This window comes from Arthrobacter sp. TMS2-4 (assembly GCF_054511075.1).
On sequence record NZ_JBTNDI010000003.1, the window covers coordinates 227,117 to 282,337 of the forward strand.

Sequence of the window (55,221 nt, forward strand, 5' to 3'; positions counted from 1 at the left end):
GGGATGCGGAGGAGATCGACGCCGCGGCGGCCGCGGGCATGATCAGGGCCGCGCGCGACGGCATCGTCGCGCGCGGAAAGGCGGAGGTCGGGGACAAGACCATGGTCGACGCCTGGACGCCCGCCACCGACTCGGCCGCGACCGCGGCGCAGGCCGGGGCGGCCCCGGCCGAGGTCCTCGCGGCAGCGGCCGCCGCCGCGCGCACCGGAGCTGTCGCGACGGAACCGCTGGTCGCCCGGAAGGGCAGGGCCAGCTACCTCGGCGAACGCAGTGCCGGGCACCGGGATCCGGGCGCGGAGTCGACGGCCCTGATCCTGCAGGTCGCCGCGGAGACCGCCGGTGGGCAGGTGGCATGAGCGTCGGTCTTGTCATCGTGTCGCACAGCGAGAAGATCGCGGAGGGGGTCGTCGAACTCGCCGCACAGATGGCGCCCGACGTCGTCCTCGCCCCCGCCGGGGGAACCGGCGACGGCACCGGGCCCGCCCGGATCGGCACGAGCTCCGAGCGGGTGCAGGCAGCGATCGCGCAGGCGGACGGCGGCGACGGCGTCGTCATCCTCACCGATCTCGGGTCCGCCGTCATGACGGCGGAGATGGTGCTCGAGTTCCTCGACCCCGAGGTGCGTGAACGGGTCCGCCTCGCCGAGGCGGCCCTCGTGGAGGGGGCCGTCGCCGCCGCGGTGCAGGCACAGGGCGGGTCCCCGCTGGACGAGGTCGTGCGGGCAGCCGAGGGCGCCGTCGTCTCCCTCCGGCCCGAGGAGCTCGAACCTTTCGTGACTCACGCCGCCGCGGCGCCGGGTGCCGGTTCGCCCTCCCCGGCCGCTCCCGACCCGGAAACGACGACGGAAGGGGAGTCCGGGCCGACGGCCCGCGGCTCGTGGACGCTCCCGAACCAGATGGGCCTGCATGCCCGCCCGGCCGCCGTCCTCGCCACCGGGCTCGCGGACCTCGACGCGGAAGTCACGGTCAACGGCGTCGACGGCAAGTCGGTCATGCTCCTGATGAGCCTCGGTCTCGGCCAGGGCCGGACGATCACGGTCGAGGCCGCCGGTCCCGAGGCGCAGGAAGCAGTGGACCTCGTCGGCCGGGAGGTCGAGGCGGGTTTCGGCGAGCCAGCCTGAGCGGATCCTGCTAACCGGGGCCTCGCGCCCGCGGTGAGGGCCGCTCAGCCCGGCAGCCGGATCCCTTCGCCCAGCTCCTCCGCAAGCCCGTCGGCGAGCAGGCCCGCGAGGGCGCGTTCGAGCTGCTCGGCCGGGGCCCGCAGGCCGTGCAGGGTGGCCAGGGGGCCCGGCAGGACGACCGCTGTGCCGGAGCCGTCGGGCGACGCCACGGTGAGGTCGACGGGCGCGTCCAGCAGGAGGGACCGCGGGACTGGGTCTTCGCTGCACCTCAGCACGGCGACGATGGCGCCGCGCACCTGCCGGTCCGTCCCGGCCCAGGCCTGGCCCTTGGGGACGTAGTCCGGGGCGGGCCGCCCGGCCGCCACCCAGGCGCAGGCGTCCAGCACGGGACAGGCATGGCACTGCGGGGCCCGGGCCGTGCAGACGACGGCCCCGAGCTCCATGACGGCTGCGTTCCACCGGACGGAGAGCGCCTCATCGAGCGGCAGGAGGTCTGCGGCGCGCTTCGTCTCGGCGGCCGTCAGCGCCGGTGCAGGGAGCGCGCTGCCGCCGAAGAGGCGCGCGTGGACCCGACGGATGTTCGTGTCGACGACGGTCTCGCGCCGGCCGAACGCGAAGGCGGCCACCGCGGCTGCGGTGTAGGTGCCCACCCCGGGCAGGGCCAGGAGCTCCTCGTAGGTCGAGGGGACCGCGCCGCCGTGGCGCTCGACGACGGCCGTGGCCGCCGCGTGGAGGCGCAGGGCGCGCCGGGGGTAGCCGAGGCGCCCCCAATGCCGGACGGCGCTGCCGGGAGGTTCCACGGCGAGGTCCGCGGGGGACGGCCAGCGGTCGAGCCACTCGTGCCAGACCGGGAGGACCCGGACCACGGGAGTCTGCTGCAGCATCACCTCGCTGACGAGGATGCCCCACGGGGAGCAGCGGGCGTCACGCCACGGCAGGTCACGTGCCGATCCGGTGAACCAGTCGGTCACCCGGCCGTGCAGTTCGGGCAGGGTAAGCGCTGCCGGGCCGACCGTGTCCGTCGGTCGCAGTGGACCGGCCGTCGCCGCGGTACGGGGGTTCATGGGTGCTCCTGGGTCTCGTCGTCACTACTCTATCCACCGGCGTGGTGCCCGGAGGAACGCCGAACCCCCTAGCCTTGATGGATGGCATCAACGGCTCACGGCACCGGCGGACCGACAGGCGGCGGACGGCGGCCCAGCTCCACCGTGTACCGGCGGCGCCGCCTCGCGGTGACCATCCTGGTGCTCGTCGTCATGGCAATGCTGGCCGTCGGGGCTGCTGCCGTGGCGGGGCTGTTCGGGCGGCAGGGCACCGCGGGTGAGCCGTCGCCGGCCGGACCGGCGTCGCCGACGGCCCCCACCGATCCAGCGAGCCGGACGCCGTCGACCGCCGACGCGACTCCGTCCCCGGCCGCCTCGTCCGCCACTGCCACCGCAGGCGCGAGCCCGTCGTCGGACCGATGTGATCCCGGTGCCGTGGTGGTCGTGGCCGAGACCGACGAGCGCACCTACTCCCCGGGGCAGACCCCCGTCCTGTCCCTGGTCATCCGCAACGGGGGGACCACCGCGTGCACCGTCAACGTGGGTACCTCGCAGATGGAGTTCGTCCTCACCCGGGGCGCCGAGCGCGTGTTCTCCTCGGCCGACTGCCAGGAGTCCGCGGAGGATCTCGACCACGTCATCGGGCCGGGCGATGAGGAGCGGGCGACGTTCGAGTGGGCGCGCAACCGCACGGTGCCCGGGTGCACCGTCGTGGAGGAGGAGCCTGCGGAGGGCACCTACACCCTGACCACGCGGCTGGGTGCGACGAGCAGCGCCCCGGTGACGTTCGTGCTGCAGTAGGCCGCGTCGGCGTCCTCCGTGCGGCCCTAGATGAAGCGGTCGAGGAGGCTCGTCTCGGCAATGCGCGACAAACCCTCGCGGACCGTCCTGGCGCGCTGCTCGCCGATGCCGTCGACCGCCATGAGGTCCTCGATGTTGGCGGCCATGAGGTTCTGCAGTCCGTCGAAATGCTCGACCAGCCGGTTCGCCACCGCGGGCGGCATGGCCTTGATGCCGGAGAGCAGCCGGTAGCCCTTGGGCTGGATGACCGCCTCCAGCGAGTCCAGTGACGGGTTGAAGCCGAGCACGCTGGCGATGGTCCCCAGGTCGATGAGGTCCGTCGAACTGAAGCCCTGGAGCGTCGCCACGCGCTCGTCGACCGGCGCCGTGCTGCTGCCGAGGTCCATGTAGTCGCGCAGCACCATCTCGCTGCCGGGACCGAGGCCCGTGGTGAGCTCCTCCACCTGCAGGGAGAGCAGGCGACCGTCCACGCCGAGTTCCAGCACGTACTGCGAGATCTCCTCGGAGATCCTGCGCACCATCTCCTGGCGCTGCAGGGTGACGGCGACGTCACGCACCGTGACCATCGCCTCGATCTCGAGGGCCGACAGGGAGTTGGTGACCTGGTCCAGCCGTGCGCGGTACCGCTCGAGGGTGGCCAGCGCCTGGTTGGCGCGGGCGAGCACGGGCTCGGACCCCTCGAGGACGTGGCGGAGGCCGTCGATGTACAGGGCGATGATCTGCATGGACTGGCTGACGCTGATCACGGGGAGGCCGGTCTGCTTCGCGACCCGCTCGGCGGTGCGGTGGCGCGTCCCGGATTCCTGCGTCTCGATGGTGTGGTCGGGGACCAGCTGCACCGCGGCGCGGAGGATCTTGCCGGCGTCCTTGTCGCAGACGATCGCGCCGTCCATCTTCGCCAGTTCGCGCAGGCGGGTGGGGGAGAACTCGATCCCGATGTCGAACCCGCCGGAACAGATCGAATCCACCGTGCGGTCGAAGCCGAGGACGATCAGCGCGCCGGTGCGCCCCCTCAGGATCCGCTCGAGACCGTCGCGTAGGTGCGTGCCCGGGGCGACTCTGGCGAGGGTGGCTTTGAGCGCGTCCTCCGGACTACGAACCATGGCCTATCCTTTCACCGCCCGCGCTCCTGAAGGCCCGGCGCAGTCGGGCGGCCTCCGTCGAACGTCGGACGGCATGCAGCGGCTCCCGACGGAACGCCAGGGCCGGATCCCATACTACTGGCGTACGGAATCCTCCGTCGCCCTCGTCCGTTGCAGAGACGTAACACAGTTCCCGTCCCGTGACGGGTGGGGCGACGTCGTCAGAACAGCAGCGCCAGCGCTTCCGCGAGCGTGGAGACCTCCCGCACGGAGAAGCCCTTCGGCACCGGTCCCGCGCCGGCGGGCGAGGCCGGGACGATCGCATGCGTGAAGCCGAGACGCTGCGCTTCCTGGATGCGGCGGCCGATGCCCGGGACCGGGCGCACCTCGCCGGCGAGACCGACTTCCCCGAACGCGACGAGCCGTGCGGCCAGGGGATGGTCCGTCTTCGCGGAGGCGATCGCCAGGGCGACGGCGAGATCGGTGGCGGGCTCCGTCAGCCGGACCCCACCGACCGTCGCCACATAGCTGTCGTCCTTGTGCAGGCTGACCGACGCGCGACTCTGCAGCACGGCCAGCAGCATCGCGACGCGGGAGCTGTCCAGTCCGCTGGTGGCCCGCCGCGGCTGGGAGTTGGGCGACTCGGCGAGCAGGGCCTGGACCTCCGCGAGCAGGGGGCGCCGACCCTCCAGCGTCACGGTGATGCACGTCCCCGACACCGGGTCCTTGGTGCGGGACACGAAGAGGCCACTGGGATCGGCCAGCCCCTCGATGCCGCCGTCCGTCAGGTCGAAGCAGCCCACCTCGTCCGTGGGCCCGTACCGGTTCTTGACCGCGCGCAGGAGCCGCAGGCGCGAGTGGCGCTCGCCCTCGAACTGGCAGACGACATCGACGAGGTGCTCGAGGAGCCTCGGCCCGGCGATGGAACCGTCCTTGGTGACGTGCCCCACGAGCAGCGTGGTCATGCCCCGCGCCTTCGCCGCACCGATGAGCGACGCCGCGACCTCCCGTACCTGCGTGACCCCGCCGGCGCTGCCGTCCACCGCGGCGCTGCTGAGTGTCTGCACGGAGTCGACGACGAGCAGCGCGGGGTCCACCTTCTCGACCTGGCCGAGCGCCTGACCCAGATCCGTCTCCGCGCTGAGGTAAAGGGAGTCGGCGACGGCGTCGATCCGGTCCGCCCGCAGTTTCACCTGGGCGGCGGACTCCTCCCCCGTCACGTAGAGGACGTTCTTGCCGAGTCGTGCGACCCGCGCGGCGACGTCGAGCAGGAGGGTCGACTTGCCGACGCCCGGTTCGCCGGCGAGGAGGATCACGGCGCCGGGCACCAGCCCGCCGCCGAGGACGCGGTCGAGTTCGTCGATCTTCGTGGGCTGGAAGCCGGAGAGCGTCGCGTCGACGTCGGCGATCCGCCGGGCCGGGGTCGTGACCGCCGTGGCGGCCGTGGTGCGCGCGAGGACCTGGCCGGTCTCCTCGACGGTGCCCCACGCCTGGCACTCGCCGCAGCGACCCACCCACTTCGCGGTGGTCCACCCGCATTCCGCGCAGCGGTACCCGGGGGTGTTGTTGCGGCCCGCACGGGCGGCGGGGGAGGTCTTCGTGGCCATGCTTTCAGGCTACCGGCGGCCACCGACAGCCCCGCCACGCCCGTGATCCCCTAGAGCCGCGGGAGGTAGTCGGAGGCGTCCTCGTGCGAGAGGCCCGTGGCGCCGAGCAGATCCACCACGAGCGGCCGGAGGAGGAGCACGAGGCCCTCGCCCTCGAGCCGGCTGATGTGGAGGGTCTTCGGGTGGAGGTCCGTGGCGACGGCGGCCAGCTCGTTGCGTGCCTGCCGCAGGTTCAGGCGCCGCTCGGCCGGATCGCTGACCGACAGGGCGCGGCTCAGCACGTCGACGGCGTCGGCCGTGTCCTCGAGGGACTGGCTGAGGGCCTCGATCGCCTCGTCGGTGAGCGCCGCATGGTTGATGACGGACGTCAGGCGGCGTGAGAATACCCGGCTGTTGCGGATGGCGAGGTCGATCGAGTCGATGGAGTCCCCCAGGGAACCGAGCTCGTCGCGGTGGCGACGGTAGGCGGGGGAGATGCGTGCGACCTCCTGGGCGGCCTTCATGCTGCCCGTGAGGCTGTCCAGCTGGGACTGGCAGTTCCGCGCGCGGATCAGCGCGTGCCACGCCTGCGTGGAGTCGCTCTCCCGAAGGGCCGATGCACCTTCGCGGAGCACGCCGGAGAGTTCGTCCAGGAGCCCGCGCACGTTCGTCTTCGGCTCCCGCCGCGGGTCGCGGGGCAGGAACACGGTGATCACGAGGGCGAACAGGCCACCCACGATCGCGTCGACGCTCCGGGTGAACGGCCCCCCTTCCGGCGCCGGAAGCAGCACCACCAGCAGGGACTGCAGGCCGAGCTGCGTCGTGAAGATCGTCCCGCTGTCCAGGAACCGGGCCAGCAGGATCGAGACGAACAGCACGAGGGCGGCCTGCCACAGGCCGTTGCCGAACAGGGCGAGCAGGAGGTCGCCGACCGCGATCCCGAGGGTGCAGCCGATCGCCACCTCCAGGACGCGCCGCAGGCGTGGATCGCGCGAGAACCCCAGCGAGATCATCGAGGCCGTCGCCGCGAACAGTGGTCCCTCATGACCGAGGACCTGCTCCGCGAAGGCGTAGGCGCCCACCGCGCAGACCGTCATCTGGAGGGCCGTGACCACCGAGTTGGCGCTGCGCTTGAAACCGATTCGGGAGCGCTTGCGCAGGAAGGCCAGCGTGGTGGCTATTCCCTGGCGCGGCGGCATGGACCCAGTCTATGAGGTGCGCCGTCAACCAGGATGCCGCCGCTTCGGCCGTGACACAGCGGCGCGACCGGAGGATGGACCGGCGTTGTTCACCTTCCGTTAATGTTCCTCCGTCAGTCTCTTCACCTGGACTGCCTAGCTTTGATGGAGTACGGGAATGCGTACCCCTCTCGAGCGCCGTCCGCGCATCGATGAATTGATCCCTGGAAGGGGCAAAATCTAGTGAAGGTTCTTCGCTTTGGCCGCGCTGCGGCAGTTATCTCGGTCGCCGCGCTGGCACTGACCGCGTGTGGTTCCGACAACGCCACGGGCGAGGCCCCCGCAGCCGACGGCGGCAACGCCACCGAGGGCGCAGTCAGCGGCACCCTGACCGGTGCAGGCGCCTCCTCGCAGAACGCCGCCATGACCGCCTGGCAGGACGGCTTCGCCTCGGCCAACAGTGGAGCCACCGTTCAGTACTCGCCGGATGGCTCCGGCGCCGGCCGTGAAGCCTTCCTGGCGGAGGCCGTGCAGTTCGCCGGCTCGGATGCCTACCTGAACGACGAGGAGTACGCGGCCACGCAGGAATTCTGCGGCCCCGACGGCGCCCTCAACATCCCCGTTTATGTCTCCCCGATCGTCGTCGCGTTCAACCTCGAGGGCGTGGACTCGCTCGACCTCGACGCGGACACGATCGCATCGATCTTCCGCGGCGAGATCGCCACCTGGGATGACGAGGCCATCGCCTCGACCAACCCGGATGCAGAGCTCCCCAGCACGCCGATCACCGTCGTGCACCGTTCGGACGATTCCGGCACCACCGAGAACTTCACCGACTACCTCGCCGCGGCGGCTCCCGATGTCTGGACCGACGAGGCCGACGGCTCCTGGCCCGCATCGATCGTCGCCGAGAACGCGCAGGGCAACAACGGTGTCGTTTCGACCACCACGAGCACCGATGGCGCCATCACGTACGCCGACGCCTCTGTTGTCGGTGATCTCGGCCAGGTCTCCGTGCAGGTGGGCGATGAATTCGTTCCGTTCAGCGCCGAGGCCGCTGCCGCTGCCGTGGACGTTGCAACTCCGGTCGAGGGCCGTTCCGACCTCGACCTGTCCTTCGATCTCGAGCGCGACACCGAGGAGGCCGGGACTTACCCGATCGTCCTCATCTCCTACCACATCGTCTGCAGCACGTACGAGGACCAGGAGACCGTCGACCTCGTCAAGGCCTTCGAGTCCTATGTGATCAGCGAAGACGGTCAGGCCACTGCTGAGGGATCCGCCGGTAGCTCACCGATCTCGGAGACCATCCGTACGGATGCTCAGGCCGCGATCGATTCGATCACCGTCGCGTCCTAGTTCGTTCCTGGCGCCCCGTGCTGTTCCTCCAGGGGAACAGGACGGGGCGTCGTCCTTCGGGGTTCTACCCCCGGGGCGTGTTCCTGATCCAAGCGCGCAGCGCCCACCATCTGTTCCGAAGGGTTCCCCGTGTCGACCAAGACTCTGGCCAAACGTGAAGTGGGAGGGAAGTCCGGAGACAAGGTGTTCTCAGGGGCCACCCTCACCGCAGGCGTCCTCATCCTGGCGATGCTGTTCGGCGTCGCACTCTTCCTCGTCGTCCAGGCGCTGCCCACATTCGGCGCCGATCCGGCGGACATCTCCGGCGGCGACGGTTTCGCGTCCTACATCTTCCCGATAGTCGTCGGCACGATCATCGCCGCCGCGATCGCCCTGCTGATCGCCACCCCGCTCGGCATCGGCGTCGCGCTCTTCATCTCGCACTACGCGCCGCGGCGCCTCGCCCAGGGCTTCGGCTACCTGGTCGACCTCCTCGCGGCGATCCCGTCCGTGGTCTACGGCGCCTGGGGGTACGCGGTCCTCGCCCCGCAGCTCGCCGTCGGTTACGCGTGGCTGGCGCAGAACCTCGGCTGGCTGCCGATCTTCGAAGGTCCGGCGAGCCAGACGGGGCGCACCATCCTCACAGCCGGGATCGTCCTGGCCGTCATGGTCCTGCCCATCATCACCTCCCTCAGTCGCGAGATCTTCCTGCAGACGCCGACGCTGCACGAGGAGGCTGCGCTGGCCATGGGCGCCACACGGCTCGAGATGATCCGCATGGCTGTCCTTCCCTTCGCCCGCGCGGGTATCGTCAGCGCGGCGATGCTCGGCCTCGGTCGGGCGCTGGGTGAGACCATGGCCGTGGCGCTCGTCCTCTCCGGAGGGGCACTCACGGCGAGCCTCATCCAGTCAGGGAACCAGACCATCGCGGCCGAGATCGCCCTCAACTTCCCCGAAGCCTACGGTCTGAGGCTGAGCGAGCTCATCGCTGCTGGTCTGGTGCTCTTCGTCATCACGCTGGCGGTCAACATCATCGCGCGCTGGATCATCAGCCGCCACAAGGAATTCTCGGGAGCAAACTGATATGAGCAGCTCGACACTCGAGAAGCGGCGCTCGCAGCTGACCAAGGGCAAGATGCCCGGGTACGTCGCCTGGGTGGTGCTCGCTGCGGCCGTCGTCCTCGCCGCAGCAGTCTCCGCCCTCACCGGGTTCAACGTCATCGCGTGGGCGGTCCTGGCCGCGGTGTTCTTCGTCGCCGGCGCCACGATTACCACGATGGCCTTCGAAGGCAGTCGTAGGGCGTCCGACTCACTGATGACGTACCTCGTCTACGGCTGCTTCATCATCGCCTTGCTTCCTCTCCTGTCCGTCATCTGGACCGTTCTCGAACGCGGCCTGCCGGGGTTGTCCTACGACTTCTTCTTCACGTCGATGAACGGCATCACGGGGGCCGTCGACAATGCCTCGGCGGAGACCGGGTCGCCCGTCCTGGGTGGCGCCTACCACGCCATTATCGGGACCCTCCAGATAACGTTCTGGGCGACGCTCATCTCCGTCCCCATCGGACTGATGGCGGCCGTCTACCTGGTGGAGTACGGCACGGGCGGAAGGCTCGATCGTGCTATCACGTTCTTCGTCGATGTCATGACCGGCATCCCGTCGATCGTCGCCGGCCTGTTCGCAGCAGCTTTCTTCGGACTGCTGTTCGGCCCCGGCACGCGGACGGGTTTCGTGGCAGCGGTCGCGCTGTCCGTGCTGATGATCCCGGTAGTGGTCCGCTCCACCGAGGAGATGCTGAAGATCGTCCCGAATGAGCTCAGGGAGGCCTCCTACGCGCTGGGTGTCCGCAAGTGGCGGACGATCGTGAAGGTCGTGGTGCCGACCGCGATCTCAGGCATCGCTTCCGGAGTGACGCTCGCCATCGCCAGGGTCATCGGCGAGACCGCGCCCATCCTCGTCACGGCGGGCTTCGCGAGCGCGATCAACACCAACGTGTTCAGCGGGTGGATGAGCACTCTCCCGACGTTCATCTACTATCAGATCCTCACCCCGACGTCCCCCACCAACATCGATGCCAGCACCCAGCGAGCCTGGGCGGCAGCGTTGATCCTCATCGTGATGGTCATGCTCCTCAATCTGGCCGCCCGTCTCATCGCACGCGCCTTCGCGCCGCAGACCAGCCGGTGACGCCACGCTGCGGCTCCGAGATTCCCTCCCCCACGATCAGCCGCTGACAGCACGCGGTCACTACTGATAAGGAAACAATGTCCAATCGCATCGACGTCAAGGACTTGAACGTCTACTACAGCAAGTTCCTTGCCGTGGAGGACGTCAACATCAACATCGAGGCCCGTTCGGTGACGGCGTTCATCGGTCCCTCGGGCTGCGGCAAGTCCACCTTGCTCCGCACGCTCAACCGCATGCACGAGGTCATTCCCGGTGCTCGCGTCGAAGGTGAGGTGCTGCTCGACGGCGACAACCTGTACGACTCGGCTGTGGACCCGGTGACCGTGCGCGGACGGATCGGTATGGTCTTCCAGCGCCCCAACCCGTTCCCCACGATGTCCATCCGCGACAATGTGCTGGCGGGCGTGAAGCTCAACAACAAGCGCATCAGCAGGTCGGATGCGGACGACCTCACCGAGAAGTCACTGCGTGGTGCCAACCTGTGGAACGAGGTCAAGGACCGCCTGGCCCGTCCAGGGTCAGGCCTCTCCGGCGGGCAGCAGCAGCGTCTGTGCATCGCCCGCGCCATCGCGGTCTCGCCCCAGGTGATCCTGATGGACGAGCCCTGCTCGGCCCTGGACCCCATCTCCACGCTGGCCATCGAGGACCTCATCAACGAGCTCAAGGCCGAGTACACGGTGGTGATCGTGACGCACAACATGCAGCAGGCGGCGCGCGTCTCGGACAAGACCGCGTTCTTCAACATCGCCGGTACGGGTATGCCGGGCAAGCTCATCGAGTACGGCGACACGACGGCGATCTTCAACAACCCGGCGGTGAAGGCCACCGAGGACTACGTCTCCGGCCGCTTCGGATAGGCCATCCTGCATGATGACGGCGGCTTCCGAGGAGGCCGCCGTCGTCGTGTGCTGTGCTTGCGCGCGGCAGGCCGTCGTCCGGCATGAGGGCCGGTTCGGGTGCCCCGGCGGGTCGACCGCCGCGGCGGCTGCCCAGACCCGGGGGGACGCCGCACCGGGTTTGCGCGCCCGCCGCGGCGGCCCACCCCGGGAGGGGCCCGCACTACAGGAGCGGGCTGAGCGCCAGGAAGAAGACAGCCCCCAGGAGTGCAGTGGCCGGGGCCGTCGCGAACCAGACGCCGAGGATCCGGATCACGCGGGGACGCTGGACGGAGGCGAACCGCTGGCTCGCGCCGGAGCCGATGATCGCCGCAGTCATCGTGTGCGTGCTGGACAGCGGCATGTGGAGCGAGATGGCGCCGAAGAACAGCATCGCCGAGCTCACGCCCTGCGCCGTCATGCCGCGGAGCGGATCGATGTGCACGAGGCGGTTGCCGAGGGTGTGGGTGATGCGCCAGCCGCCGAAGAGGGAACCCGCAGCCAGGAGCGCAGCGGCGAAGAGCTGGACCCAGAGGGGCATCTCGGAGCCCGTCGCGTAGCCCGAGCCGACCAGGGCCAGCAGGATGACCGCCATGGTCCGTTGGCCGTCCTGCACCCCGTGCCCCAGGGCGAACGTCCCGGCCAGGACGGACTGCGCCATCCGGTTCCCGCGGTTCACCCTGGCCGGGGAGCCATGGCGGAGCAGCCACGTGGCGGGGAAGACCGCCGCATACGCGAGGAGGTAGGCGGTGATCGGCGACAGCACGAGGGGCACCGCGATCTGCAGCAGAAGGGTTTCGCCCGCGCCGCTCATCGCGGGCCCGTGGGTCAGCTGCGAGGCGCCTCCCGCGCCGAGGATGCCCCCGAGGAGCGCGTGGGTCGACGACGACGGCATGCCGCGGTACCAGGTGAGCACATTCCAGAGGCAGGCGGCGAGCAGGGCCGCCATGAGGATGCCGAGCCCGGACGGTCCCGAGGGGAGGCCGATGGCGGCTTCCGTGAAGAACAGTGCCAGCGCCGTGCTGAGCAGCGCGCCGATGAAGCTGAAGAGGGCCGCGAGCAGGACGGCGACCGTGGGCGTGAGCGCCCGGGTGCGCACGGCGGCGGCCACCGAGTTGGACACGTCGTGGAAGCCGTTGAGGAAAGCGAAGCCGCCCGCGGCGAGGACCACCGCGCCGAGGAGGAGTGGCTCCACCTACGATTCCTTGACGAGGATGCTGCCCACCTGGGTTGCCACCCGCCGGATATCCCTGGTGACGTCGACGAGCTGGTTGGCGACGTCGCGGTGCCGTGCGTAGACGAGCGGCTTGTGGGCGTCGAGAAGTTCCGCGCACCAGCTGCGGTGCGTCCGTTCGGCCCGTCGCGCCAGCCGCAGGATCTCGATCCAGTATTCCTCGAGGTCGTCCATCGAGTTCAGGTGCTGCATGGCGACCGCGGTCAGTTCGGCCTGCCGGTTGATCACCTCGAGCTGGTCGGCAGCACGATGGCTGAGTTTGCTCAGCTTGTACAGGGCGATCAGTTCACCCGCGCCGTCCAGCTTCTCGATGGCCTCGTTGAGCAGGCGGGACAGGGCGTACAGGTCCTCGCGGGGCAGCGGATTGATGAAGGACGTCCGCATGGAGGTCAGGAGGGCGAAGTGCAGGTCCGTCGACGCCGACTCGTGCTGGTGGAGTTCCTCCGACAGGCGGTCGTACTCCTGCGTCGAGGCACCGAGGATGGCGGACATGGTCCCCACGCCGAGCACGAGCTGCCGCGCCATGCGGGACAGGAGTTCGAGCCCAGCGTTCTCCTGCGGGAAGAGGCGTAGTTTCACGGAGTCTTCCTCAGGAGGGCAGGGGGCTGTCAGCATGCCCGAGGGGGCCACGCTGAATGCGGGAGGGCAGAGTAGTGGCGTCGAACCGGGAGCGCCTCTCGGCGGAAGGCCGCTCGAAGCGGCTGAGTGTTGAAGCCCGGGGGTTCCACGGTCCGACGCCGACTTAAGTCTTGCCCTCCCCGGAGCCCCTGTCAACATCGGCTCCCACCGTGGGGTTCAGTCGAGCTCCCCACGCCGCCAGGACACCGCGGCATGCTCGAGGTCCTCGGCCGTCTTGATGAGCTGGTGCGAATTGCGGGTGAGCTTCGAGGCGTGGGGGCCGTTCGCGACCTCGGCGTCGTCGGCATGGTTCGCCTGCCCGAGCGCGACGACGCGGCAGAACGCGGCAAAGCGTTCGAGCGCGACGTCGAAATCCCCCTCGAACGCTCCGGAGAGGATGGTGTCCGCCATCTCGGCCATCTCCGTGGCGCCCGGCGGCTCGGCGACACCGGCCACGACCTTCGAGACCTGCGCGGCTTCCTTGCCCGAGGCGAAGAACGCCGCCATGCGCTCAGGGTTGTGCTGGGTCGCCGCGCGGAGCGCGTACAGGCGCCACAGGGCGCCGGGCAGCGACCGCGGCGGACTCGCGGCCCACATCTCCGCGATCGCGTCCAGTCCCTGTCGGTCGGCGAGTTCCACGAGCCGGCGCGTCACGTCGGGGTCATCGGAGTCGCGCCCGTGGTGGACGAGGGCATGGGCGGCCATGTGCGCTGCCTCCGAGACCCTCGACGGATCGATTCCCCCCGCGAATACCTCGAAGTCCGCGGGGGCGAAGGGCTTCGGCTTGTGGGGCCGCGGGCTGTTGTTCCTGTATTCGCCGTCCATGGAACGAGGATACTCCTGGGCGATTTCAGGCAGGAAGGCGCGAGCGCGGAGCAGTCCTCGGGGCGGGAACGATTGCGATAAAGTAGGCGGGTCGGCGCCCGACGGCGGCATCCACGGATGCGGTGTGCGGGGGCATGGCGCGGGCCCTTAGCTCAGTTGGCTAGAGCAACGGACTTTTAATCCGTGGGTCGTGGGTTCGAGCCCCACAGGGCCCACCATCAGGTGCAGAAGGGTCCCGGCCTGGCCGGGACCCTTCTGTGTGAGCGGACCCCCTGCCCATGAAGCCGCGAGCCCCCTCCCCGATGCGTTCCGGCACGACGCCCCCGGGAAACGGCCCTCCGTTGCCCGCCGCCCATGATCCCGTGGGTCGGGAAGTCCCTGCCGCAATCCGGGATTGACTCGGGGCTCCCGCTCGTTTGAACTGGTAGAAGCTATTGCGCGGTGGGCGCGCAGGGAAGCCCGCCGCGGTGCACCGGAGAGGGGTTCATGGACGCCGTCGCCCTGATGGGTAGCCTGGCCGCCTGTGCCGTCATGGTCGGCGCGGTGACTCTGACCGCATGGCGGGTCGACGCCGTCTCCAGGGACGGCGGCGACGCGGACGACTCCTTCTGGCTCGCCTTCGGTGGGGCTGTAGTCGTCGCCGGGGCGGGCGTCGTCGCCGGAGCCCTCGGAGCGGCGTGGCTGGCGCTCGCGGTGGGCGTCACCTCTTCCACTGCCGCCGTCGTCTGGACCTGGCGACGCCACGAGCTGCGGCGCCGCCGCGCGGAGGAATCGTCGCGCGCGGCGGTGCGGGAAGACCTGCAGGGCCGTCACGACCATGTGCTGCGGCGCTGGGCGGACTACGACGTCGATCCTGGCAAGGCCATCCACTATCCGGGCATGCACGAGCCCGGCAACCCTGCCCTGCGTCCCGTGGTGCGGGCCGTCCGTGCGGCCGGGTCGGCACGTGACGCCGTCGCATCGAACCCGGAGGACGAGGCCGGGTCGGTGAGGTACGCGGTTGCGGTGGCGCGGCTCGAGCAGGCGTTCGACGCGGCGGAGCAGGACCTCGGCGCCCTCGAGGCGCCTCGCCACGGACGGCATCGGGCGACCCCGGGCCGACCCTGAATCGTTACCTCCGCGCCGGTGCACGGACGCGTTCCGCCGCTAGGATCAAGTTACCCGAGCGAACAGCCTGGGGTAGGACGCGGCAGAAGGGCGGCGTCCGTTGCCCGGTCCGAGGAGGGAAGCGATGCGACTCCTGGCCCGCTGTGCCACCGGTCTGGTGGCCGTCTCACTGCTCGTGGCACCCGCGCCCCTCGCTGTCGCGAAGTCGGCGGACGACACACGCTCCGTGCTCTCCGTCAGCCAGGCCGCGCAGCAGGAGGTCCGCTTCGCGACCTACAACGCGAGCCTGAACAGGTCCTCGACCGGCGGGCTGGTGCGGGATCTGGCGACGCCGGGCAACGCGCAGGCGAGGGCGGTCGCCGAGGTCCTGCAGATCAACCGCCCCGACGTGGTACTCCTCAACGAGTTCGACTACGTCCCCGGAGGCCGGGCTGCCGACCTGTTCAACCAGAACTACCTGTCGGTCGGTCAGAACGGCAAGGCCCCGCTCGACTACCCCTACGTGTACACCGCGCCGTCGAACACCGGTGCCCCCAGCGGGTACGACCTCGACAACGACGGCTTCGTGGGCGGCGCGGACGATGCCCTGGGTTTCGGCGAGTTCGAGGGCCAGTACGGCATGGTCGTCTACTCCAGGTACCCGATCCTCACGGAGTCGGTGCGGACTTTCCAGAACTTCCTGTGGAAGGACATGCCCGGTGCGCTCCTTCCCGACAATCCGGCCACGGCCACCCCTGACGACTGGTACTCCGCGAGTGAGCTCCAGGTCCTCCCGCTGTCCAGCAAATCCCACTGGGACGTGCCGGTGAGCGTGGGCGGGAAGACCGTCCACGTCCTGGCCAGCCACCCCACGCCTCCCGTCTTCGACGGCGTGGAGGACCGCAACGGCAGGCGCAACAGCGACGAGATCCGTTTCTGGTCCGACTACGTCACCGGAGGCCGCGATGCCTCCTACATCTACGACGATGTCGGCACGGGCGGAGGATTGCAGCGCGGCGAACGCTTCGTCGTGATGGGGGACCTGAACAGCGACCCGATCGACGGCGACTCGATCGGCGGATCGATCGATCAGCTCCTGGGCAACAAGAGGGTGCAGGACCCACTGCCCTCGTCGGCCGGAGCCACGGAGGCATCGGCGTTCCAGGGCGGGGCCAATGCCGACCAGCGGAGTGACCCCCGATTCGACACCGCGGATTTCGAGGACCTCGATGTCGGCAACATCCGGGCCGATTACGTCCTCCCGTCCCGCACGCTGCGGGTCGCAGGGTCAGGGGTGTTCTGGCCGAGGGCCGGCACGCCCGGCTCGGAGCTGACCGGGATCTTCCCGTTTCCGACGAGCGATCACCGTCTGGTCTTCGTCGACGTCGCACTGCACGTCAGCCGCGAGCGCTAGGCCGCCGGACCCGCTCCACCCCTTGTTCCGCCGCTCCGGGCGGGTGTACGGTCATGGGCATGAGGACACTTCTTTTCCAGTAGGTGAGCCGGCCCCTGCCGAGCTCCACGCCACTTGTCGATGACACCCTCCAAGTGCGCCCTCTGACTATGTCCGGTCCTCCCAGCGCCGATGCCGCGGTTCCCGCATCCTGCGTGCTGGCCCGTCCAGTCGTGGTCCGTGGGCGTGATACCTGAAAGGAACACCATGACCACCACGCCCCGTAACCAACAGCCCCAGGACGACGCGTCGGCGACGAACGCCGGCGGCACCCCCGCGGGGGGCGCCCCGAAACTACAGGACGATCCCCGGGCGCAGCTCGCCCTGGCGAAGAAGAACCACGCAGCCAGTCCCACCGCCGCGACCGGTGCCGGCCATGCCAAGGCCGCGCACGAGAGCAGCAAGCAGGGGAAGAAGGAGAAGAAGGTCCGCTGGTGAAAGCCCTGCGGACGGCCCGGGCCGTGGGCACGGGGATTGCCGCTTAATTGGAGCTGGCTCCGGGTTCTGCGTATGGGGGAATCGCAGAACTCGGAGCCAGCGATCTCAGTATACTTCGACGGTAGACAGGAAAGTCCAATCGAAAGGTGATGATGGCCGTCACAGCGAAAGCGTTCCAGCTGTGGCGTTCCCGAATCGCACCCGAAGAAACCGTGACCGACCTCTGCCGGGTCGCAGGCATCAAGCGATCCACCCTCGCCCAGCAGCTCGTCCGGGGCAAGGTCTCCGTGTCGACCATCGTGGCCATCGCCCGGGCCTACGGGCTGCCGCCCGCGGAGGCACTCGCCGAGTTCGAGGGCTACGGCGATCTGCCCGACGGCATCCGGGCGCCGACCGACGCCGAACTCGTCAGCCAGGTCTCACACATCGACATCCTCCGCCTGCTCGTGGCCCGCAGTGAGGACAGGGAGTGCGCGGGGACGGACCTGCAACTGAACCTCGCGCCCTTCCCCCACCGGAGTTCCGTGCGGGCCTGGATCGAGGCGATCGACCCGGGTGACCTCCGCCAGCACTTGGCGGCCAGCACGGGCGTCGCCCGCCAGAATCTGTCCGCGCAGCTCACGGCGGGACGGCTCGCACCCGAGATCGCCGTCCAGGCCGCCAGGATCGCCGGTGTCTCCCTCACGAGCGGGCTCGTGGTCACCGGGCTGCTCACCCCGCAGGAGGGAGGGTGGCCGGAGGACGGGCGCGCCCGGGCCCTCTGTGCCCTGAGCGATCTCGATCTCGTCTTCCTCGCCCGCGACCGCCTCGACGTCCTCGGCAAGCAGCTTCGGCGGGCAGAGCTCGACGACGGCAAGGACCGCGCCATGTGGGAGAACCTCGGATGAACACGACGATGATCCAGTGGGCTGCACTCGGCCTCTGCGCGGTCGGAACCGCAGTCCGGGTCCCGGGCCTGCGCGAGGGCCGGGGGCGCACCATGTTCGTGGCGCTGCTGCTCCTCACAATCGCCGTCGGCCTGTCCATCGACCCGATCTACCTGGCGGTCGACGGCGCCCTCGGCGGGGTCAACGTCGCGAACCTCATGCTGCGCATGGCCCTCTACGCCGTCTTCCTGCTCCTCGGGATCCGGACGGCGGCGGCTTTCGGGTCCGCCCGCGCCCGGCGCCTGATCGTCGGCCCCGTCGGCCTGTTCATCGTGGCCCTGACGGTATCGGCGACGCTCTACTTCTTCGTGTCCAGCGAGCTCGGGGGAAGTTCGACCGGGCTGCGGGCCTACGAGGACCAGGGCACGGTGCAGCAGTACGCTGCCGTCGGCCGGCTGTACCCGGGCTATGTGGCCGCGTGCCTCGTCCTTCCTGCGGCGCTGTCGGCCTTCGACCGGCAGGCACGGACGATTCACCGCATCGCGTGCGCCCTCATAGCCTGCGGCTTCACGCTGGTGGTGGTGTTCGTGCTGCTGAGGCTGACGTCCCTGGACCTGATGCACTGGGACATCGTCCTGCCGTTCTCGGCCATCCTGCTGACCGTCCTGGGTCTCTGCCTGATCTGGGCGAGCCGCGCCGTCGGCAGGAAGGGCCGCTCCTCCGCGAACAGGCTGGCCTGATCGGCGCGACGGTTCCCGGAAACCTGCACTCCGTGCTGGAAACGTGACACGAATATGTCCTGCTGCTGTTCACGAATCCATGACGATGTGTCAAAATTATGATTATGTAACTGCCGCTTTCCGTGGGGGGTCAGCGGATCGTTACCCGGCAGGCAGGGTGCCCATCAGAACGGATGGACCCACCTGCGTGTCCTTGCTGGGGACGCAAGAAAGGGCACCACCCGCCACGTATGTACGGCGGATGGTGCCCTTTGTGGTGGTGCGGTCTACGCGGCGTCGTGGTCCGTCTCGATGATGCGGGCCAGGGCCTCCAGCGCGTCCTCCGCACCGTCGCCCTCGGCGCGGAGAACGACGACGTCGCCGTGCGAGGCCCCGAGGCTCATGAGCGAGAGGATGCTCGACGCGTCCATGGCCTCCTCGACGGGCTCGCCGTCCATGGCGATGGTCACCTCGAGGGGGAGCTCGCCCGCCGCCTCTGCGAAGATCGATGCCGGGCGGGCGTGCAGCCCGACGCGACTGGCGACGGTTGCCTTGCGTTCTGCCATGATGTGCTCCTTTTTCGTGAACAGGTCCAGGTACAGCCAAGCCGACCGGTGATCAGGCTGCAACCGGCTCGGCTGCAGGGGTCTGCGTCTTGCGGGTCGCGTAGCGCTTGAGGGCGATCACGGCGAGGGCCGAGATGACCATCCCGACCACGATCGCGAGCAGGAACATCGCGAAATTCCCGATCGCGAAGAAGACGAAGAAGCCGCCGTGCGGAGCCTGCGAGGTGACGCCGGTGCCCATGATGATCGCGCCGGTGGCCGCGGCACCCAGCAGCGATGCCGGGATGACGCGCAGCGGGTCGGCGGCGGCGAACGGGATGGCGCCCTCGGAGATGAAGCTCGCGCCCAGCAGCCAGGCGGCCTTGCCGTTCTCCCGTTCCGGTGCGGTGAAGCGGTTGCGGTCGATCAGCGTGGCCAGGGCCATGGCCAGCGGCGGGACCATGCCGGCGGCCATGACGGCCGCCATGATCTGCAGGGGTGCGGTGTTGTCGATCGACGCGGCTCCGAGTCCGGCGACGGCGAAGGAATAGGCGACCTTGTTGACGGGGCCGCCCAGGTCGATGGCCATCATGAGTCCGAGGATCACGCCGAGGCCGACGGCGGCCGTGCCGGTCAGGCTGGACAGCCAGTCGTTGAGGCCCGCGGTGAGCGCGGCGATCGGTCCGCCGAGCAGGAGGAACATCAGGCCCGACGCCACGATGGACGCCACGAGCGGGATGATGACCACCGGCATGAGGCTCCGCAGCCAGCGAGGCACCGACAGGCGCCCGATCATCATGGCGGTGTACCCGGCGAGCAGGCCACCGACGATCCCGCCGAGGAAGCCTGCGCCCATGAACCCGGCCACGGCGCCTGCCACGAAGCCGGGGGCGATACCCGGGCGGTCCGCGAGGGCGTACGCGATGTAGCCGGCAAGCGCCGGGACGAGGAAACCGAGCGACAGCTGGCCGATCTTGAAGGCCACGGCCCCGAGGTACTCGCCGAGCCCGCCGGCCGGCAGGTTGGCGAGGCTGTTCTCGAGGACCACCGCGTCCGCGGTCTCGGTGATCAGGTACCCGCCCAGGAGGAAGCCGAGCGCGATCAGCAGACCGCCGCCGGCGACGAACGGGATCATGTAGCTGACCCCGGTGAGCAGTGCGCGCTTGAGCGTGCTGCCGATGCTGTCCCGGCCGCCGTCGTCGTCCGCCTGCTGGTCGCCGGCAGTACCGGCGACGCGCCGTGCGTTCGGGTTGCCGGCCGCGGCGAGGGCTTCCTCCACCATCTCGCCCGGTTCGTCGATGCCGCGTTTGACGGGCGAACTGATGACGGGGAGCCCGGCGAAGCGCTGCTTGTCGCGGACGTCGACGTCGACGGCGAAGATGACGGCGTCGGCGGCAGCGATGACCGCGGGATCCAGCGGTGTGGCGCCGGAGGAGCCCTGGGTCTCGACCTGGAGGTCCACCCCGCGCTCCTTGGCCGCCGCGACCAGGGAATCGGCGGCCATGTACGTGTGGGCGATGCCGGTGGGGCAGGCGGTCACGGCGACGAGGCGCCGGGTGCGGGTGTCGGTGGCCCGCTGATGGTCGACGGCGGGACCCGTGGTGTCGGTCCCGGCGGGCGAGGTGCCGAGCGAGGCCGCGGCCTCGCTGGTGCGCGAGCCGGCGGCGGACCCGGCAGCAGCGCCCGCGGAATGGGCTCCGGCGGCCGGGGCAGCCGGAGCGTCACCGAGGCCGAGGGCACCGTTGACGAGGGCGACGACGTCGGCCGGCGACTGCGCGGCGCGCAGCGAGGCGGTGAAGTCCTTCTTGATCAGTGACCGGGCGAGCTTGGAGAGCAACTTCAGGTGTTCCTGGTCCGCCCCGTCGGGTGCGGCGATGAAGAACACGAGGTCAGCCGGGCCGTCCTTGGCCCCGAAGTCCACGGGCGGGGACAGGCGCGCCATGACGAGTGTCGCCTCCGAGACGGCCGAGGACCGGCAGTGCGGGATGGCGATGCCGCCGGGGATGCCGGTGGCGGTCTTCTCCTCCCGGGCGAGGGCATCGGCGTACAGGCCATCGACCTCCGTGGAGCGACCCTGGGCAGCGACCCGCTCCGCGAGATGACGGATCACCGAGGGCCGGTCGGCCCCCAGGTCCTGGTCCAGAGCGACGAGCTCCGGCGTGATGATGTCGGACATCAGAATTCCTCCTGTAGGGGCCCTGCGACGGACCCGATTGCGCTTGGTTCGGTCACGGACGGCGTGACCTTCAGGGGTGTGACCGCGACGACCGCCGGCGTGGTCTGGTCGAGCGATGGGACGGTGGAACCGGGAAGGGCAGCGGCCGCCGATCCGTGGGCGACGGCCTGGCGCAAGCAGTTCTCCGGAGGTTCTCCCGCAGAGTGCGCCAGCAGGTACCCGGCCAGTGCTGAGTCGCCCGCACCGACCGTGGAACGCGCCGTGACGGGCGGATGCACGGCGTGCCACGCTCCCGCGTCCGTCACGAGCAGGGCGCCCCTGGAGCCAAGGGTCGCCAGTACCGCGCCCACCCCCGCGGTGATGAGCACCGCGCAGGCCCTCGCGGCCAGTTCATGGTCCTGCTCCAACTCGTCCCCCGTGCCGATGCCGGTGAGCTCGCTGAGCTCCTCGGCGTTGGGCTTCAGCAGGTCCGGCGCCGGTATGCCGGCCGCGGCCTCGACGAGGGGTTCGCCGCTGGAATCGATCGCGACGAGGGGCGCAGCCGCCCCGTAGGCCTTCCGCACCGCCGCCGTCACCGTCGTGTAGAAGGTGGACGGGACCCCGGGCGGCAGGGAGCCGGCGAGGACCAGCCAGTCCGCGCCGTCGCACTCCGCGACCACGATGGCGAGGAGGTCCTCGAGGCGGGCCGGCGAGATCTCGGGACCGGGCTCGTTGATCTTCGTCGTCGTGCCGTCCGGCTCGGTGACCGCCGTGTTGATGCGGAGCCCCGCGCCGATCGGCAGGTTGCGGAACGGGAGGGAGATGCCGCGCAGGCCCGTGAGGACCGCGTCGTCGTCGTCGCCCGGCAGGACCGCCAGGGTGGGGACACCGGACATCGCGAGGGCGCGGCTGACATTGACGCCCTTGCCGCCCGCCTCCTGCACCACGTGGACGGCGCGCTGGACTGCTCCGCGCATGAGGGGGGCGGTCAGCTCGACGGTGCGGTCGATGCTCGGATTCGCGGTGAGGGTCACGATCACGCGACGATCACCTCCACGTCGGCGTCGGCGAGGGCGTCCGCGAGGGGTCCGCGGGGTGCGCGGTCGGTGATAAGGGCATCGATGTCCTCCAGGTAGGCAAAGCTGGTCAGGGTCTCCTCGTCGAACTTCGACGAGTCCGCCAGGAGCACCACGCGCCGGGCGGAGCGGACGATGGCGGTCTTCACGGCCGCCTCGTCGACGTCGGGCGTGCTGAGGCCGAAGCCGGCCGCGAGCCCGTTGGCGCCGATGAAGGCGACATCCGCACGAAGGCGGGAGAAGTGGGTCACGGTGCTGCTGCCGACGGCGGCGCTCGTCAGTGCCCGGACCCTGCCGCCCACGAGTTCCACGCTCAGTCCGGCACCCGAGACCAGGGCCGCGATCGGGACGGAGTGGGTCACCACGGCCAGGCCCGGGCGGCCCTCCTCGACGAGGAGGTCGGCAAGCGCGCCGGTGGTACTGCCCGCATCGAGCACGACAGCGCCGGTCTGGGGGGTGAACGCGAGAGCGGCCTGTGCGATGCGCCTCTTCTCGGGGGATCGCTGTGCCGATCGGCTGGTCAGGCTCGGCTCGTTCGTCGTCGCGCCGCTTCCGGCGATGGCGCCTCCATGGACGCGCCGCAGGACGCCGTCGTTCTCGAGGAGCGCGAGGTCCCTCCTGACGGTCTCCTTGGTGATCCCGAAGCGCGAGGAGAGCCCCGCGACGGTGACCCGCCCGTCGGCGGAGACCAGGCTGCTGATCTGGCGGTACCGCTCTTCCGCGAACATGGGCGTCCTGTCGTCGTCGGTCGAAGCCGAACTCGTGTGGCTTTGTCTTTGTTTGAGTGACTCTATCTTTGGTTAGGTGTGACGTCAAGCACTTTTTGCGGACCTGGTCAGCCAAACGTGCATATCCGGGGGCGGACGCAGACGAAGACCGGGACATGGTCCCGGTCTTCGTCTGTCTGGCTGTGAGCTACAGTCCCGCGTCGCGCGTCTCGTTGCGCGTGATGGTCTCGCCCGTGTTCGGATCGACGACGCTTCGCGACTCCGAGATGCGGTTCTGCCTGCGGGGCGCCGCAAGGACGAGGGAGGCGATGAGGCCGATCAGCCCCACCGCCATGAGGATGTAGCCCACCAGGGTGATGTCGACGAAACTGATCTCGGCCTGAATGGCAAAAGCAAGAATTGCACCGAGTGCAATGAGGAAGATCGATGAACCGATTCGCATTGTAAATACTCCTTCAGGGAGGCGGCGGGAGTTTCGAAAGAATTCACCCAGCGGTTTTGCTTCCTGCGCCACCCACTCCCAGGACGGCCCGCTTCGCGTCATCCTACGGCGCGGTGGGGCGGCGGTACCGTAAGCCCGCCCCCGCCCCTGTCGCGTCCGCATAACAATTCGGAAAAGTTCGCCCGTGCCGTGCGCGACAGGGATATCGTGATAAGAGGTTCCACGCTAAGCAGGCTGATGAAGTACACTCAAGGTGAGTTGCACTCCGGTGCATCGAACTATCAGGTAGTGCCCTCCCCTCGGGCAGGGCACTGAATATCACTCAAGGAGCATCATTATGGGAATTATTGGTTGGCTCATCCTGGGCCTTATCGCCGGCGCAATCGCCAAGCTGATCCTCCCGGGTCGTCAGGGTGGCGGCTGGATCATCACGCTCGTCCTCGGCGTCGTCGGCGCCCTGCTGGGCGGCTTCATCGGTAGCGCCATCTTCGGCGTCGGTGTCGACAGCTTCTTCAGCCTCTCCACCTGGCTGCTGGCCATCGGCGGCGCGCTGATCGTGCTCGTCATCTACGGCGCCGTCACCGGCCGCAAGGGCTCGCGCGTCTAGTCGGAAGTACCGGCTGCACCGTGGGGGAGCAGTCGAGGAGAAGGCGCCACCGGCTCCCGGTGGCGCCTTCTTCCTTTTGTCCGTACCGCCGCCGGCGCTCTGCGCCGGCAGCGGAACCCCGCCGCGGCGGCAGACGCCCCACCTAAAATTGCCAGCAGGACACCGATCACCGCCGGAAGGACCACGATGTTTGGCCGTAACAAGGAGAACCCAGCCGTGAAGGCTGCGAACGGGACGCTGTTCGACAAGGACGGCAACCCGAAACCCGCCATCCTCCGGGGCATCGAACGGGCGCTGGACGTCCAGCGCCCCCTGATCATCGCCAACATCGACCGGCTCCGACGCCGCCACCCGGAGGCGTCTCCCGCCGAACTGACTCTCCTGCTCGAACGCGACTACCTGCGGGCCACGACGGTCGCCGGCGCCGCTGTCGGCGCCACCGCGGCCGTTCCCGCCGTCGGAACACTCGCCGCGCTCGGTCTGTCCGGCGCCGCGACGATCGGGTTCCTCGAGGCCACCGCGCTCTATGCCGAATCGGTGGCGGAGCTGCACGGCGTCAGTACGGCGGACCCCGAGCGCTCGCGCGCCATGGTGATGGCCATCCTCATGGGAGAGGAGGGCACCGCGCTCATCCGTTCCATCCTCGGCTCGTCCGCCGGGCAGGGCGCGCCCCAGTACTGGGGCCAGCTGGTCAACAAGTCCGCCTCGCCGTCACTGGTCAAGACCCTCACCGGGTCCATCCAGCGGCGGTTCCTGAAGAAGTTCCTCGCCAAGCAGGGCGGCTTCATGCTGGGGCGCGCCCTCCCGTTCGGGGTGGGCGCCGTCATCGGCGGAAGCGGCAACCACCTCATGGGCAAGTCGGTCATCCGCACCACGAGGGAGGCCTTCGGCCCGCTTCCGCAGACCATCCCGGGCGAGCTCGCCGACGTCCTGCGACTCCCCGAACCGGGCGCGCGGAAGAAGCGCGCCTAACCGAAGATCGCGTGGGCGACGGAGAAGATCAGGAGGCCGGCCAGCGAGCCGACCACGGTGCCGTTGATGCGGATGAACTGCAGGTCCTTGCCGACCTGCAGCTCGATCTTCCGTGAGGTCTCCTCCGCGTCCCAGCGGCCCACCGTCTCGGAGATGACGCCGGCGATCTCGCTGCGGTAGGTGCGCACCGCGTAGGACGCACCGTCGGCGATCCACAGGTTCACCCGGTGGGCGAGGTCGGGGTCGTTCGTCAACCGCGAGCCGAAGTCCCGGATGGCCGCCTTGAACTTCGAGGTCAGCTCGCTGTCCGGGTCATTGACGGCCTCGAGCAGGGCGTTCTTGATGGTCGACCAGGTGCGCGCGGTGAGGTCACGGACCCGCGGGTCGTCGAGCAGCTGCCCCTTGATCTCCTCGGCCTTGGCGATCGTCTCCGGCTTGTGCTGCAGGTCCCGCGCGAGGTCCCTGAGGTACTTGTCGATGGCGATCCGTACGTCGTGCTGCTGGTCGTCCTGGATGGCGCGGATGAACTTGGACAGTTCCGCGTGGACCCGATCCCCGACGACGCCGTCGACGAGGCGGGGGACCCAGGTGGGGGACCGCTGGGCGACGACCCTGGTCACGACGGCGTAGTTGCCGTCCACCCAGTCGGCGGCCCGGTCCACGAGCAGGTCCACGAGCCGGTGGTGGTGCCCGTCTGCGAAGACGCGCTCGGCGATGCTGCCGATCGGCGGTCCCCAGGGCGGATCCAGCAGGTGCTTCCGGACCATGGATTCGATCACGGACTGTACGGCGTCGTCGTTCAGCACCGTGAACATGCCGCGGATCAGCGCCGCTCCCTCTGCTGCCACCCGGTCGGCGCTCTCCGGCTTCTCCAGCCACGCGCCGGACTTCTGGGCGATGCGCGCCGAGTCCAGCTTGGCCCGGACCACGTCCTCGGAGAGGAAGTTCTCCTCTACGAACTGGCCCAGCGATTCACCGATCTGGTCCTTCTTGCGCGGGATGATCGCGGTGTGCGGGATGTTGAGACCCATCGGGTGCTTGAACAGGGCGGTGACGGCGAACCAGTCCGCGAGCGCGCCGACCATGCCGCCCTCCGCCGCCGCACGGACGTACTGGAGCCAGGGATAGGTGTCCTGCAGCGCGAACGCCACCACGAAGATCACCGCCATGAGGGCCAGCAGCCCGGTCGCGAGGATCTTCATGCGGCGGAGGGCTGCTGCCCGGTCCGCGTCGGTATCGGTCATCTGCGCGTTCACCCTCCCGAGTCTATCGAGGGAGGCCTCCTGCCCGCCGCGGGACCGGGTGCCCGTGGTGTGCCCCGATCGGCCGTCGCGTACCGTAAGGGGACATCAATCACCACGTGAGGGGATGCCCCGTGCCTCCTGTGATCTTCGCCCATCGCGGCAGCAGCGGTATCTACGCCGAGCACACCCGCGCCGCCTACCTGCAGGCCCTCGCGGACGGTGCCGACGGCGTCGAGTGCGATGTGCACCTGACCCGGGACGAACAGCTCGTGTGCATCCATGACACCACCGTGGACCGCACCACCAATGGGACCGGCCGGGTGGCGGACCACACGCTGGAGGAGCTGCGGGGGCTCGACGTCTGTTCCTGGAAGGGCGCGGGCATCCCGGCCGAGTACGGCAGTGCGTCCGAGCAGTTCCTCACCCTCGCGGACCTGATCCTGCTGCTGCGCCGGGCGGGGCGCCCGGTCCGGCTGGCCATCGAGCTGAAGCACCCGAGCCCCTCCGGCCTGCGGCTCGAGGACGCGGTGATCGCCTTCCTCATGGACGAGGGGTGGGATCCGGAGTCGTCGATGCTCGGCAGCATCGAGGTGAGTTTCATGAGCTTCAACCCCGACTCGATGCGGCAGCTCGCCGAATCGGCGCCCGCCCACGTGCTGTGCCAGCTGGTGTCGGACATGAAGCCGCGGGAGGTGCGTGACGCGCTGCGCTTCGGGCCACTCACCGAGGGGGCGCTGATCACCGTCATGCGCCGCGCGCTGAAGGAGGGCGAGCAGCTCGTGAACCATCATCAGGTGGGGATGGTGGGGCCGGGTATGCGGTACACCCGCACCCACCGCGGACGCGTGCGCCGCTGGATTCGGGACGGCGTGCGGGTGCGGGTCTGGACCGTGAACTCGGTCAAGGACGCGCGGTATCTCGCGGAGCTTGGGGTGCAGGAGATCACGACGGACTATCCGGCACGCATGCGGGAAGCCTTCACGGGAAAGAACGGCTGATCGGGCGGTCGCGCCGGGCATGTGATTGAGTTGCAGGATGCAATCCCCGATCGAGGACTACGCGCTCCTGTCCGACCTGCACACCGGTGCCCTCGTCTCCCGGAGGGGCAGCGTGGACTGGCTCAGCTTCCCCCGGTTCGACTCCGAGTCGGTGTTCTCCGCGATGCTCGGCACGCCGCAGCACGGCCGATGGCTCCTGGAACCGGAGGCGGACGCCGACGTGGTGGAGCGGAGTTACATCGATTCCACCTTCGTCCTCCAGACCCGTTGGAGAACCAGCGAGGGGGAGGTACTGGTCACCGAATTCATGCCGGTCACGGACCGCCGCGCCAACGTGGTGCGACGGATCCAGGGGCTCCGCGGCACCGTCACCATGCGGCAGGAGCTGCAGATCCGGTTCGGCTACGGCAGCATCATGCCGTGGGTCACGCAGGGAACACACGACGGCGGCCCCGCACTCCTCGCAATCGCGGGCCCCGACGCGTTGCTTCTCCGGGGGCCGCGGCTGAAGGCCACGGATCGTCGCCACCAGGGCACGTTCACGGTGGCCGAAGGCGACGTCGTCGACCTGGAACTCGTGTGGTACCCCTCGCACCGCGACGAACCGCACCCCCTGGACATCGACGAGGCACTCGACAGCACCATCAGCTACTGGCGCGCCTGGGGTGCCAGCTGCAAGATCGAGGGCGAGCACTCCGACGCCGTCCGGCGCTCACTGCTCGTGCTGCGGGCCCTCACGCACGAGGACACCGGCGGGATCGTCGCCGCTCCGACGACGTCCCTGCCCGAACAGTTCGGCGGCTCCCGCAACTGGGACTACCGCTTCTGCTGGCTCCGCGACGCCGCCCTGACCCTCGAGGCCATGATGACCCATGGCTTCTCCGAGGAGGCGCTGGAATGGCGCAACTGGCTGCTGCGGGCGGTCGCCGGCGATCCCGCCGACCTGCAGATCATGTACGGGCTGGCCGGGGAGCGGCAACTGCCCGAACGCGAACTCGACCACCTGCCCGGCTATGCCGACTCGACGCCCGTGCGCGTGGGCAACGGCGCCGTCGACCAGTACCAGGCGGACGTCGTGGGCGAGGTCATGGTGGCGCTCGAGAAGCTGCGGGTCCACGGCGTCACCGAGGACAACTTCTCGTGGCCCCTCCAGCGGGCCCTCCTGGCGTTCGCCGAGAACCACCTCCACGACAAGGACCACGGGATCTGGGAGATGCGCGGAGAGCCCCAGCACTTCACCCACTCGCGCGTGATGATGTGGGCGGCGTTCGATTGCGCGGTACGCGCCGTCCGGGACCACGGACTGCCCGGCCACCAGCAGCGCTGGACGGAGATCCGCGACAGCCTGCGCGAGGAGATCCTGGAGCACGGCTTCAACGCCGGCCTCGGGTCCTTCACCCAGGTGTACGGGGGGACCGAGGTGGATGCCTCCCTGCTCCAGCTGCCGCACGTCGGCTTCCTCGACTACGACGACCCCCTGATGCTGCGCACCGTGGAGCGGATCGAAGCCGATCTCCTGGACGACCACGGGCTGCTGCTGCGGTACCGCACCGACAACGCGGACGACGGCCTCGAACCCGGGGAGCACCCGTTCCTCGCATGCTCGTTCTGGCTCGTCGAGCAGTACGCACACAGCGGAAGGACCGACGAGGCCGCCCGGCTCATGGATCAGCTCGTGGGCTACTCGAACGAACTCGGCCTGCTGGCCGAGGAGTACGACCCCGTCCACGAACGCATGGCGGGCAACTTCCCGCAGGCGTTCTCGCACCTCGCCCTGGTCCGCGCCGCGGACGCGCTGCAGGTCGCGAACGGGACGGCCGACCCCTACGAGGCGGTCGCCCAGGACTAGGTGCACTGGGCAGGACGACGGCGGGAGCCCGACTACCAGCAGCCGGGCTCCCGCCGTCGTCCTGCCTCGCTGCTAGAGCGTGACGCCCTGCGGCTTGAGGACCACCTTGATGGTGCCGTCCGTCTTCTTCTGGAAGTGCTTGTAGGCGGCCGGCGCCTCGTCGATCGAGACCTCGTGGGTCATGAGGTCCATGACGCCCAGCGGGTCCGCGGGATCCTCGACGATCGGGAGGAGCTCGTCCGTCCAGCTCCGCACGTTGCACTGGCCCATGCGCAGCTGGATCTGCTTGTCGAACATGGTCAGCATCGGCATGGGGGTGGCCGTGCCGCCGTAGACCCCGCTGAGGGATATGGTCCCGCCCCGCCGGACGGCGTCGATGGCGGAGTGCAGGACGCTCGTGCGGTCGCTGCCGCCGGTCTCCATGACCTTCTGTGCCAGCTTGTCCGGGAGGATGCCCACGGCGTTCTGCGCGAAGGCGCCCACCGGGGAACCGTGCGCCTCCATGCCGACGGCGTCCACGATCGCGTCCGGGCCGCGCCCGCCGGTCATACTGCGCAGTTCCTCCGCGGTGTCCTTCGTGAAGTCGAGGGTCTCGATGCCGTGGCGCTTGGCCATCTCGCGGCGTTCGGGGACGGGCTCGACGGCGATCACGCGGTGGCCCAGGTGCCTGCCGATGCGTGCGGCGAACTGGCCGACCGGTCCGAGACCGTACACCGTGAGGACGCCGTCCTTCGGCACGTCCGCGTACTGCACGCCCTGCCATGCCGTCGGGAGGATGTCCGAGAGGTAGAGGTAGCGCTCATCCGGCAGGTCCGAGCCGACCTTCACCGCGCCGTAGTCGGCGAAGGGGACGCGCAGGAACTCCGCCTGGCCGCCGGGCACCGAGCCGTACAACTCGGAGAAGCCGAACAGGGACGCGCCCGACCCCTTCGCGTGCACCTGGGTGGTCTCGCACTGCGACTGCAGGCCGCGCGTGCACATGAAGCAGTAGCCGCAGGAGATGTTGAACGGGATGACGACGCGGTCGCCGACCTTGAGGTTGCTGATGCCCGAGCCCACCTCCTCGACAATGCCCATCGGCTCGTGGCCGAGGATGTCGCCCTTGTGCATGTACGGGCCGAGCACCTCGTAGAGGTGCAGGTCCGAGCCGCAGATGGCGGTCGAGGTGATGCGGACGATTGCGTCCGTGGGTTCCTGGATCGTGGGGTCGGGCACGTTCTCCACGCTGATGTTGCGCTTGCCCTGCCATGTCACTGCCTTCATGTGGTGCTCCTCCGGGTAGTAAGTAGGCTTCCCTTCCCACTATTCACCTCTTCACCGCGAATGGAAAGTCGAACCTCCTCGTCGCCTAGCCTTGTCAGGTGCAGCTTCTCTCATCCCCGGCGGTCCGGGTGGCCCTGTCCGTCGCGATCGCGACCGGCCTGTACGGCCTCTCCTTCGGCGCGCTGTCCGTCGCGGCCGGGCTGACGCTCCTCCAGACCATGGCGCTCAGCCTCCTGCTGTTCAGCGGTGGTTCGCAGTTCGCCTTCATCGGTGTCGTCGCCGGCGGGGGGAGCGGCCTCTCGGCGATGTCCGCCGCGGCGCTGCTGGGGATCCGCAACGGCGTCTACGGTATGCAGGTCAACGTGCTGCTCCGACCGTCCCGCTGGCGGAAGCTCCCTGCCGCGCACCTCACGATCGACGAGTCGGTGGCCACCGCGACGGGTCAGACCGATCCGGAGGAACAGCGCCGCGGGTTCTGGGCCGCCGGGATCGGCGTCTTCGTGCTGTGGAACCTCTTCACGCTCGTGGGCGCGCTGGCGGGGAACGCGATGGGTGATCCGGCCCGCTGGGGCCTCGACGGCGCCGCTGTTGCCGCGTTCCTCGGCCTGCTGTGGCCGCGCATCCGCTCGCGGGAGCCTGCGGCGATCGCCGTGGTCTGCGCCGTCGTCACGCTCATCGCCGTGCCCCTCGTCCCACCGGGCGTGCCGATCCTCATCGCGGCCGTCGTGGCCGCAGTGCTTGGGCTCTCGGGGCTCGGACCGGCGACGGAGGGACTGGAACCCGACGTCGAGCCGTACCCCTCGGCGCCTGCTGGCCCGGTGCGGGGGGACGTATGAGCCTGTGGGGCTGGGTCCTGCTCGCATGTGCGGTGTCGATCGCCACGAAGTTCCTCGGCTTCCTGGTGCCCGCGAGACTGCTCGACAATCCACGCATGCTGCGCGTCGCCGGGTCGCTGACCATCGGCCTGCTCGCCGCCCTGACGGCGACGAACGCGTTCGCGTCCGGTCAGGTGCTCGTCGTCGACGCGCGGCTCGCGGCGCTGGTGGCGGCCGCCGTCGCGCTGTGGCTGCGGGCACCGTTCCTCGTGGTGGTCGCGGTCGGGGCGCTCGCGGCCGGCGTGGCGAGGCTGCTGGGCGCGGCGTAACTCCCGGGTGCTGGGGCACTGCTGCCCATCGTCCGCGGGGCCCAGTGGGACTGGCTGCTCCCGCCGACCGTGCGGTTCCACCGGACAGGCGGGCGGGGACGTGGGCCCGGGCCCGCCGGCTACCTAGGCCGTGGAGCGCGGCACGAACCTGATTAGCGCGACGCCGAGCAGGCAGACCGCGGAGCCGAGGAGGTCCCAGCGGTCCGGCCGGAAGCCGTCGATGAGCATGCCCCACGCCAGCGACCCGGCCACGAACACGCCGCCGTACGCTGCGAGGATCCGCCCGAAGTCCGGGTCCGGCTGCAGGGTGGCCACGAAGCCGTAGGCGCCGAGGGCCATGATGCCGAGTCCGGCCCACCACCACGGCCTGCCCTCGCGGACCGCCTGCCAGATGAGCCACGCCCCGCCGATCTCGGCCGCCGCGGCGACGACGAACAGGAGCGTGATGCGCAGGATCACGGGTTCGGGGTCCCCTGGGCGGGCCGGGAGGCGCCGACGACGGCGGCCGTCGCCTCCGCGATCGCCGCCTCCTCGTCGGTCGGCACCACGAGCACGGGGAACGCCGACGCCTCGGTGCTGATGATGCGCGCGTCCTTGCTGCGCTCGCCGTTCCTCGTCTCGTCGAGTTCCAGGCCGAGAGCGCCCAGCCGGGCGACGACGGCGGTGCGGAAGGCTGACGCGTTCTCGCCGATGCCTGCAGTGAACACGAGGGCCTGCGCTCCGCCGACCGCCACGTGGTAGCCGCCCACGTACTTCGCGAGCCGGTAGGAGGCCACGTCGATCGCGCGCTGTGCCGGGGAATCACCGGCGTCGGCGGCCTCCGTCACGGAGCGCATGTCGTTCGTGCCCGCCAAACCCTTGAGCCCGCTGTTGCGGTTGAGGAGGGTGTCGAGGTCCTGTTCGGTGTACCCCTCACGGAGGAGGAACAGCAGGATGGACGGGTCGATGTCACCCGACCGGGTCCCCATGACGAGGCCCTCGAGGGGCGTGAAGCCCATCGAGGTGTCGACGCTCTCGCCGTCGCGCACGGCGGTGACGGACGCGCCGTTGCCGAGATGCGCGATCACGCCCGTGAAGGTGTCCGTGCCGAGCAGGTCCGCCGCCCCGCGCGCCACGAAGGCGTGCGAGGTGCCGTGGAAGCCGTAGCGGCGGATCCCGAACTTCCGGTACAGCTCGTCAGGCACCGCGTACCGCCAGGCGTGCTCGGGGAGCGTGCGGTGGAACGCCGTGTCGAACACCGCGACCTGCGGCAGGTCCGGCCACTTGTCGGTGATGGCGCGGATACCGGTGACGGCGGCCGGGTTGTGCAGGGGAGCCAGCGGGTTGAGGCGCTCGATGGCCCGGGTGATTTCGTTGTCGATGAGCACCGGCTCGCTGAAGCGCTCGCCGCCGTGGACCACACGGTGCCCGACGGCGTCGATCCGGCGGCCGTCCAGGGCCGCGGACACCTCGCCGTCCACGCGGTCGAGCGCCGCCGCGTGGTCGGGCACCTCGGCCTCCCCGATCCGCTCGACGAGGCCCTCCGCGAGGACGTCGTCGCCCTCCCGGACCTGGTACTTGAGCGAGGATGAGCCGGAGTTGATGACGAGGATGATCATGGGGTCCTGTCCTGTGGGGGTTCAGACGGAGGGGTTCGGGCGGATGGGGTCAGGAGGTGGCGGGCTGCTGGGCCTGCACCGCGGTGATGGCCACGGTGTTGACGATGTCCTCCACGGTGCAGCCGCGGGAGAGGTCGTTGACGGGCTTGCGCAGGCCCTGCAGGACGGGCCCGACGGCGACGGCACCGGCCGATTGCTGCACGGCCTTGTAGGTGTTGTTGCCTGTGTTCAGGTCCGGGAAGATGAAGACCGTCGCCTGGCCGGCCACCGAGGACTCGGGGAGCTTGGAAGCCGCGACCGAGACGTCGACGGCGGCGTCGTACTGGATGGGGCCCTCGACCGCGAGGTCCGGGCGCTGCTTCCGGACGAGCTCGGTGGCACGCCGGACCTCGTCCACCGCGCCGCCGGAGCCCGACTCACCCGTGGAGTAGGAGAGCATGGCGATGCGCGGCTCCACGCCGAACTGCTCGGCCGTCTCCGCGGAGGCCACCGCGATGTCCGCGAGCTGCTCCTCGTTGGGCTCCGGGTTGACCGCGCAGTCGCCGTACACGAGCACGCGGTCCTGCAGCAGCATGAGGAACACCGAGGAGACGATCTTCACGCCGTCCTTGGTCTTCACGAACTCGAGCGCCGGCCGGATGGTGTTCGCCGTGGTGTGTGCCGCGCCGGACACCATGCCGTCCACCCTGCCGAGCTGCACCATCATCGTCCCGAAGTATGCTCCCTCGAGCATGCGCTCGCGGGCTTCCTTCATCGAGACGTTCTTGTGGGCGCGGACCCGGACGTACTCGGTGGCGAACTCCTCGCGCAGGTCCGACGTCGACGGGTCCACGAGCGTGACGCCGCTGAGATCGATGCCCTGGCCGGCGGCGAGTTCGCGGACCCGAGCCTCGGGGCCGAGGATCGTGAGGTCGCAGACGTCGCGGCGCTGGAGGATCTCGGCGGCCTTCAGGACCCGCAGGTCCTCGCCCTCGGGGAGGACGATGTGCTTGCGCTCGGCCCTGGCCCGCTGGATCAGTTCGTGCAGGAAGCGCAGCGGCGTCATGCTGACGGGGCGGGGGAGTTCGAGGCGCTCGAGCAGTTCGTTCTCGTCGACCTGCCGCGACCAGGCGCCCAGCGCGGCGGCGGCCTTGCGGCGCAGTCCGCTCGCGATCTCGCCGCGCACCTCGCTGACGTGGCGGGCCACGGTGTACGTGTCGTCGTCGAGCGCGAAGACGGGGAACGGTGCCTGCGCGAGCAGGGCCAGGATGTTGGGATCGGGGGCGAGCCCGCCGGTCAGGAACAGGGCGGACGGCACGGGGAACTCGGGGGAGAACGACGACGCCAGGGTCGCCACCAGGACGTCCGCGCGGTCGCCCGGCACGATCACGAGCGCGCCGTCCGTGAGCAGGTGCAGGAAGTTGCCGACGTTCATGGCGGCGACGCGCACGCTGGTGACGTCCCGCTCCAGGTTCGAGTTCCCGGCGATCTGCCGGGCGCCGAGGTCCACGGCCACCTCGGAGACGGTGGGCTGGGAGATCTCGGACAGCTCGGGGATCACGTAGACGGGCCGGCCCGAACGGCCGGGGCGCACCTGCTCGCTGATCGCGGTGACGGCGTCGTCGGCCGCGCGGTTGACCATCATCGCGAGGAGGGACGCCTTCGCGGCGTCGAGTTCGCGGCGGGCGACGTCCACGGCGTCGGCGGCCTCCTCGGCGGTCATGCCCTTCGCACTGACGACGGCGAGGACCATGGCGCCGAGGTTGTTGGCCAGGCGCGCGTTGAGGTCGAACTCGACGGCGGCGTCGTTCCCGGACAGGTCGGTGCCCTCGACGATGACGACGTCGCACTCCGCGGCGATCTCGCTGTAGATGGCGACGCAGCGGGCGTCGATCTCCGCGCGGTCGCCCGTCACGAGCAGGGCGCGGGCCTCGGCCCGGGTGAGGCCGCCGCGGGCACGGCTCTCGGGGAGGTCGAACGCTCGCTGCATGAGGCGGACCATGGGGTCCGCGGCGGGATCGTCCCCTTCGACGATGGGCCGGAAGAAGCCCACGCGGTCGGCGTGCCGGTGCAGCATGTCCGCCAGGCCCAGGGAGATCAGGGACTTGCCGGAGCCGTTGGTCATGGCGCTCACATATATTCCGCGGGTCATGGGCCCAGTCTTACAGGGTCGCAGGAGGCCCGCCATAATCGATGTCACGCCGTCGCCGCCAGGCCTTGACCCGGCCCGGACCCCGGCGTAACGTACAACCACATGGTTGTAGAAATGCCGACGCAGGACGAGGTGGACCGTGTGTTCCACGCGCTCGCCGACGCGACACGGAGGGATATCGTGGCGCGCGTCCTTGTAACCGAGTATTCGGTATCCGGTCTGGCCGAGCAGTACGACATGAGCTTCGCGGCAGTGCAGAAACACGTGGCGGTGCTCGAACGGGCCTCACTGGTTTCCAAGGAGAAGCGCGGACGGGAGCAGATCGTGCGCGGAGAGGTCGGTGGCGTACAGAAGGCGCAGCGCCTGCTCGACGACTACGAAAGGATCTGGCGGCAGCGCGTCGACCGGATCACGGACCTTCTCGGCGACGATGCCGGGACGAACGACTAGGAAGGCACCATCATGACCGTCATCAGTACGGAAAAGGACACCGAAGCGCTCAGCTTCAGGCTCGTCGCAGAATTCGACGCCGGCATCGAACGCGTCTGGCGGATCTGGGCGGACCCGCGGCAACTCGAACGGTGGTGGGGTCCGCCCACCTGGCCTGCCACCTTCGATGCCTACGAGTTCGCGCTGGGCGGGCGCGCCGCCTACTTCATGAGGGGGCCCGACGGCGAGACCTCGCGGGGCTGGTGGCGCATCACGGGTATCGATGCCCCGCACCGCCTGACGTTCGACGACGGCTTCGCGGACGAGAACGGTGACCCCGTGCCCGAGATGGGCGAGACGCACGCGACCGTGACCCTCGAGGACCTCGGCGGCCGGACCCGGATGACCATGGCCACGACCTTCGAGTCCGTCGAGCAGCTCGACCAGATGGTGGCGATGGGCATGGAGGAGGGACTGACCCTCGCGCTCGGCCAGGTGGACGCCCTCCTCGCGGAGGACGCGCAGGTCTGAGCCCGCCGTCGGACCGCCCGGGAAAGCAGCAAGGACCGCCGAAGCACGCTGTCGGCGGTCCTTGCTGTCCTCTCGGCGGAGGAGTGGGAGTCTCAGGCGGTGGCGGCCTTCGGCTTCCGGTTGGGCAGGGCGAGCTTGAAGATCTTCGCCCAGGTGGAGCCGACCTGCTTGGGCAGCGGGCCCGTGGTGTAGGGGAGCCCGTAGCGGGTGCAGATCTCACGGACCTTCACGGCCACCTCGGCGTACCGGTTGGACGGCAGGTCCGGGAAGCAGTGGTGCTCGATCTGGTGGGACAGGTTACCCGTCATGAAGTGCATGAGCTTCGAGCCGGAGATGTTCGCCGAGCCGATCATCTGGCGGACGTACCAGTCACCGCGGGTCTCGCCGTCCACCTCCTCCTCCGTGAACGTGTCCGTGCCGTCGGGGAAGTGACCGCAGAAGATCACGGCGTGCGCCCAGAAGTTGCGGATGGCGTTGGCGGCGAGCGTCCCGTAGAGGGCCTGCTTGCCGGAGCCGGTCAGCATGGCGACGGCGGGAGTGGCGGCGTAGTCCTTGGAGAACTGCTTGACGACCTTGACGCCCACGGCCTTGAGGTCGCGGTTCATGTCCTTCTTGGACTTCAGGCCCTCCTTGTACTCCGGGATCTCGAGGTCGTACAGGGCGATGCCCCACTCGAAGACCGGCGCCAGGATGGCGTTGTACAGCGGGTTGCCGAGGTTGAAAGGGCGCCACGGCTGGTCGGGGTCCATGCGGAGCAGGTTGTACCCGATGTCCCTGTCCTTGCCGATGACGTTGGTCCAGCGGTGGTGCAGGTCGTTGTGCGTGTGCTGCCAGGAGCGCGCCGGGGTGACGAAGTCCCACTCCCAGGTGGTGGAGTGGATGTCGGGGTCGCGCATCCAGTCCCACTGGCCGTGCAGCACGTTGTGCCCGATCTCCATGTTCTCCATGATCTTCGCGAGGCTCAGCATGGCCGTACCGGCGAACCAGGCCGGCTTGTACTTGCTGAACAGGAGGGTGCCGCGGCCGGCGAACTCCAGGGACCGCTGGAGCTTGATGACGCGGCGGATGTACGCGGCATCGGTGGCCCCGCGCTTCGCGAGGATCTCGTCACGGACGGCGTCGAGTTCGCGGCCGAGCTCCTCGACCTGCTCGTCCGTCAGATGCTTGGCGGCATCGGGGCGGACCAGGGGGTGTCCGGTTGCCGCGAGGGCGCCCGGGCGGGTCACTGTGGTGGTCATGATGACTCCTCCGTTGGGTGTTACAGGTCGAGGTTCACGGGCCCGGCGGCTGCCGAGACGCAGGTCTGGATGAGCTGGCCGGGGGTGTTGTGCAGCTCCCCGGAGCGGAGATCGCGCACCTGGCCGGCACGCAGCGGGATGAGGCAGCTGTGGCAGATGCCCATCCGGCAGCCGCTCGGCATGAGGACGCCCGCGTCCTCGCCGATGTCCAGGAGCGGGGTGTCGCCGTCGGCCTCCACCTCGCGGTCGGACTGCTCGAAGGTGACGAGGCCGCCGTCGTGCCCGGCGCCCGCCGTGAGGTCGGTGCTGAACCGTTCGATCGTCAGCGTGCCGGTCGGGACGCCCTGCGTCGCGGCTCCGGTGGTGACGTCCGGGACGGTGCGCGACTGCTCGAGGGCCGATTCCCGCTCCCACAGGTCCTCGGCCTCGTCCAGGAACCCCTCGGGGCCGCAGGCGTAGGCGGCACGTGAGCGCCAGTCGGGGCAGAGGTCGGCGATGGTCTGGGCGGTGAACTGCAGGCGCCCGCGGGCACTGGTGAACCAGTGCCGGACCGTGAGGTTGGGGAACTGGTCCGCCAGTTCGTCCAGCTCCTCACGGAACACGCTCGTCTCCGGGGCGGTGTTGGAGTTGATCAGCACCACATCCGCGTCCGGTCGGCGGGGGACGAGCGTGCGGATCATCGACATGACGGGCGTGATGCCGCTGCCCGCCGTGAGCATGAGCAGGGACCGTGGGTGCTCGGGGAGCACGAAGTCGCCCTGGGGCGGGTCGAGGAACAGGACGTCGCCCGGCTTGGTGTCACGCACCAGGACGTGGGACACCGAGCCGGCGTCCTTGACGGTGATGGCCGGATCGTGTCCCGCGGCGGCGCTCAGGGAGTAGGAGCGCCACTGGCGGACCCCGTCGAGCTCGACGCCGATGCGCGCCCACTGGCCCGCCTGGTGCGCGTGCCAGCCGTGCCCGGGGCGGAAGTAGATGGTGGCGGAATCCTCGGTCTCGTGCACCACGCGCGTCACGACGCCGCGAAGCTGGCGCGAGGAGTACACGGGGTTGAAGAGCGCCAGAAAGTCTTCCGCCGTGAGTGGGGTGGTCAGCGCGGCGGTTACGCGCGCCAACTTCTTGAACCGGGTCATTTCACAACAATATAGCCTCGGCCGCTAATGGCGCGCACCGTTGACGTAGGGTTGACAGAGCAGAATTATCTTGACGAAACAGATCGGAGCAGATCCCGTGAGTTCTGACACGCTGGAGATCGCTCCTCCGGAGCCGCCCTGGCTCGCTCTGCCACCGGAGGTCAGCGACCGGTTGAGGCCGCTCACGCCGGACCTCGTGGACGCCATCATCGAAGCGGTCCCGCAGTTGGTCCCGGCCTACGCCCGGCCGATGGAGGGCAACTTCGGTCGTGGCCTGCGCCGGGGCGTTGCCGCGGCCCTCGAGCGGTTCCTCGAACTGCCGGGGACCGGGATGCCCGCGCTCTCCGATCAGAGCCGTGAGCTCGTGGCGGGTCTCGGCCGCGGGGAGTTCCGCCAGGGGCGCAGCATGGATGCGCTGCTCGGTGCCTACCGGATGGGCGCGCGCGTCACGTTCCGGGAGATGTCGCGCCGCTCCATGGAGGAGGGCCTGGGCCCCGCCGTCGTCGTGGACCTCGGGGAGTCGATCATGGCCTACATCGACGAACTCTCTGCGGTGAGCGCCGAGGCCTACGCCTTCGAGCAGTCGGAGCGGGCCGGGGCCGTGGACCGCCGCCGGGCCGAACTGCTGGAGCTGCTCCTGCTCGGACAGGCCGACGAGACCGCACTCCGGCAGGCGGCGTCCCTCGCGGACTGGTCCGTCCCCGCACAGGTGGCGGTGGTGACGCTGCCCCTGGATCGTGCCCGGGGGATCCGGCAGCACCTCGGGGCGGGGGCGATCGTCGTCGAACGCGAGACCGACGCCGTCGCCCTGGTGCCCGAACGCGGACCGCGGCAGCGCGCCGAGCTCGACCGCGTGCTCACCGGCCGGAGCGCGGCCATCGGACCCGCGGGCAGCCTCGAGCAGGTGGCGCAGTCACTGCGGCTGGCCGTACTGGCCGCGTCCATGCTCCCTCCGCGCGAGGGGGCGGACGACGGTCCGGTGTGGGCTGACGAAAACCTGACCGAAGTGGTCCTCGCGGCCGAGCCGTCCGCGGTCCGGGAATTGTCCCGCCGGCGGCTCGCGCCTCTGGCCGGGCTGCCGGACGCCCAGCGCGTCAAGCTCGAGGAGACCCTCCTGGCCTGGCTGCGGCACTGGGGCCAGCGTGCTCCGATCGCCGAGGAGCTCGGCATCCATGGGCAGACGGTCGGCTATCGCGTCCAGCAGCTGCGCGAGCTGTTCGGTGATTGCCTGAAGGACCCGAAGGTGCGCTTCGAACTGGAGATCGCGCTGCGCAGTGACCTGAAGGTCCCCGCCCCGTCCGCCTAGACGCCTCGGTAGGTCGCCGCCGTCCAGAGGTGGAACAGGGCGTAGGCGCGGTAGGGACGCCAGTCCTCCGACAGCCTCTCGGCATCCCGGATGGTGGGGTTGCCCATGGCCCGGCGTGCCACGAGGTCGCCCGGCGTGAACGCGTCCGGATCGCGCAGGACCCGTACGGCGAGGTAGTCGGCGGACCATGGGCCGATCCCGGGGATCGCGAGCAGCTGCCGGCGCAGCACCGCGGGATCGGCGTCGGGGTCCAGCGTCAGGCCGCCGGCGACGGCGCGGGCCACGTGCTGCACCGTCGCACCCCGCGTGCGCGTCACGCCCACAGCCGCACGCAGCTCCTCGGGCGGTGCGTCGGCAAGGGATTGGGGCGTCGGGAACAGCGTCAGGCCCGACACCAACCGCTCACCGTACGCCGCCGCGAGCCGCCCGCCGAACGTGCCGCCCGCGGCGACGGACACCTGCTGGCCGAGGACCGTCATGACGGCGGCCTCGAAGGGCTCGGGGTAGCCGACCGCGCGCAGCCCGGGGTGCTGCCGGACCAGCGGGCCGAGGAGCGGATCGCCGTCGAACGCACGCTCGACGGCGGCGACGTCGGTGTCGAGGTCCAGCCACGTACGTGTGAGGCGCACGAGGTGCGCGAACTCGGCGTCATCGTCCGTATCCGCGCTCAGTTCGACGTCGTCGGCTCCGATGGTCACCGTGACGCGGCGGGGACCGCCCGGCGTCGGCAGCAGTCGCGTGTGCGAGCGCCCGGACGGGTCGGCCAGCTCGCAGCCGGGGATGGCGTGGTTCAACAGGATCGCGGCCATGGGGCCGGCCGCCAGAGCGCCGTTCGGCGCGAGGACGGCGGTGCGGCTCACGGGCGGACGGCGTGGACGGCCACGCCGGTCGCGAGCACCGTCCTGCCGCCGGGGTCGCGTGCCACGGACATGCAACTCCTCGGGATTCGGGAAGGGGACCGCGTCCCAGCCTACGCGCGCTTCGATCCGCCTATCACGCCCGGGGTCTTCCGTCACAACGAAGTTCGGAGGGACATGGAGGACGGGCGTGGAGAAAAGTCCCATCCCTTACCGGTATATTGCAGCCGGTATATGGAATACTTCCGCCTCCGCCGAGGTTGAGAGTGGCATCTGGGCGACATTCCCGCCCATAGAAGGAGATCACCCGTAATGGCAACCGACTACGACGAGCCCCGCGTTCGTCCGGAAGACCAGCCGGCCAACGAGTCGTTGGAGGCAATTCAGGCTCAGCGCAGCGCAACCACGCAGACCGCGCTGATCGACGTCGAGGACGGCGAAACCGCAGAGGGCATTGACCTTCCGGGCGCCGACCTCTCGCACGAGGAACTCCTGATCCAGGTCATCCCCCAGCAGGAGGACGAGTTCACCTGCATGTCCTGTTTCCTGGTGCACCACCGCAGCCAGCTTGCGCGCGAGAAGAACGGCGACAAATACTGCACCGAGTGCGAGGGCTGACCGCTCCTCCGCACGCTTGCAGAGCCCCTGGCCCCCGGCCGGGGGCTTTCCTCCTTAACCGGTTCGGTGACGGGTCGGTCACGACCACCCGGGGTCGCAGTACGGTAAGGGCATGAAGTCTTCCCACGTCATCGTCCTGCCCGGAGGCGGCTACACCATGCTGTCCGACAACGAGGGCGAGGTCGTCGCCGAGCGGCTGCGCTCGTTCGGTCTGTCCGCCGAGGTCTTCGCCTATCCCGTCCAGACCCGCCACCCCGGACCGCTCGACGCCGTCCGCGCGGAGATCCGCCGGGTCCGCGCCGCCGGCGTCGACCGCGTGGCGCTGCTCGGCTTCTCGGCCGGCGGTCATCTCGCTGGACACGCGGCGCTCGCACCGGGTGCGCGCGCCGGCGACCGCGTGGACGCCGTCGTGCTCGGCTACCCGGTGGTGTCCATGGAACTCGCGACGCACCGAGGATCGCAGGATGAGCTGCTGGGGTCCGACGCCGGGGGGCCACTCCGTGCTGCGACCTCGCTGGACCGGCTGGTCACCGGTGAGGCCCCGCCGTTCTTCCTCTGGCACACGGCCGCGGACGAGGACGTCCCCGTGGAGCACGCCTACCGGCTCGGCCAGGCGCTCACCGCCCAGGGCGTACCGCACGCGCTGCACGTCTTCGAGGACGGCGAGCACGGCCTGGGACTCGCGGACGGACAGGGCGCCGCCGGGCAGTGGAGCGGCTTGGCCGCCGCCTGGCTCCAGGCGCGAGGCTGGTGACCGCTCCGCCCCTGCCCACCCGGCTGGTTCCCGGCGGCGGTCCTTCCGCAGCAATGCCGCAGCCCGTTCCGACCCGGTGATCGCCCAGACCCTCGCGGCGCTCGGCCCGGTGATCGGCCTGATCGCGCTCGGCTACGGCATTCGGGCCCGCGGTTTCCTCGCGCCCGCTTTCTGGCCGCCTGCCGAACGGCTCTGCTACTTCATCCTGCTGCCCGCGCTGTTCATCAGCGGCACGGCGACGGCGGATCTCGCCGGGCTCCCGATCGCCCTGATGGCACCGATCCTCGCCGGGGCGGTACTCCTCACGGCGCTCGGACTCGTCCTCGCCCAGCGCCGCCTCGACCTCGACGGCCCCGCCTTCACCTCCGTGCTGCAGGGCAGCATCCGGTTCAACAACTACCTCGGGCTCTCCATCGCCCTCGCCCTGTTCGGGGCCGACGGCGTCGCGCTCGCCGCCATCGCCAACGCCGTCCTCGTGCCGCTCGTGAACATCCTCTGCACGCTCGCCTTCGCGCGCTATGGCGCCCAGCGGCTGACCGTCGGCGGCACCGTCCGCAGCATCGCCACGAACCCGCTGATCCTGGGCTGCGGGATCGGGATCCTGCTGAACGTCACCGGCATCGGCCTGCCGCCCGGTCTCGACGGCTTCGTGCGGACCCTCGGGACGGCGTCCCTGCCGCTCGGCCTGCTGTGCGTCGGCGCTGCGCTCGAGCTCCGCAGCATGGGCCGCAATCTCGGCGCCGTGGCGCTGTCCACCACGGTCAAGTTCGTGGTGCTCCCGGGCCTCGGCGTGGCAGGGTGCCTGCTGCTCGGGCTCACGGGCGCGCCGGCCGCCACGGTGATCCTGTTCCTGTCCCTCCCGACGGCGTCCTCGGCATACGTGATGGCCCGGGCGCTCGGCGGGGACTCCCGCCTCATGGCGTCGACGATCACCCTGCAGACCGTCGCCGGCGTGGCCTACCTGCCGCTGGTGTTCCTCGTCATCGGGCGCGTCACCGACTGAACACCCGGGCGCCGAACGTCTCCCCGACGTCGTGCAGGTCGAGGTGGCGGTCCTTGTCGGAGCCCCGGAAGGTGCGGCGGTAGGCCGCGGGGCTGACGCCGAGGGCCTTCTGGAAGTGGTGACGCAGCAGCACCGCCTGGCGGAGGGGCCGACGACCGAGGGGCTGGGAGGTCATGAAGCACATGCCCGGTAATAAGCATGCTTGCTATCGCTTGGTGTGGGATCTACGGTGAAGGGAAGCAACCTCCTCGAAAGGATCATGATGATCACGCTTGAACAGATGAAGGATGCCATGAACGCCGGCGGTAACGTGCTGAGCGAAGATGGGGCCGTTCTGGGATCCATGGGCCAGCTCTATGTCGACGACGCCACCGGCGAGCCCAGCTGGGTCACCGTGGCGACCCACACGGCGGGCAATCCGGAGTCCTTCGCGCCGCTCCGCGACGCCACCCTCGACGGCCAGGACGTGCGCCTTCCGTTCCCTCACAGCAAGGTTTACGAGTCCCCCAAGATGTCGCAGGACGGCCACCTCAGCCCCGAGGAGGAGCAGCACCTGCTCCGCTACTACGGCCTGATGCCGGCGAAGGACGACGCCGCTGCCGCGTCCTCGCCCTCCGGCGACCGCGCCTCCCGTGACGATGCTTTCACCGGCCGGGACGAGACGTCTGCCGGCCGATCCGAGGGCTTCATCGGCGGTTCGGCCGATGACGACGACGTGTCGATGACACGCTCCGAGGAAGAGCTCCGCGTCGGCACCGAACTCCGGGAGACGGAGCGCGTACGCCTCGTCAAGCGTGTGGTCACGGAGGACGTCACCATGACCGTGCAGATCCGGCGGGAGGAGCTCGTCGTCGAGCGCGTGCCGGTGCAGGACGGCGCTCCGCTGTACGACGACGGCGCCGGCACCTTCAGCAAGGCCGAACGTGAGCGCCTGTACTCGGCGGTGGAGACCGCCTTCAACGGTGACGTCGTCGAAATGGTCCTCTACGAGGAGAAGCCGCGCATCGAGGTGGATGTCGTGCCGATCGAGCGTGTCCGCATCAGCCGCGAGGCACACACGCACGACGAGACCGTCTCCGGCCAGGTGCGCAAGGAAGTCATCGAGACGGAGCGCATCGAGCTGTAGCGCGCCCTCGAAACGATGCACATGACCGGTGGAACGGGCTTCCGCCGGTCATGTGCGTTCTCCGGGCGTCCACGCTAGTGCTCGCGTGAGGACAGTACGCAGAACTCGTTGCCGTCCGGGTCGGCCAGGACCTCCCAACTGACGTCCGGCCCCTGCCCGATGTCTATGCGCTGCGCCCCGAGCGAGATCAGGCGGTCGATCTCGGCGTCGCGGTCCTCACCGGTGTGTGGTGCGAAGTCGAGATGCAGGCGGTTCTTTCCGTGCTTCTCGTGCTCCACGGCAACGAAGACGAGTCCGGGCGGGACCTGCTCGAAGGAGAGCGTGGGTTCCAGCTCGCGGGCCCATGGCGGTACCACGACAGCCTCCTCGTCGTCCTCGAACATCACCTCCCAGCCCAGTGCGGTGGACCACCAGTGCGCGAGCGCACGATGGTCGGTGGATTCGATGACCGTGGAGTACCAGCGGAGAGTCATGCGCCGATTGTGTCGTGAGCGCGACGCCGACGCGTCCTGACGCGGACAGGATCAGTCCGCATCAGTTCCGGGTCCGCGGCCTCGGCGAACCTCCGGACCGGTCGCGGGCCGACTCAGCGGCTGAGGCGGCTCCGGAACAGCAGGTAGACGAAGTAGGGGGCGCCGAGCAGCGCCGTCAGCAGTCCGGCCGGGAGCTGTGCGGGGGCGATCGCCGTCCGGCCGATGAGGTCCCCGAGGCAGACGAGGACGGCGCCCAGCAGGACGGCCGCGGGCAGGATGAGCCGGTGCGACGCTCCCACGAGGGCGCGAGCGGCGTGGGGTGCAACGAGGCCCACGAATCCGACGACGCCGATACCTGCGACGGAGGATGCCGTGAGCAGGACCGCGGCCGTGAGCAGCACCAGCCGTGCCCGCGGCACCCGGATACCGAGCAGGCGCGGGGTGTCCTCGTCGAGGCCGAGGAGGTCCTGCGTCCTGTGCAGAGCGGCGAGGACGGGGCCGGCCACGAGCAGGGCCACCGCCATGGGCGCGAGGTGCTGCACCGACCGGCCGTAGGTGGACCCGGACAGCCAGGTCAGGGCCTTGGACTCGTTCCACGGATCGGTGAGGACGATCAGCAGCGTGATCACGGCAGTCGCCGCCGCGGAGACGCCGATGCCGATCAGGACCAGCCGGTCCGTCTGCATGCCGCCACGGAAGGACAGGCCGAACACCACGAGCGAGACCACGGCGGCGCCGATCCCTGCCGCCGCGCTGACGGTCCAGAATCCCGCCAGGGGCACGGCCGTGATGACGACGACCGCCCCGACGCCCGCCCCACCGGAGACCCCGATGATCGCGGGCTCGGCGAGGGGGTTCCGGGTGACGGCCTGAATGGCGGTCCCCGCCAGGGCGAGCGACGCACCGGCGAGCAGGGCCGCTCCGACCCGGGGGACCCGGGTGTCCAGCACGCTCGAGACCACGGGCCCTGCCTGGCCGGACACCCAGTTGGCGAGATCCCCGAGGAGGAGCTTCGCGTCGCCGAGCAGCAGACCGGCGACCGTCGCGGCGGCCAGCACCACCACCAGAACTACGAGCACCGCGGTGCTCCGGGCGGCGCCGACGGTGCGCAGCGAGACCCCTGCGGCGTCCCGGGTAGGTCCGTCCGAGCGCATGCGGTGCGCGAGCGCGACGAGGAAGAGCGCGCCGAACACCGTGGTGACGACACCCGTGGGCACTTCGACCGCGCTTTCCGCACCGATCACGGCGCGGAGCAGGACGTCGGCGCCGAGGACGAGGAAGATCCCCATCAGCGCGGAGGCGGGGATCAGCGCGACATGGCGGTGAAGGCCGGTGATGCGTGGTGCGGCTAGACGCACGACGGCGGGTGCTGCGAGCCCGACGAAGCCGATGGGTCCGGCGGTGGTGACCGCTGCGGCGGCGAGGAGCACAGCGAGCACGATGGCCAGGACCTGCGTCCCGCGGACATTGATCCCGAGCACGCGCGCCTGGTCGTCGCCGAGCGTCAGCAGGTCCAGGGACCGCGCCTTCATGAGGAGGACGAGCAGCGCCGCCCCGGCCAGGGGGGCGAGCAGGGTGACCTTCTCCAGTCCGCTCTGCCCGAGGGACCCGGACCCCCAGGCGAACAGGCCGCGTGTCTCCTGCGAGAACAGGAGCAGGAGGGCGCTCGTCAGCGCGCTGAACGCCAGGGCGATCGCCGACCCGGCCAGCACCAGGCGCACACTCGAGGACTGCCCGGCCCCGGCGAGGGCGAGGACGAGCGCGGACGCGGCGAGGCCGCCGAGGAACGCCACGCCCACCGCACCGAGCAGGGGCACCTGCAGGCCGAGGGCCGCGACGGCGACGACGGCGAGATGGGCGCCCGCGTTCACCGCGAGGGTGTCCGGGGAGGCGAGGGCGTTCCGGGAGACGGACTGCATGACCGCTCCGGCCGCCCCCAGGGCGGCGCCGACGAGGATGCCGGCAGCCAGCCGGGGGATGCGGCTCGCGGCGACGACGGCGCCCGTGGTGCCGTCGTCGCTCCCGGCCAGCAGGCCGAGGATGTCCCCGGCGTCCACGGTGGAGGTGCCCTGCGTGAGGTGGACGAGGGCGAGGAGCGCGGTCGCGACCGCGAGGAGGCCGCCGGCACCGGCCAGTCGCGCTCCCGGTCGCGGAGCGTGGGCCACGGACCGTGCGGGAACGGACCGGGTGAGAGTCGCCGGCGGCACTGCCGCTACTGCCCGGCCTCTGCGGCCTCGACGGCGGCGTCCACGATCTGCCCCATGGAGCTGGGTCCGCCGAACGTCCACAGGGAGTCGGGGAAGCGGGTCACGTCACCGGACTCGACGAAGGGCAGTCCCTTCCACACGGCGTTGTCGGCGAGTTCGTCCTGGTACGGATCGCCGAAGGCGTCGTTGGCGATGTACCAGAAGCGGGTGTCGTCTGGCAGGGCGGTCAGGCCCTCGACGTCGGTCTGGCCGAGCCCGTACACGGGATCGCCCTCGACCTCCCAGGCGTCGGTGAGGCCCAGCTCGCCGAGGACGTTCCCGACGAGCGAGCCTTCGGTGAACGGACGGATCGACACACTGCCGGCGTCGACGTAGGCGTCCGAGAACGCGACGGGGGCGCCTGCCGCCCCCGCCTCCTCGATGGCCGCCTTGCCGTCGGTGATCTTCGCCTCGAGGCCGGACCTGAGTTCCGTGGCCTGGTCCTCGGTGCCCGTGAGGGTGGCGATCAGGTCGAGATTCTCGTACATCTGGCCGAGGTTGTCGGCCGCGTCGCCCCCGGGGACGACGACGACGGGCACCGTCCGCTCGATCTGCTCGATCGCGCCCTCGACGAGCCGGTCGGTGACGATGACGAGGTCGGGCGTGAGGGACACGAGGGTGTCGATGCTCGGCTCGCCGCGGACGCCGACGTCGGTGACGGTGTCGTCGAGCGGTTCGGCGCCGACCCACTGCGCATACCCCTCCACGTCGGCGGCCCCCACGGGCATGACGCCGAGGGCCACGAGGTTCTCGACGGCGTTCCATTCGGTGGCCACCACGCGGTCGGCCGCTCCGTCGAGCGTGACCTCCTTGCCGCGGGCGTCGGTGACGGTGATGCTCTCACCGGCGGCGGTCTCCTCGGGCGAGGAACTGCCGGCGGCGTCCTCCGTGGTGCCGCACGCGGTGAGGGAGAGCAGGGCCGTCGCCGCGAGGGCAGTGAGGATCTTCGGGTGTGTCATCTGTTTCATTTCTGTTCGTGCGCAGGCGGCGCGGGAGCGGATCAGGGGGTGAGGGCGGCGGCACGGGGTGCGTTGTGGCGTCCGACGGCGCGGGTGTGGACGGTGCCGTCCGTGACGGTCACGTCGACCCGGACCCCGTAGGCGCGGGACAGGTTCGCGGAGGTCAGGACGTCCAGGGGCGCGCCCTGGGCCAGAATGGCGCCGTCCTCGAGCAGGACCACGTGGTCGGAGATGGCGGCGGCCTGGTCGAGGTCGTGCAGGACGACGCCGACGGTCACGCCGTGCTGGGTGGAGAGGTCGCGGATCACGTCGAGGATCTCCACCTGGTAGCGGAGGTCGAGGTATGTCGTGGGCTCGTCGAGCAGCAGCACGCCGGTGTCCTGGGCGAGGCAGCTGGCGAGCCAGACGCGCTGCACCTGCCCGCCGGAGAGCGCGGCGACCGGACGGTCGGCGAGATCGGTGGTGCGCGTCAGCTCCATGGCGCGTTCGACGACGGCGGGTCCCCCGGCGTCCTGGCCCGTCCAGCGGCTGCGGTGCGGATGGCGGCCGAAGGTGACCACCTCCCGGACGGTGAGCCCGCCGGGTACCGGCCGGCTCTGTGCCAGCAGGGAGATCGCGCGGGCGAAATCCCGGGGGGAGAGGGCGGAGACGTCCTCGCCGTCGTCGAGGGTGACCGATCCGGCGTCCGGCGTGTGGAGGCGCGCGATGCTGCGGAGGAGCGTGGACTTGCCGCTGCCGTTGGGTCCGATCAGCGCGGTGATCGTGCCGGCGGCCAGGCCGAAGGAGGCCGAGGCGATGACCCGCCGACTGCCGTAGGAGACGCCGAGGCCCGCGACGGAGAGGGTCGGCGGGACAGCGGAGTCGTTGAGGGGCACAAGGTCAGGTTAGGCATACCTAATCTAAAGTGCAACAAATAACGTCACGCGGGTGTGCGCTAATCCTCCTTCGGCCGGCGACCTGCACGCCGCTGCGTGTGCCCGAGAGGACAGAAAGACCGCCGGAACGAGCCTCCGGCGGTCTTTTCCGTTTCTCGGCGCTGGGAGCGCTGCCCGTCAGCCCTCGGGCAGGGCCGCGAAGGCCTTCTTGGTGTCGTTGTACCAGCCCAGGCCCTTGACCGGGTTCTTCCAGCGGCCCTTCATCGCGTCACGAGCCGCCTGGTGCTCGCTGTCGCCGGCCGCAGTGACCTCCTTCAGGTGCTGGTCCTGGGCCTGAATGACGTCATCCGCGGTGTCGCCGCGGAGCGCCAGGTCGCAGGGGCCGCCTAGTTGCCTGCACGTCATCGTCTTCATGGGAGTTCCCTTCTGCTGGATGCGGTGTACGAGATCGGCGTCCGCCGCCCTCGTACTGATGACGAGTCGGGAGGCGGAAGTGTGACCGACGGCATCATCTCCGATCCATGGCGACGCGCCGCGTGAGGGAGCCGAGGACGTCGGGCTCGGCGCGGAACGTGATCGCGCTGACGACGCCGTCAGCGATCGTGAAGTCGAAGGCCACCCGTGCCTTGCCTCGGTGGAACCACGCCGCGCCCGGCCGCCCGTCGACGAACACCGGGAAGGCTGCCGCCGCGGCGCCGTCGAACATCACCGCCACTGCCTCACGGCCCTCCAGCCGGGTCGGGGTACCTTCCGCGATCGCCTCGGCGTCGGCGCGAACGACGACGTCGGGCGCGAGCAGGTGCACCAGCCGTGCGAAGCTGCCGCCCCGGGACGCCGCGAGGAACGCGTCGACCACTTCCCAGTCGGCGGGCGTGCCGTCCGGGGCGAAGGAGGCGACCCGGGCGCGGGCCCTCGATGCCAGCTTGCGGGCGGCCTCGGGCGACACCGAAAGCACGGTCGCGACGGTGCGGAAGTCCACGCCGAACGTGTCGTGCAGGATGAACGCCACCCGCTCGGCCGGCGAGAGGCGTTGCAGCACCACCTGAAGGGCGACGCCGACGCTGGTCGCCTCGATCACGTCGTCGGCCGGGTCGGGGATCGTGTCGGTGCCGGCTCCCGGCGGGGTGTCCGTCGGTTCCGGGACCCGGGACCGCAGGCGATCGAGGCAGAGGCGCGTCGTCACGACGGTCAGCCAGGCCGGCACGTTCTCGATCACGGTGTCGGTGGCGTCGAACCGCAGCCAGGCCTGCTGCACCATGTCCTCGCCCTCGGCCCGGTCGTCGAGGACGCCGGCGGCGATGCGCACCAGGCGGGGGCGTTCGGCCTCGAACTGTTCCGTCGGGTTCATGCGCACACCCTAGACCCGTCTGTGCGAGGGCGGCAGAAGGACTCTGGCCTGCGTTCATGGGCGGGCGTACAGTCCGCGCATGGCACATGATCCGGTTCAGACCAATCCCGACCACTACCGGGTGGTGTTCGAGAACAGCCGGGTTCGCGTCCTCGAGTACACGGACGAACCCGGCGACAGGAGCACCGAGCACCACCATCCCGACAGCGTCATGATCACCGCCGGTTCGTTCCGCCGGAGGCTGCACGCCCAGGGGAGGAGCGTCGATGTGGAACTGCATGAGGGGGCGGTGCGCCGGCTGCCCGCCCAGGACCATTACGGCGAGAACTCAGGGACGACGCCGTCGCACGCCTTCTTCGTCGAGTTGAAGGAACCCGACCCGAACCCGGCTCCCGGTGGCCCGCATCTGGGTCCGGTCAAGCTCTGACCCACCGACGCCGCCCGATACCAAGCAGGCTGATGATTCGCGTAGGCTGACAGGACGACGTCGAACATCCCACCGTGGCGGTCCTATCCCGCACCCTCGCATGGCGTCGCACGGCCAGCAGGATCCACCGGAAGGACTCCCCATGAGCACCCAGAACGAGCAGCCCCAGCACGACGAGTCGGCCGACGAAGAGCTGTCCGAATCCCTCGAAGGGCACGAAGAGCTGTCGAAGAACGACGACGACTCGGCCCTTGAGCAGATCGAGGACAGCCCGGTCCGCACGAAGAACAGCTGACTCCGGCTTCAGCCCGTATGACGACGGGGCGCCCGCTGATGCGGGCGCCCCGTTCGTGTGCGGTGCGGGAGTGCTATCGTGTGAGCTCCACGCGGTAGGTGCCCGTCGCCGAGCCATCCTCGCTCGTCACGGTGATGACCGAGGTGCGGTCACCACCCGAGGGCTGTGTGACGGCGACCGTGGCGTAAGGATCGGCGGGGACGGCCGCGACCGTGGATGCCTTGCCCCTCGACGGCACCGCATACGTGGTCACCGCCGGGTCGAATCCCGTCACGGACGAGCCACCCACGCTGATCGAGGATAGGGTGGCGTCCGAGGACGCGGAGGGCACCGCACCGAGTACCTGGATCTCGCTGATCACCATGTGCGTGTTCGGGCGGGCCGTCATGACCACCCGCACGGACTGCGCCGTCACGCCGCTGATCGGCAACGTCACCGCGGGAGCCGGAGCGCCTGCCGGGACGCTGACGGGGGAGCCGACGGACGCCCACGCGCCGTCGGCTCCCTGGACCTGCAGCTGAAGGGACTGCGCGTAGCTGTCCGTGGTGCCGTCGCGGAAGAAGTTCACGACGACGCCGCCGAGTGGCTGTGCGGACGGCAGGCTCACAGTCAGGGTGTCGGAGGTGTTCTTGTTGCTGGACTTCCAGTTGGACCATGCCTTGTCGCGGAGGTCCCCGTTGAACAGGCCCGCCGTGCCGTAGCCGGGCTCGGTGAAGGTGGCTGTCGCCGTGGTGCCGCCGTCGTCGGCCACGTTGTCCAGCGTGCCCTCGGTGACCTGGATGCGGACGGTCGCCGGGAGCGTCGCGCCGTTGCCGGCGTCGGCCGTGCCCTTCAGCTCATAGACGCCAGGAGCGGTGTAGGAGATCGGGGTGTCCCAGACGGCGGGGCGCTCGACAGTCCCGCCGAGGCTGCCCACCGCGGTGACGGTGCTCGGCGGCGTCGGGATGCCGCCCACCACGGCCTTGGCGCGCGTGGGGTGCGTGGATACGAGAGTGTCCACCGTGACCGTGAGTTCCACGGGGAACCTCGCGCCCGTGATGTCCGTCGCGGTGCCCTTGACCTTGACGCTCCCTGCCTTCTTCCAGCGGTTGTCGTTCGGGATTCTCCACTCCACGGGGAGGGCGCCACGTGCGCCGTCGCGGTACACCGGTGTGACGGTCTCCGGCAGCACGGGGGCGGTGCCGGGGACGGTGAAGGCCGTGGCCGGTTCAACGCCGAGTACGGTCTCGTCGATGAGCGTCCAGCGCTGGTTGGACCCGGAGTTCGCCTGGTACAGCGTGACCGGTGCGCCCTCCGCGGTCGAGCCGCCGCCCACCTCGAGCAGCAGGCCGGTCTCTGCGTTCACGAAGGTGTAGGTGCCATCCCCGGTGGTCGAGGCGACCCACTCGGCGCGCGGGTTCTCTCCTGCGGGAGCGACGACGGCGGCGCCACGCTCGTCGGCGAGCTGCGCGGCGCCGTCGAGCGTGGTGATCGAGTAGCGCTCGCGGTTGCTGTTGTCCTCACCCAGGCTCGTGAAGCGGAACAGCTGCGCGACGTCCGCGGGGTCGCTCGCGCTGATGACGGCGGTGCCGCCGGCCGGCTCGATCGACTTGCCGCTCTGCACGCCCTGCAGCCGGTACACGTGATCGTCCTGCAGGGCAGCGGCGTCCTCCGCGATGCCGGAGACGCCCTCGACCACGAAGGTGGTGACGGATTCGGCGGGCGCGGTGACGACGGCGGAGCCGCCCTCGATCGCGACCGGTTCGCCCTCGACGAGCGCACCGTCGACGTCGCTGACCACGGGGGTCACGGTGGCGCCCGGCGCCACGGACCCGAACTTCGAGAGATCGAGGACCACGGGCTTGTCCTCGGCGTCCTGGTTGATGTGCACGACGGCGGCGCCGGTGTCGGTTACCGCGGCGGTGGTGTCGGTGTCGTTCACGGAGACCAGGCGGTCACCGGGCTGGATGTAGTGCGTGTAGTTCCGCACGGTGTTGAACTTGGTGTTCGTGTAGATGGGGCAGCTCTCGAGCGTGTCGGCGTCGGTGCAGTCGAACGGCATCTGAATGCTGCCCCAGTTGGCGCCGGCCGCGCTCTCGCCGCCGGGAGCCATGTTGTCGTAGTCCTCGACGGGCTGCCAGAACACCCAGGCGCTCGGCTCGAGTTCCCGGAGGTCGTCCGCGATGCGCTTGGCCATGCCGAGGCCCGGCTCCATGCTCGTGAAACTCTGGCCGTTGCCCCAGGAGCCCTCGACCTCGCTCATCCACAGCGGCTTGTCCTCGCCCTTGGCGATGTCCCGCACGGTGGTGCGCTGACCGGTGCCGTAGGTGTGGACGTTGAGCTGGTCCACGAGTGCCCGGATGTCCTCGGGGTAGCTGTTCCAGTTCGTGGCGAAGGTGCCGGGATTGGTCTCGTCCATCGCGGAGATCTTCGCTGCGGAGGAGGACGCCGCGAGTTTGGCGGCCAGGTCACGGAGGACCTGCTGCTGGAGCTGCGGGCTCATGTGCGCGCCCTCCTGGCGGCCGCCGGTCGGTTCGCCGGCGGCGTCGAGCTGCGTGCTCCAGTAGTTGGTGTTCGGCTCGTTGAACGGATCCAGGGTGTCCACAGTGATTCCGTGCGCCTTCTCGAGCTCTTCGGTGACGCGCACCAGGTACGCGTTGAAATCGGAGATGCTCCCGGTCTTCAGCTGGTCGGTCGTGGAGTCGAACCCGCCGGAGGTGTAGCCGCTGACGGTCTGGAACCAGGGCGGCGAGTTGCTGAACGTCTCCCAGTGGGTGATGTCCTGCTTGATGCGGTCGATCCACCAGCGCTGCGTGGCGTCCGCTTCGAGGTTCCAGTCGGCGGGGTCCTCGGGGGACCACCAGTCGGTGTCCTCCCGCGTGGTGCCCTCGGGGGCGTTCCACCAACCCTCGACGGCGCCGCCCGGCCGCAGGTAGTCCTTCACGTCCGGGGCGTTGCCGCCGCCGATGTTGTAGCGGGCGATGTTCAGGTTCAGGCCGTCGGGTCCGAAGACCAGGTCCGCGAGGCGGTTCCGGATCTCGTCGGGGTAGTCACCTGTTGCATTGGCGAACCAGACAAGGCTGGTACCCCAGCCCTCGAACTCCTCGCCCTGGTAGGAGGGGTCGGGGGTGAGGGTGAGGGCGCCCTCGGGGACGGTCGGCGGTGCGGGCGGGTCCGCGGGCGTGGCCTGCGCCGCACCTCCCATGAGGGAGGCTGCCGCCAGCGCGGCGGCAATCCCTGTTGCGGCCGCCCGGGTGGCGTGCCTGGATCGATTCGTCATTGAACGTGATTCCTTCCAGCGAGGTTGGTGCAGGGTTACGAGAGGGTGGTGCCGGCCTTCCTCGTGAGGACGGCGACGGAGCGGGGAGCGAGCTTGGACTCCTCGCCGGTGAGGGTGTCGCCGTAGACGCCCGTGATGTCCACGGGCGCGTCGGTGCGGTTGATGAGGAAGACGTAGTCGGTGGTGTCGCCGGTGCGGAGGACCTGCTCGACGGCGCCGCGGAGGTCGGCGGGCAACTCACTGGTTAGCCCGGCGCGCGCGGCGAGGTCCGCGAGGACGGGCTCGAGGCCCGACGCGCCGAGGCGTGCGCCCACGTAGGCAGCACTGCCGGACCTCGGGTCAGAGGAGACGGCGCGGCGCGTCACGGCGGCGTCGCCGGCATGGTCGCCGCTCGTGTAGCGGGCGAGGACCTCGACGTCGTCGGCGCGCGGTAGGACGCGGTCGGCCCAGAGCGTCGCGGCGGTCCCGTTGTCCAGCTGGACGGTGTCGCCGTCGTGCAGGGGTCCGAACTCGTCGATGCGGATGCCGAGCAGGTCCGCGAGGGCGCCGGGGTAGCCGCCGAGCCAGATGTGGTCGTTCTCGTCGGTGATGCCGCTGAAGTAGCTCGCCACGAGATGACCGCCGCCGGTCACGTAGTCCTCGAGGCGCGCTTTCAGTGCGGCCGGGACCACGTGGAGAACGGGGGCGACGACGAGTCCGTAACCGGTGAGGTCGGCTGCGGAGGGGACGACGTCGGCCCGGATGCCGAGGGCCAGGAACGCCGAGTACCAGTCGAGGGCCTCCTGCTTGTAGCGGAGGCGGTCGGAGGGGTGGGAGTCCTGCTCCGAGGCCCACCAGGAGTCCCAGTCGAAGAGGATGGCGGCTGGTGCCTGGCGGCGGCGGGAGCCGACGACGTCGGACAGTCCGCCGAGTTCACGGCCGAGCGCGACGACGTCGCGGAAGATCGGGCTGTCCTCGCCGGCGTGGGGGACCATCGCGGAGTGGAACTTCTCGGCGCCAGCCTTGGACTGCCGCCACTGGAAGTAGCAGACGGCGTCCGCTCCGTGGGCCACATGGGTGAGGGAGTCCCGGCGGAGGGCACCGGACTTCTTCGGGGTGTTGACGGGCTGCCAGTTCACGGCACTGGTGGAGTGCTCCATGAG

At 70.0% G+C, this 55,221-nt stretch carries 56 protein-coding genes and 1 tRNA gene (2 of these 57 only partly in view); 28 read left to right on the forward strand and 29 right to left on the reverse strand.

The window, feature by feature from the left end; translation table 11 throughout:
- Both dhaL and dhaM read left to right on the forward strand, forming a co-directional pair.
- Window positions 1-356, forward strand: the 3' portion of a protein-coding gene (gene dhaL, locus ACX80F_RS06595; RefSeq protein ID WP_459335581.1) for a dihydroxyacetone kinase subunit DhaL. It extends 295 nt beyond the left edge of the window; only the last 356 of its 651 coding nucleotides appear in the window; its start codon lies beyond the left edge, outside the window; its stop codon occupies window positions 354-356.
- Window positions 353-1,120 carry a dihydroxyacetone kinase phosphoryl donor subunit DhaM gene (gene dhaM / locus ACX80F_RS06600; RefSeq protein WP_459335582.1) on the forward strand — a complete coding sequence of 256 codons (768 nt, stop codon included), beginning with the start codon at window positions 353-355 and terminating at the stop codon, window positions 1,118-1,120. Before dhaL ends, dhaM begins: the two co-directional genes overlap by 4 nt.
- A gap of 44 nt (window positions 1,121-1,164) precedes the next feature.
- On the opposite strand, the gene ACX80F_RS06605 is transcribed toward dhaM, so the two are convergent.
- On the reverse strand, window positions 1,165-2,184 hold the full coding sequence (locus ACX80F_RS06605) for an HhH-GPD family protein (RefSeq protein ID WP_459335583.1): 1,020 nt from the start codon (window positions 2,182-2,184) through the stop codon (window positions 1,165-1,167).
- Window positions 2,185-2,265: 81 nt separating this feature from the next.
- Between ACX80F_RS06605 and ACX80F_RS06610 the strand changes: the two genes are divergently transcribed.
- On the forward strand, window positions 2,266-2,964 hold the full coding sequence (locus ACX80F_RS06610; RefSeq protein WP_459335584.1) for a hypothetical protein: 699 nt from the start codon (window positions 2,266-2,268) through the stop codon (window positions 2,962-2,964).
- Between the two features lie 26 nt (window positions 2,965-2,990).
- Here the strand turns inward: ACX80F_RS06610 and disA are convergent, their stop codons facing one another.
- The 3 genes from disA to ACX80F_RS06625 form a co-directional block, all read right to left on the reverse strand.
- The gene (gene disA / locus ACX80F_RS06615; protein ID WP_459335585.1) at window positions 2,991-4,067 is read right to left on the reverse strand and encodes a DNA integrity scanning diadenylate cyclase DisA; all 1,077 of its coding nucleotides are present in this window, start codon (window positions 4,065-4,067) and stop codon (window positions 2,991-2,993) included.
- Between the two features lie 200 nt (window positions 4,068-4,267).
- Complete coding sequence (gene radA / locus ACX80F_RS06620) at window positions 4,268-5,653, reverse strand: DNA repair protein RadA (RefSeq protein WP_459335586.1); 1,386 nt, start codon at window positions 5,651-5,653, stop codon at window positions 4,268-4,270.
- A gap of 50 nt (window positions 5,654-5,703) precedes the next feature.
- Complete coding sequence (locus tag ACX80F_RS06625; protein WP_459335587.1) at window positions 5,704-6,831, reverse strand: FUSC family protein; 1,128 nt, start codon at window positions 6,829-6,831, stop codon at window positions 5,704-5,706.
- 222 nt (window positions 6,832-7,053) lie between these two features.
- On the opposite strand from ACX80F_RS06625, the gene pstS reads away from it, so the two are divergent.
- From pstS to pstB, 4 genes are all read left to right on the forward strand, one after another.
- The gene (gene pstS / locus ACX80F_RS06630) at window positions 7,054-8,169 is read left to right on the forward strand and encodes a phosphate ABC transporter substrate-binding protein PstS (protein ID WP_459335588.1); all 1,116 of its coding nucleotides are present in this window, start codon (window positions 7,054-7,056) and stop codon (window positions 8,167-8,169) included.
- A gap of 228 nt (window positions 8,170-8,397) precedes the next feature.
- The gene (pstC, locus tag ACX80F_RS06635; RefSeq protein ID WP_459335663.1) at window positions 8,398-9,231 is read left to right on the forward strand and encodes a phosphate ABC transporter permease subunit PstC; all 834 of its coding nucleotides are present in this window, start codon (window positions 8,398-8,400) and stop codon (window positions 9,229-9,231) included.
- A gap of 1 nt (window position 9,232) precedes the next feature.
- Entirely contained in the window at window positions 9,233-10,336 is a 1,104-nt protein-coding gene (gene pstA, locus ACX80F_RS06640; RefSeq protein WP_459335589.1) for a phosphate ABC transporter permease PstA, read from the forward strand.
- Between the two features lie 77 nt (window positions 10,337-10,413).
- Complete coding sequence (gene pstB / locus ACX80F_RS06645; RefSeq protein WP_459335590.1) at window positions 10,414-11,193, forward strand: phosphate ABC transporter ATP-binding protein PstB; 780 nt, start codon at window positions 10,414-10,416, stop codon at window positions 11,191-11,193.
- A 202-nt stretch (window positions 11,194-11,395) separates the two neighbouring features.
- Here the strand turns inward: pstB and ACX80F_RS06650 are convergent, their stop codons facing one another.
- The 3 genes from ACX80F_RS06650 to ACX80F_RS06660 form a co-directional block, all read right to left on the reverse strand.
- Entirely contained in the window at window positions 11,396-12,406 is a 1,011-nt protein-coding gene (locus tag ACX80F_RS06650) for an inorganic phosphate transporter (RefSeq protein WP_459335591.1), read from the reverse strand.
- The gene (locus ACX80F_RS06655; protein ID WP_459335592.1) at window positions 12,407-13,024 is read right to left on the reverse strand and encodes a DUF47 domain-containing protein; all 618 of its coding nucleotides are present in this window, start codon (window positions 13,022-13,024) and stop codon (window positions 12,407-12,409) included.
- 216 nt (window positions 13,025-13,240) lie between these two features.
- Window positions 13,241-13,888: a hypothetical protein gene (locus ACX80F_RS06660; protein WP_459335593.1), complete on the reverse strand. Its 648-nt coding sequence runs from the start codon at window positions 13,886-13,888 to the stop codon at window positions 13,241-13,243.
- A 141-nt stretch (window positions 13,889-14,029) separates the two neighbouring features.
- On the opposite strand from ACX80F_RS06660, the gene ACX80F_RS06665 reads away from it, so the two are divergent.
- From ACX80F_RS06665 to ACX80F_RS06690, 6 genes are all read left to right on the forward strand, one after another.
- Window positions 14,030-14,106, forward strand: a tRNA-Lys gene (locus tag ACX80F_RS06665).
- A gap of 268 nt (window positions 14,107-14,374) precedes the next feature.
- Window positions 14,375-14,995, forward strand: coding sequence for a hypothetical protein (locus tag ACX80F_RS06670; protein ID WP_459335594.1), 621 nt, complete (start codon window positions 14,375-14,377; stop codon window positions 14,993-14,995).
- Window positions 14,996-15,119: 124 nt separating this feature from the next.
- Entirely contained in the window at window positions 15,120-16,388 is a 1,269-nt protein-coding gene (locus tag ACX80F_RS06675; RefSeq protein ID WP_459335595.1) for an endonuclease/exonuclease/phosphatase family protein, read from the forward strand.
- A gap of 246 nt (window positions 16,389-16,634) precedes the next feature.
- Window positions 16,635-16,865, forward strand: a complete 231-nt coding sequence (locus ACX80F_RS06680; protein WP_459335596.1) for a hypothetical protein — start codon at window positions 16,635-16,637, stop codon at window positions 16,863-16,865.
- A gap of 212 nt (window positions 16,866-17,077) precedes the next feature.
- Window positions 17,078-17,752, forward strand: a complete 675-nt coding sequence (locus tag ACX80F_RS06685; RefSeq protein WP_459335597.1) for a helix-turn-helix domain-containing protein — start codon at window positions 17,078-17,080, stop codon at window positions 17,750-17,752.
- The gene (locus ACX80F_RS06690; protein ID WP_459335598.1) at window positions 17,749-18,471 is read left to right on the forward strand and encodes a hypothetical protein; all 723 of its coding nucleotides are present in this window, start codon (window positions 17,749-17,751) and stop codon (window positions 18,469-18,471) included. Before ACX80F_RS06685 ends, ACX80F_RS06690 begins: the two co-directional genes overlap by 4 nt.
- Window positions 18,472-18,737: 266 nt before the next feature.
- Here ACX80F_RS06690 and ACX80F_RS06695 read toward each other — a convergent pair whose 3' ends face one another.
- The 5 genes from ACX80F_RS06695 to ACX80F_RS06715 all read right to left on the reverse strand — a co-directional run bounded on the left by ACX80F_RS06695 (window position 18,738) and on the right by ACX80F_RS06715 (window position 23,396).
- Entirely contained in the window at window positions 18,738-19,016 is a 279-nt protein-coding gene (locus tag ACX80F_RS06695) for an HPr family phosphocarrier protein (protein WP_459335599.1), read from the reverse strand.
- Window positions 19,017-19,068: 52 nt separating this feature from the next.
- The gene (locus ACX80F_RS06700; RefSeq protein WP_459335600.1) at window positions 19,069-21,171 is read right to left on the reverse strand and encodes a PTS fructose transporter subunit IIABC; all 2,103 of its coding nucleotides are present in this window, start codon (window positions 21,169-21,171) and stop codon (window positions 19,069-19,071) included.
- Entirely contained in the window at window positions 21,171-22,190 is a 1,020-nt protein-coding gene (locus tag ACX80F_RS06705) for a 1-phosphofructokinase family hexose kinase (RefSeq protein WP_459335601.1), read from the reverse strand. The genes ACX80F_RS06700 and ACX80F_RS06705 overlap by 1 nt, the downstream gene beginning before the upstream one ends.
- Window positions 22,187-22,954, reverse strand: coding sequence for a DeoR/GlpR family DNA-binding transcription regulator (locus tag ACX80F_RS06710; RefSeq protein ID WP_459335602.1), 768 nt, complete (start codon window positions 22,952-22,954; stop codon window positions 22,187-22,189). The genes ACX80F_RS06705 and ACX80F_RS06710 overlap by 4 nt, the downstream gene beginning before the upstream one ends.
- A 187-nt stretch (window positions 22,955-23,141) precedes the next feature.
- Window positions 23,142-23,396, reverse strand: coding sequence for a DUF6458 family protein (locus ACX80F_RS06715; protein WP_459335603.1), 255 nt, complete (start codon window positions 23,394-23,396; stop codon window positions 23,142-23,144).
- Between the two features lie 337 nt (window positions 23,397-23,733).
- Between ACX80F_RS06715 and ACX80F_RS06720 the strand changes: the two genes are divergently transcribed.
- Together ACX80F_RS06720 and ACX80F_RS06725 are read left to right on the forward strand one after the other, a co-directional pair.
- A complete protein-coding gene (locus ACX80F_RS06720) occupies window positions 23,734-24,003 on the forward strand; it encodes a GlsB/YeaQ/YmgE family stress response membrane protein (protein WP_459335604.1) in 270 nt (89 codons plus the stop codon).
- A 216-nt stretch (window positions 24,004-24,219) separates the two neighbouring features.
- Window positions 24,220-24,975 (forward strand): hypothetical protein, encoded by a 756-nt coding sequence (locus tag ACX80F_RS06725; RefSeq protein WP_459335605.1) that lies wholly within the window; start codon window positions 24,220-24,222, stop codon window positions 24,973-24,975.
- Here ACX80F_RS06725 and ACX80F_RS06730 read toward each other — a convergent pair.
- Window positions 24,972-26,219, reverse strand: coding sequence for a DUF445 domain-containing protein (locus ACX80F_RS06730; RefSeq protein WP_459335664.1), 1,248 nt, complete (start codon window positions 26,217-26,219; stop codon window positions 24,972-24,974). The genes ACX80F_RS06725 and ACX80F_RS06730 overlap by 4 nt on opposite strands.
- 131 nt (window positions 26,220-26,350) lie before the next feature.
- Here ACX80F_RS06730 and ACX80F_RS06735 point away from each other — a divergent pair, with 131 nt between their 5' ends.
- Window positions 26,351-27,217, forward strand: a complete 867-nt coding sequence (locus ACX80F_RS06735) for a glycerophosphodiester phosphodiesterase (RefSeq protein WP_459335606.1) — start codon at window positions 26,351-26,353, stop codon at window positions 27,215-27,217.
- A gap of 37 nt (window positions 27,218-27,254) precedes the next feature.
- Entirely contained in the window at window positions 27,255-29,066 is a 1,812-nt protein-coding gene (locus ACX80F_RS06740) for a glycoside hydrolase family 15 protein (RefSeq protein WP_459335607.1), read from the forward strand.
- A 72-nt stretch (window positions 29,067-29,138) separates the two neighbouring features.
- Here the strand turns inward: ACX80F_RS06740 and ACX80F_RS06745 are convergent, their stop codons facing one another.
- Window positions 29,139-30,329, reverse strand: coding sequence for a zinc-dependent alcohol dehydrogenase (locus ACX80F_RS06745; RefSeq protein WP_459335608.1), 1,191 nt, complete (start codon window positions 30,327-30,329; stop codon window positions 29,139-29,141).
- Between the two features lie 98 nt (window positions 30,330-30,427).
- Here ACX80F_RS06745 and ACX80F_RS06750 point away from each other — a divergent pair, with 98 nt between their 5' ends.
- Both ACX80F_RS06750 and ACX80F_RS06755 read left to right on the forward strand, forming a co-directional pair.
- A complete protein-coding gene (locus ACX80F_RS06750) occupies window positions 30,428-31,165 on the forward strand; it encodes an AzlC family ABC transporter permease (protein WP_459335609.1) in 738 nt (245 codons plus the stop codon).
- Complete coding sequence (locus ACX80F_RS06755; RefSeq protein ID WP_459335610.1) at window positions 31,162-31,473, forward strand: AzlD domain-containing protein; 312 nt, start codon at window positions 31,162-31,164, stop codon at window positions 31,471-31,473. Before ACX80F_RS06750 ends, ACX80F_RS06755 begins: the two co-directional genes overlap by 4 nt.
- Window positions 31,474-31,596: 123 nt before the next feature.
- On the opposite strand, the gene ACX80F_RS06760 is transcribed toward ACX80F_RS06755, so the two are convergent.
- The 3 genes from ACX80F_RS06760 to pta are packed head-to-tail and all read right to left on the reverse strand — an operon-like array spanning window position 31,597 to window position 35,202.
- A complete protein-coding gene (locus ACX80F_RS06760; protein ID WP_459335611.1) occupies window positions 31,597-31,932 on the reverse strand; it encodes a YnfA family protein in 336 nt (111 codons plus the stop codon).
- The gene (locus tag ACX80F_RS06765; RefSeq protein ID WP_459335612.1) at window positions 31,929-33,071 is read right to left on the reverse strand and encodes an acetate/propionate family kinase; all 1,143 of its coding nucleotides are present in this window, start codon (window positions 33,069-33,071) and stop codon (window positions 31,929-31,931) included. Before ACX80F_RS06765 ends, ACX80F_RS06760 begins: the two co-directional genes overlap by 4 nt.
- A gap of 49 nt (window positions 33,072-33,120) precedes the next feature.
- A complete protein-coding gene (pta, locus tag ACX80F_RS06770; RefSeq protein ID WP_459335613.1) occupies window positions 33,121-35,202 on the reverse strand; it encodes a phosphate acetyltransferase in 2,082 nt (693 codons plus the stop codon).
- 102 nt (window positions 35,203-35,304) lie between these two features.
- Here pta and ACX80F_RS06775 point away from each other — a divergent pair, with 102 nt between their 5' ends.
- The gene (locus ACX80F_RS06775; protein ID WP_459335614.1) at window positions 35,305-35,652 is read left to right on the forward strand and encodes an ArsR/SmtB family transcription factor; all 348 of its coding nucleotides are present in this window, start codon (window positions 35,305-35,307) and stop codon (window positions 35,650-35,652) included.
- Between the two features lie 12 nt (window positions 35,653-35,664).
- Window positions 35,665-36,162 carry an SRPBCC family protein gene (locus ACX80F_RS06780; protein WP_459335615.1) on the forward strand — a complete coding sequence of 166 codons (498 nt, stop codon included), beginning with the start codon at window positions 35,665-35,667 and terminating at the stop codon, window positions 36,160-36,162.
- A 92-nt stretch (window positions 36,163-36,254) separates the two neighbouring features.
- On the opposite strand, the gene ACX80F_RS06785 is transcribed toward ACX80F_RS06780, so the two are convergent.
- Both ACX80F_RS06785 and ACX80F_RS06790 read right to left on the reverse strand, forming a co-directional pair.
- Window positions 36,255-37,400 (reverse strand): fatty acid desaturase family protein, encoded by a 1,146-nt coding sequence (locus ACX80F_RS06785; RefSeq protein ID WP_459335616.1) that lies wholly within the window; start codon window positions 37,398-37,400, stop codon window positions 36,255-36,257.
- A 20-nt stretch (window positions 37,401-37,420) separates the two neighbouring features.
- Entirely contained in the window at window positions 37,421-38,533 is a 1,113-nt protein-coding gene (locus ACX80F_RS06790; protein WP_459335617.1) for a ferredoxin reductase, read from the reverse strand.
- Window positions 38,534-38,630: 97 nt separating this feature from the next.
- Here ACX80F_RS06790 and ACX80F_RS06795 point away from each other — a divergent pair, with 97 nt between their 5' ends.
- Window positions 38,631-39,839 carry a PucR family transcriptional regulator gene (locus tag ACX80F_RS06795; protein ID WP_459335618.1) on the forward strand — a complete coding sequence of 403 codons (1,209 nt, stop codon included), beginning with the start codon at window positions 38,631-38,633 and terminating at the stop codon, window positions 39,837-39,839.
- Here ACX80F_RS06795 and ACX80F_RS06800 read toward each other — a convergent pair.
- Window positions 39,836-40,699: a DNA-3-methyladenine glycosylase family protein gene (locus ACX80F_RS06800; RefSeq protein ID WP_459335619.1), complete on the reverse strand. Its 864-nt coding sequence runs from the start codon at window positions 40,697-40,699 to the stop codon at window positions 39,836-39,838. The two genes, ACX80F_RS06795 and ACX80F_RS06800, sit on opposite strands and share 4 nt — an antisense overlap.
- Before the next feature lie 309 nt (window positions 40,700-41,008).
- On the opposite strand from ACX80F_RS06800, the gene ACX80F_RS06805 reads away from it, so the two are divergent.
- The 3 genes from ACX80F_RS06805 (at window position 41,009) to ACX80F_RS06815 (ending at window position 43,071) form a co-directional block, all read left to right on the forward strand.
- Entirely contained in the window at window positions 41,009-41,314 is a 306-nt protein-coding gene (locus ACX80F_RS06805) for a DUF4193 domain-containing protein (RefSeq protein ID WP_104048589.1), read from the forward strand.
- Window positions 41,315-41,426: 112 nt separating this feature from the next.
- Complete coding sequence (locus ACX80F_RS06810) at window positions 41,427-42,068, forward strand: alpha/beta hydrolase (RefSeq protein WP_459335620.1); 642 nt, start codon at window positions 41,427-41,429, stop codon at window positions 42,066-42,068.
- 76 nt (window positions 42,069-42,144) lie between these two features.
- Entirely contained in the window at window positions 42,145-43,071 is a 927-nt protein-coding gene (locus ACX80F_RS06815; RefSeq protein ID WP_459335621.1) for an AEC family transporter, read from the forward strand.
- On the opposite strand, the gene ACX80F_RS06820 is transcribed toward ACX80F_RS06815, so the two are convergent.
- The gene (locus ACX80F_RS06820) at window positions 43,061-43,246 is read right to left on the reverse strand and encodes a hypothetical protein (protein WP_459335622.1); all 186 of its coding nucleotides are present in this window, start codon (window positions 43,244-43,246) and stop codon (window positions 43,061-43,063) included. The genes ACX80F_RS06815 and ACX80F_RS06820 overlap by 11 nt on opposite strands.
- 84 nt (window positions 43,247-43,330) lie before the next feature.
- Between ACX80F_RS06820 and ACX80F_RS06825 the strand changes: the two genes are divergently transcribed.
- A complete protein-coding gene (locus ACX80F_RS06825) occupies window positions 43,331-44,197 on the forward strand; it encodes a YsnF/AvaK domain-containing protein (protein WP_459335623.1) in 867 nt (288 codons plus the stop codon).
- A gap of 74 nt (window positions 44,198-44,271) precedes the next feature.
- On the opposite strand, the gene ACX80F_RS06830 is transcribed toward ACX80F_RS06825, so the two are convergent.
- The 6 genes from ACX80F_RS06830 to ACX80F_RS06855 form a co-directional block, all read right to left on the reverse strand.
- Window positions 44,272-44,670 carry a VOC family protein gene (locus ACX80F_RS06830; RefSeq protein WP_459335624.1) on the reverse strand — a complete coding sequence of 133 codons (399 nt, stop codon included), beginning with the start codon at window positions 44,668-44,670 and terminating at the stop codon, window positions 44,272-44,274.
- Between the two features lie 113 nt (window positions 44,671-44,783).
- On the reverse strand, window positions 44,784-46,877 hold the full coding sequence (locus tag ACX80F_RS06835; protein ID WP_459335625.1) for an iron ABC transporter permease: 2,094 nt from the start codon (window positions 46,875-46,877) through the stop codon (window positions 44,784-44,786).
- Between the two features lie 5 nt (window positions 46,878-46,882).
- A complete protein-coding gene (locus ACX80F_RS06840) occupies window positions 46,883-47,875 on the reverse strand; it encodes an ABC transporter substrate-binding protein (RefSeq protein WP_459335626.1) in 993 nt (330 codons plus the stop codon).
- 41 nt (window positions 47,876-47,916) lie between these two features.
- A complete protein-coding gene (locus ACX80F_RS06845; protein WP_459335627.1) occupies window positions 47,917-48,750 on the reverse strand; it encodes an ABC transporter ATP-binding protein in 834 nt (277 codons plus the stop codon).
- Between the two features lie 177 nt (window positions 48,751-48,927).
- Complete coding sequence (locus ACX80F_RS06850; protein ID WP_459335628.1) at window positions 48,928-49,164, reverse strand: DUF1059 domain-containing protein; 237 nt, start codon at window positions 49,162-49,164, stop codon at window positions 48,928-48,930.
- A 94-nt stretch (window positions 49,165-49,258) separates the two neighbouring features.
- Window positions 49,259-50,098, reverse strand: coding sequence for a sigma factor (locus ACX80F_RS06855; protein WP_459335629.1), 840 nt, complete (start codon window positions 50,096-50,098; stop codon window positions 49,259-49,261).
- A gap of 79 nt (window positions 50,099-50,177) precedes the next feature.
- On the opposite strand from ACX80F_RS06855, the gene ACX80F_RS06860 reads away from it, so the two are divergent.
- Together ACX80F_RS06860 and ACX80F_RS06865 are read left to right on the forward strand one after the other, a co-directional pair.
- Window positions 50,178-50,525, forward strand: coding sequence for a cytoplasmic protein (locus tag ACX80F_RS06860; protein ID WP_459335630.1), 348 nt, complete (start codon window positions 50,178-50,180; stop codon window positions 50,523-50,525).
- Window positions 50,526-50,667: 142 nt separating this feature from the next.
- Entirely contained in the window at window positions 50,668-50,820 is a 153-nt protein-coding gene (locus ACX80F_RS06865) for a hypothetical protein (protein ID WP_459335631.1), read from the forward strand.
- A gap of 73 nt (window positions 50,821-50,893) precedes the next feature.
- Here ACX80F_RS06865 and ACX80F_RS06870 read toward each other — a convergent pair whose 3' ends face one another.
- Window positions 50,894-54,079, reverse strand: coding sequence for a glycoside hydrolase (locus ACX80F_RS06870; protein WP_459335632.1), 3,186 nt, complete (start codon window positions 54,077-54,079; stop codon window positions 50,894-50,896).
- A gap of 35 nt (window positions 54,080-54,114) precedes the next feature.
- Window positions 54,115-55,221, reverse strand: the 3' portion of a protein-coding gene (locus ACX80F_RS06875) for a beta-galactosidase (protein ID WP_459335633.1). The gene runs 948 nt beyond the window's last position; only the last 1,107 of its 2,055 coding nucleotides appear in the window; its start codon lies off the right edge, out of view; it ends in the stop codon at window positions 54,115-54,117.

Bases quoted from the DNA above. Each gene is read 5' to 3' on its own strand.
- pstA (WP_459335589.1), top strand. From the start codon at position 9,233: ATGAGCAGCTCGACACTCGAGAAGCGGCGCTCGCAGCTGACCAAGGGC.
- ACX80F_RS06755 (WP_459335610.1), top strand. From the start codon at position 31,162: ATGAGCCTGTGGGGCTGGGTCCTGCTCGCATGTGCGGTGTCGATCGCC.
- ACX80F_RS06830 (WP_459335624.1), bottom strand. From the start codon at position 44,670: ATGACTCTCCGCTGGTACTCCACGGTCATCGAATCCACCGACCATCGT.
- ACX80F_RS06660 (WP_459335593.1), bottom strand. From the start codon at position 13,888: ATGGACGGCGAATACAGGAACAACAGCCCGCGGCCCCACAAGCCGAAG.
- ACX80F_RS06805 (WP_104048589.1), top strand. From the start codon at position 41,009: ATGGCAACCGACTACGACGAGCCCCGCGTTCGTCCGGAAGACCAGCCG.
- ACX80F_RS06775 (WP_459335614.1), top strand. From the start codon at position 35,305: ATGGTTGTAGAAATGCCGACGCAGGACGAGGTGGACCGTGTGTTCCAC.
- disA (WP_459335585.1), bottom strand. From the start codon at position 4,067: ATGGTTCGTAGTCCGGAGGACGCGCTCAAAGCCACCCTCGCCAGAGTC.
- ACX80F_RS06785 (WP_459335616.1), bottom strand. From the start codon at position 37,400: ATGACCACCACAGTGACCCGCCCGGGCGCCCTCGCGGCAACCGGACAC.
- ACX80F_RS06820 (WP_459335622.1), bottom strand. From the start codon at position 43,246: ATGACCTCCCAGCCCCTCGGTCGTCGGCCCCTCCGCCAGGCGGTGCTG.
- ACX80F_RS06855 (WP_459335629.1), bottom strand. From the start codon at position 50,098: ATGAACCCGACGGAACAGTTCGAGGCCGAACGCCCCCGCCTGGTGCGC.
- ACX80F_RS06810 (WP_459335620.1), top strand. From the start codon at position 41,427: ATGAAGTCTTCCCACGTCATCGTCCTGCCCGGAGGCGGCTACACCATG.
- ACX80F_RS06730 (WP_459335664.1), bottom strand. From the start codon at position 26,219: ATGACCGATACCGACGCGGACCGGGCAGCAGCCCTCCGCCGCATGAAG.
- pstC (WP_459335663.1), top strand. From the start codon at position 8,398: ATGCTGTTCGGCGTCGCACTCTTCCTCGTCGTCCAGGCGCTGCCCACA.
- ACX80F_RS06745 (WP_459335608.1), bottom strand. From the start codon at position 30,329: ATGAAGGCAGTGACATGGCAGGGCAAGCGCAACATCAGCGTGGAGAAC.
- ACX80F_RS06850 (WP_459335628.1), bottom strand. From the start codon at position 49,164: ATGAAGACGATGACGTGCAGGCAACTAGGCGGCCCCTGCGACCTGGCG.
- ACX80F_RS06715 (WP_459335603.1), bottom strand. From the start codon at position 23,396: ATGCGAATCGGTTCATCGATCTTCCTCATTGCACTCGGTGCAATTCTT.
- ACX80F_RS06740 (WP_459335607.1), top strand. From the start codon at position 27,255: ATGCAATCCCCGATCGAGGACTACGCGCTCCTGTCCGACCTGCACACC.
- ACX80F_RS06790 (WP_459335617.1), bottom strand. From the start codon at position 38,533: ATGACCCGGTTCAAGAAGTTGGCGCGCGTAACCGCCGCGCTGACCACC.
- pta (WP_459335613.1), bottom strand. From the start codon at position 35,202: ATGACCCGCGGAATATATGTGAGCGCCATGACCAACGGCTCCGGCAAG.
- ACX80F_RS06690 (WP_459335598.1), top strand. From the start codon at position 17,749: ATGAACACGACGATGATCCAGTGGGCTGCACTCGGCCTCTGCGCGGTC.
- ACX80F_RS06710 (WP_459335602.1), bottom strand. From the start codon at position 22,954: ATGTTCGCGGAAGAGCGGTACCGCCAGATCAGCAGCCTGGTCTCCGCC.
- ACX80F_RS06680 (WP_459335596.1), top strand. From the start codon at position 16,635: ATGACCACCACGCCCCGTAACCAACAGCCCCAGGACGACGCGTCGGCG.
- pstB (WP_459335590.1), top strand. From the start codon at position 10,414: ATGTCCAATCGCATCGACGTCAAGGACTTGAACGTCTACTACAGCAAG.
- ACX80F_RS06870 (WP_459335632.1), bottom strand. From the start codon at position 54,079: ATGACGAATCGATCCAGGCACGCCACCCGGGCGGCCGCAACAGGGATT.
- ACX80F_RS06860 (WP_459335630.1), top strand. From the start codon at position 50,178: ATGGCACATGATCCGGTTCAGACCAATCCCGACCACTACCGGGTGGTG.
- ACX80F_RS06605 (WP_459335583.1), bottom strand. From the start codon at position 2,184: ATGAACCCCCGTACCGCGGCGACGGCCGGTCCACTGCGACCGACGGAC.
- ACX80F_RS06825 (WP_459335623.1), top strand. From the start codon at position 43,331: ATGATGATCACGCTTGAACAGATGAAGGATGCCATGAACGCCGGCGGT.
- ACX80F_RS06625 (WP_459335587.1), bottom strand. From the start codon at position 6,831: ATGCCGCCGCGCCAGGGAATAGCCACCACGCTGGCCTTCCTGCGCAAG.
- ACX80F_RS06840 (WP_459335626.1), bottom strand. From the start codon at position 47,875: ATGACACACCCGAAGATCCTCACTGCCCTCGCGGCGACGGCCCTGCTC.
- radA (WP_459335586.1), bottom strand. From the start codon at position 5,653: ATGGCCACGAAGACCTCCCCCGCCGCCCGTGCGGGCCGCAACAACACC.
- ACX80F_RS06720 (WP_459335604.1), top strand. From the start codon at position 23,734: ATGGGAATTATTGGTTGGCTCATCCTGGGCCTTATCGCCGGCGCAATC.
- ACX80F_RS06675 (WP_459335595.1), top strand. From the start codon at position 15,120: ATGCGACTCCTGGCCCGCTGTGCCACCGGTCTGGTGGCCGTCTCACTG.
- ACX80F_RS06695 (WP_459335599.1), bottom strand. From the start codon at position 19,016: ATGGCAGAACGCAAGGCAACCGTCGCCAGTCGCGTCGGGCTGCACGCC.
- ACX80F_RS06610 (WP_459335584.1), top strand. From the start codon at position 2,266: ATGGCATCAACGGCTCACGGCACCGGCGGACCGACAGGCGGCGGACGG.
- ACX80F_RS06765 (WP_459335612.1), bottom strand. From the start codon at position 33,071: ATGATCATCCTCGTCATCAACTCCGGCTCATCCTCGCTCAAGTACCAG.
- dhaM (WP_459335582.1), top strand. From the start codon at position 353: ATGAGCGTCGGTCTTGTCATCGTGTCGCACAGCGAGAAGATCGCGGAG.
- ACX80F_RS06700 (WP_459335600.1), bottom strand. From the start codon at position 21,171: ATGTCCGACATCATCACGCCGGAGCTCGTCGCTCTGGACCAGGACCTG.
- ACX80F_RS06780 (WP_459335615.1), top strand. From the start codon at position 35,665: ATGACCGTCATCAGTACGGAAAAGGACACCGAAGCGCTCAGCTTCAGG.
- ACX80F_RS06865 (WP_459335631.1), top strand. From the start codon at position 50,668: ATGAGCACCCAGAACGAGCAGCCCCAGCACGACGAGTCGGCCGACGAA.
- ACX80F_RS06670 (WP_459335594.1), top strand. From the start codon at position 14,375: ATGGACGCCGTCGCCCTGATGGGTAGCCTGGCCGCCTGTGCCGTCATG.